Raw genomic sequence first — 57671 nt, forward strand, 5'->3', positions numbered from 1 at the left:
TTTGCCGCCGGCTTCCTTCAGATTCCACCTCGCGATGGACACCCTTGCCCTTGGCTATGTGATTCCCGCTATTAGGGCTCACTCGGGACTCGCACCCGTTAGCTAATGCTCATGCTGAGCGTACCAAAAAAGAGACCCCATGCCCGCCACAAAGGCCGCATGGGGTCTCCCCAATTATTCGTCTCTCTCAAAATTTTCTGTTTTCTTACTTCAGTCCACGGTTTGCAAGTGTGGTGTTGATGAGCGTAGTGTACTTCGCCATCTGCTTCTTGTCAAGGACATACGACATATAGGTGAGGTTCTTCTCTACAGCCTCGTTCACCTTCTCTGCCTTCTTGTCGGCAGAAGCCTTGGAAGCGTCGAGCATGTCTGTGCGGAACATCTTGTGCACATATTTCACGGCATCCATCTGGTCGAGGGTCAGTCCAAGTGTGGTACCCAGACGGCGGATGTTCACATGCATGTCGTAAGCGTCTGTCTCGTGGAACGACTTAGCGTCACTGTTTCCGGCAAATGCCATTGTAATCGTCATAAATGCGACAAGAGTCATAACAATCTTTCTCATAATTCAATTCTCCTATATTTAAATTAAACATTAGGGCTTCTGTTATCCTGTGCCCCGTTATCCTTAGCGGCGCTCGCTTGCGCCTATTCTCTTGTTTTCGGGTGCAAAATTATGCCTTTTGGACATACCCCACAAGCATAAGAAGGGAAAAATTCCTCATTCTGCCACCTTTTTTGACCTACATCAAACAACCTGCGATATATCAAGCCTGATATCATACTGCTACCCCTGTACGGCAAGCAACAGCCTAAAGACAGGAGTAAGGAAGATAACAAAAAACCATGCAAAAGGGACACTTTCTCGTGTTTTTATTGTACCTTTGCAGAAAAATGGGGCAAAAGATAGGAGGAGATAAGAGGAAATAGGAGGAGAGCCCCCTCGACCCCAGAGAAACATTAAGTATAATATATAAAATGGAGCAATCAACCAACAAGTTCATAAGAGCAGAATACAAGCTCTATGACGTGACAGACAGCAAGGCGGAACTCCTTGAGGAGACCAAGCCAAACAGACCGTTTGAGTTTATCAGCGGCATGGGAATAGCCATCGATGAGTTCGAAAGACAGCTTTCGGACATAGAAGAAGGCGAGAGCTTCGACTTCGTGCTCGAACCGGAGCAGGCCTATGGCGAGCATGTGGCAGCAAGGGTATTCGATGTCGACAAGGCTACTTTCTTCAGAAACGGAAAGTTCGACAGCGAATTTATCTACGAGGGAGCCATCGTACCATTGCAGAATGGCGAGGAGAGCTTCTACGGGCAAATAGTCGCCATTGGCGACAAAACCGTCAGAGTAGACCTCAACCACCCATATGCCGGCAGAAGACTCAACTTCAAGGGCAGGATAGTCAGCACCCATGAGGCCACGGCTGAGGAAATGGCGGCGTTCGTAAGCATGCTCAGCGGCGAGGGATGCTGCGGAGGAGGATGCGACAGCTGCTCTGGGGGACACTGCGGAGGACAACACGAAGGACACTGCGGAGGACACGAGAGCGGCCATTGCGGACACCACGACAGCGGCAAGGAGCAACACTGCAAGCACCACGGATGCGGACATCACGGTGAATAACAACAATTGCCACGACTATGCGCAACACTTTCGGAAACATATTCACACTCACCACATTCGGCGAAAGCCATGGCGAGGCTGTGGGAGGCGTCGTTGACGGCATGCCCGCCGGCATTGCCATCGACACTGGCTTCATACAGCAAGAGCTGGACCGCAGACGACCGGGACAGAGCCGCATAACGACAAGCAGGCAAGAGGCCGACAGGGTGGAACTGCTGAGCGGAGTGTTCGAGGGACGCTCTACGGGGTGCCCCATAGGCTTCATCGTAAGGAACACCAACCAGCACAGCCAGGACTACGAGAACATGAGATGCCTCTTCCGACCCTCGCACGCCGACTATACATACCAGCAGAAGTACGGCATCAGGGACCACAGGGGAGGAGGACGCTCGTCTGCAAGAATCACCATTGCCAGATGCGTGGGAGGAGCACTCGCCAAGCTGGCTCTCAGGGAGCTGGGCATCACCATACAGGCCTACACCTCGCAGGTGGGCACCATAGCACTGCAGGGCGACTATACATGCTACGACCTGGCTAATGCGGAGACTAACATCGTGAGATGTCCCGACACAATGGTGGCAAAGGAGATGGAAGACCTCATAGCAAGCGTCAAGGCCAAGGGCGACACCATAGGAGGCATCATCACCTGCGTCATCAAGGGATGCCCTCCGGGACTGGGAGAGCCGGAATTCGGTAAGCTGCACGCACAGCTCGGAGCGGCAATGCTGGGCATCAACGCCGTGAAGGGATTTGAGTATGGTGAGGGCTTCGGATGCGTGGCAACCAAGGGAAGCCAGCAGAACGATGTCTTCCGGAACGAGGAAGGCAGGATAACAACAGCGTCAAACCACAGCGGAGGCATACAGGGAGGCATCAGCAACGGACAGGACATATACTTCCGGGTGGCGTTCAAGCCCGTAGCGACAATACTGCAGGAGCAGGAGACGGTAGACCTGGAAGGCAACCACACAACGCTGAAAGCACGGGGCAGGCACGACCCATGCGTGCTGCCAAGAGCCGTCCCAATAGTCGAGGCCATGGCAGCAATGGTAATTCTCGACAACTGGTTAGCAAGCAAGACTGTCAAGCTCTGACAGTCTTGCTTGCTTTATACAACATCATCACACAACGCCAACAATCTCGCTCACCGATGAGCATCCGTGGGCGTCGAGCCATGCGGAGATGCCATTCTTGACCTTCACCGACACGGCAGGGTCAAGGAAGTTGGCCGTACCAATCTCTATGGCCGTGGCACCGGCCATGAGGAACTCTATGGCATCCTCAGCCGTGCAGATGCCGCCAAGACCAACAACGGGTATGCCGACGCCACGCGACACCTGATGGACCATGCGCACGGCTACTGGCTTCACGGCAGGACCACTCAGGCCGCCCGTACCGATGCTCAGACGCGGACAACGGCGCTCTATGTCGATGGACATGCCCATAAGGGTATTGATCAGCGACAGGGCATCAGCACCCTCGGCCTCGCAGGCCTTGGCGATGTCCACGATATTGGTGACATTGGGCGACAACTTCACGATGAGCGTCTTATGGTATCTCTCCCTGACAGCCCTCACAACACTGGCCGCACCACTGCACGTCACGCCAAAAGCCATACCGCCATCCCTAACGTTGGGACAGGAGATGTTAAGCTCTATGGCAGGAATAGCCTCCAGGGCATCAATCTTCTCCGCACACAGGGCGTAGGTCTCGGGAGAGTCACCGCTGACGTTCACTATCATCCTCGTATCAATATCCTTGATCTGAGGATAGATATGCTCACAGAAGTAATCCACGCCCTTGTTCTGCAATCCTACACAGTTGAGCATTCCACCCGTGGTCTCGGCCATACGCGGATAATCGTTGCCCTCACGGGGCTTTAAGGTAGTACCCTTGACGATGATACCGCCAATCTCGTCCAACGGGACAAGGTCGGCAAACTCAAGACCATAGCCGAAAGTACCCGAAGCGGTCATCACGGGATTCTTCAATTCCAATGACCCAATCTTTACATTTAGAGCTGCCATTTCAATTTCCTAATATTTAACACTGGACCTTCCTTGCACACACACACATTACCCTCGACGGTGTTCTCCACACAACACAGACAGGCACCAAGCCCGCACGCCATAAGGTTCTCAAGAGACACCTCGCACTCTATGCCGTGGCTCTTGGCATAACGGGCCACAGACACCATCATGGGCTTGGGACCGCAAGTGGAGATAAAGTCGAAATGCTCCGACTGCAAGGCCGAATGATTGGTGACAAAGCCCTGCTCGCCCAAGCTGCCGTCCTCTGTAGTGACCAGCACCCTGCCTACCGCCCTGAACATCTCCAGCTCAAGGAGCTCTGAGCCTGTACGGGCACCAAGGAGAAACGTCGGCTCACCGCCCATCTCCCTAATCTTCCTGCCGAAATACAACAGCGGAGCAACACCTACGCCACCACCAACAAGAAGCACCTTGTCGGAAGGCGAGGAAGGCATGGTGAAACCATTGCCCAAAGGAAGCAGGCAGTTAAGGGTATCGCCGGCGCACAGACGCCCCAAACGGCGCGTGCCGTCACCGATAGTAGCAACGAGGAGCCACAACTCTCCGGCTTCCTCGTCGACATTGTTGATGGAGATGGGACGCCGAAGGAATGTCGAGGGACTATCGTCTACGCGAACCTCAACAAACTGCCCAGGCAGCATCTCCGGCAAACCGTCGGGGGAGGAAAGCCTCAGCAGGACATGCTTCTCGCTCAACCTCTCCACGGAATTCACCTTAAGGTCTATGCAATATTTCTTCATTTCCATATATTATTTAATAATGTGGAACCATCAGAATTCCACCATGAATGTTATCAGTTGCAAAGATAACACAAAATAACTATAACTCTACTTTCGACGGTAGATAAAAGAAGTTAAAAGGAAGAATGGATAAAGAGAGGACAAGAGGGGAATGAGGTTATGAGATTGTGAACATAAGCCTCATTCCCTTGTTACGCCATCTCACTTCTTGGGCACGAAAGTCTCCCAAGTCTGGTCGTCGTAGAATATCCTTATCTCTGCTATCTTACGTTCGGGCTTGTCAATTATTTTGATAGCAGTTTGCCGTTGATTATTTAGTGTTGGACTGACACCCCGCGAGTTTGCAGCAGCCTGAGCGCCTCCAGATAGGGCAGAGGACATGCCGTCGAAGTCTATAGACAGCGGAGCGTTGGCTTCGGCTGTTGCCGGCTTGGGGCTGTCAGCCTGCTGAGAGTCTGTAGCGTACATCTGCCCATGGCCGAAGAGAAGCCAGTCGGAAGATATGCTTGGTATCTTAGTCTTGATAGACTCTACAATGTTAAGGGTAGGGTTTGTCCTACCAGTGAAGATGCTGCTCAGGGTTCCTGGTGACACACCGATGAAGGAAGCGAACACTTGTTGGGTCATGTGCTGGCTCTCCATTACTTTCTTAATTCTATCTTTCATGACTGTCAATTAATGCTGATTAGAGTCAAAAAGGAGCAAAAAAGCCCGATAATATTTCGATTTACAAAGGTAAAGCAAATATTTGGAATTCGCAACCTTTAAGGGAAGAATTTTGTAATTTGAATTTTTGATATTACATTTTAGATATTTAAATCTCTAAAACCAAAAAGCCAAAACATAGTGTATTACAATACAAAACTAAATTTAGACATCTAACGGCCGTAACACCAATAATACATGGTTTTAAGACAAACCACTGGCCTGTAACATGTTATTTTCCCTGTATGATAGAGTAAAAATCCGAATATGCATAAAACAGGTCTCATTTAGCTGTTATAGAATGGTATTTGATTTACGACGATGATATAAACCGCTTGTTTTCAGCCGTTTATCCTTTAATGGAGAGAAATGAATAAATTTTCGTTCGGATTTTAAAAATCAGATATTTAAATGTTTAAAATCAAATATTCATATCTGTGCGGATGCTTCGTATTGATAATTATGTTTAATATTTTAAATTCTAAATATACATTTGTTTAGTTTTGTATACCAAACATTCAAATCTTAAAACATTAATAAATGTGAACACTAAATTTCGCACGGCCAAAAAGAGTCATTTTTCTCATTACTGCAATATTTCCGACCAACCTGTCGGAAGCCTCGAAATATTCAATTCTCAGAGCTTTTTCAGCAGGCTCATTCTTCTTGTTTCCAACAAGTTAGGCACAAAAAAAGCGTCCTTGCGGGACGCTCAATCTGGAAAAAAACAGTGGCATTTTGCGACGTTTTTCAGTGCAAAATATAAAAAATCAGCTCTTTCATCAGGTCACCAGACGACGTATTTGTGTTGTCTATGCCCTTACTTTTGGCATCAATTTCCCTAATTTTGGAAATTATCTGCAACGTTTTCATTCCGGAGTAATTTCTCATGCCGGTCATATAGTCCTTGACTCCCCATACCGATTTCAGATCGAGATGCTGCGCAACCGATTTCTCATCGTTCTTGTTCGGCGCATAATAGGCCAGCATCAGGTTCTGGAAGAAATTAAATAGCAACGGGAGAAACGAGAAGAGAGAGCCTGCCTTAGGATTGCTGTCAAAGTATTTGATAATCTGATTTGCCTTTATGACATTCCTGTTCACAATGGCATCGCGCAACTCGAACGAGTTGAAATCCTTGCTCACGCCAATGTTTCTCTCTACCAGCTCCGGCGTTACCCTACGGTCGTTGTCGGGCAGCGTGATGAGTAGCTTGTCAAGCTCGGATGCCAGACGGCTTAGGTCCGCGCCCACATGCTCGGCCACCATCATCGCACTCTTGCTGTCGATGGTAGCCCCGCGCACCTTGAGGTAGCTCTCCACAAATCCCGGTATCTGATAGTCTCTGAGCTTCTTGCTCTCGAAGACCACTCCCAAGGCCTCGGCCTTGGCGATGATTTTCTTTCTTGCGTCAATGGTTCCGTTCTTATAGCACAATACGACGACTGTTGTGGGAGACGGATTGGAGAGATACTTCTCCAGAGTCTCCAGTCCCTTGAGGTTCTGTGCCTCCTTCACCATAACGAGTCTTCGCCGGGCCATCATCGGGTAGCCCCTGGCCATGTCCACAATCTGCGCCACATTGACATCGGCCCCGAACACCACATCCTGATTGAAGTCGCGCTCGTCGGGAGACAGAGCGTGCTCTGCTATGCAGTCGGCAATCTTGTCGATGTAATAAGACTCCGCACCCATTAATATATAAATAGGTGAGAATATGCCCGACTTTATGTCGCGCATAATATCATCAAAGCTCTTGTTTTTTTTCTTTTCTGCCATTTTTTTCGTACATTTGCAGGTGGGGAGGAATTTACAAGCCCCACTATGATTGCAAAATTACGAAAATGATTTCATTAAACCTACCAAGTTACCAGATAAAAATATCCGGCAACGCCGAAAAGCCCACCATCTGGGATATTCTGCGCCGCCGTTTCGTCGCTCTTACCCCAGAGGAATGGGTAAGGCAACATTTCGTACACTATCTCATAGAGCATCTCGGCTACCCTACCGCCCTCATGGCAAACGAGACAAGACTGTCCATCGGAGGCAAACAGCTCCGTGCGGACACCGTGGTCTACGACCACTCTCTCCATCCGCGCGTCATCATTGAGTACAAGGCACCAACCGTGAGGCTCAGCCAGAAAGTGTTCGACCAGATTAGCACATACAACATGCTAATGCACGTAGACTACCTGATGGTAAGCAACGGCCTGCAGCACTATTGCTGCAAAATGGATTATGAGAACCAAAAATATTTATTCATAGAGAATATTCCGTACTACAATAATCTTTGACAAAATTATGCCGTATACCGATAACGTAAAGCTGTGACACCATACTTAGGACATACCCTCAGACCGTTGACCTCAGACCTTTGACCTTAGTCCTTAGACCTCAGACCTTATCCAATTGTCACCTGCTTGTCCTCGTATTTCACGATGTGTAGCTCGCATGCTTTGCCGAAGAGGTAGAGCGCCTCCTTGCGCGAGCAGTCGTATTTTTCCTTTAGTGCGAATACGAAGTCCTGTTTGGGCAATGTTTCAGCTTTGTGTTCCTCGAAAATGGCTTTTATTTTTATTGTAAGGTCATCCTTGTTGAACCTGACATGTTTCTTGTGCAGATAGTTGAATACTGCAAGTATAAGTATTGTCACGGCGACAATAATAACAACGTTAGTCGTTTCCATAATAATATAATTTATAGGTTGTTTTTAAAGTGGGTTATGTAACCAGATTGTTTTCAGTTATCTGCAAATATACGTTTTTTTTCGTTAAGTTGTACACTCAAATGACAATTATTTGCGATTTTCTTGAAATTTTCCTGCCAAAAGGAGGTTATGTGAATATTTTTTGTATCTTTGCAAAAGAAATCACTTACCTAAACAAACGTATAAACACTATGGAAGAAACGAGAAAAGAGCAGCTTCTGCCCGACCCGGAAACAGGGTCTGACGGAGCAGCGGCCTCCACTTTCGACAGGAACCGCCACATCTTCGGTGCCATCTTCGGTCCTGTCTGCGCTCTGTTAGTATGGTTTACGCCAATAGCCGGCTTGTCGCCCGAAGCCCACAAGCTGCTGGCCGTCATGGTACTTGTGGCTATATGGTGGATAACCGAGCCGATACCTATTCCTGTTACGTCTCTCGTCGGTCCGACGCTTTGCGTTGTTTTCGGCATAGTGAAGATGAAGGAGGCCTTTGCCGCCTTCGCCAATCCGATGATATTCCTGTTCATGGGCGGTTTCATCATTGCCAAGGCGATGATGGTGAACGGTCTGGACAAGCGCATCGCCTACGGCATAATGTCCATGAAATGGGTTGGCGACAGCCCCCGCCGCATATTCCTGGCCATTGGCCTTGCCTGCATGCTCTGCTCAGGCTGGATAAGCAACACAGCCACGGCAGCCATGATGTTCCCCATTGCCCTTGGACTCCTTGAGGCCATCCGCGAGATGATGGCAGCCAACGGCAAGACCATCAATCTGCGCACGTACAAGTATGCTACCGGCCTGATGCTCATGACGGCCTACTCCTGCTCCATAGGAGGAGTGCTCACCCCTATCGGCACACCTCCAAACATCATCATGCTGGGCTTCCTGAGCGAGATGTGCGACCTGCACATATCATTCTTCCAGTGGATGGTATGGGGACTTGTCGCCATGGTGTGCTATTTCGTCATCACCTACATCCTGCTCTACAAGATGTTCCCCTCAGACGTTGAGCACATAGAGGGAGCGCAGGAGTTCATAGGCAACAAGGTGAGGTCGCTCGGCAATTGGACCAGGGCACAGAAGAACACCCTGTTCGCATTCATCGTTGCCGTCCTGCTCTGGGTGACCCCAGGTTTCCTGAACATATTCCTCGGCACAGAGAGCGAGGTTCTGAGCACCTACAACAAGCTGTTCCCCGAGGCCATAGCGGCAATGATAGGCGCACTGCTGCTGTTCTTCCTGCCTGTGGACATGAAGCGCCGCAAGATGACCCTGGATTGGAAGGATGCCGTAGCCGGCGTTGAGTGGGGCACGCTTCTGCTTTTCGGCGGCGGTCTTGCCATGGGCGGCATGATGTACAGCACGGGTCTCTCCGGTTGGATTGGCGGCCAGATAATCAGCCTGCTGGGCGGTGAGCCTTCCGAGCTGCTGCTTGTAGCGGTGTTCTGCGTCATGTCCCTGCTTCTCTCAGAGCTGACATCGCATACCGCAGCCACGAACATGATAGGCCCGCTTGCCATTGGCGCAGCCCTCTCGGCAGGCTTCAGCCCCATTCCCGTGGCCGTTGGCGTGGCTCTGTCGGCCTCACTTGGCTTCATGCTCCCCGTATCGACGCCTCCAAACGCCATCGTCTATGCAAGCGGCTACATACCAATAACAAAGATGATAAAGACTGGTGTCATCATCGATGTCATCGGAATAGCCTGCATCACTATTCCAATAGTGCTGTTCCTCGTGAAGATGATAGCGTAGGGGCAGAGAGGGACGACAAGGCATATAAAGCAGTTAAGCTATATATCTGCTTAAGAATATAGAGTACAAAGGTGGGAAACGCAATTTTCCCACCTTTTAGGTGGATGCAGAATAATTGTGGGGTTGACGTTTCGCAGAATTAACGGAACCCACATTATATATATAAAAAAGGAAAGTTATGAGAAAACTGTTTATCACACTTGGATGCGCCCTTCTGACATCGCTCAGCTCGGTGGCGCAAGGTTACTACACTCAGTATTACGCCGACAAGGAGCTCCGCTCCAAGGCCGAGGCATGGGTAAGGAGCGGTGAGTGGCGCAATGGATATGACGGCGCAGATCCCCACTCCACGGTCAACGCAGTGGACTTCTACCTGCAATACCAGAAGAACCCGTCGCAATGGAAGGCCCTGTTCCAGTGGCTCGCAAAGACCGACCTGCTGGCTCTACCAAAAGGCAGGCACAACATTGAGGGCAGCAATCTCGTGGCGAGCATCGAGGACGACACCAACGGCGAGCTGTCGACAAAGCGCAGCGAGAGCCACAACCACAAGATTGACTTCCAGTTTGTTGTCAGGGGAGTAGAGAAATTCGGCATCATTGACCACTACACAAGCAAGCCGAGCAGCACGTACCGCCCGGATATCATACACTACGACTACGACGTGACGAAGGCCAAGTTCTACCTCTCAAACCCCAAGGAGTTCTTCCTCTTCTTCCCGCGCGACTGGCATATAGCAAAGATAAACAACGACCTCGGCGACCCGGAGATGAAAGAGAACATCAGAGTAGTGGTGGTGAAGATTGATTATGTTGAATAACCCCTTTACAGCAAATAACAAGACATGGCAATAGGAAAATGGATAGGAGGCTTTCTTGGCTTCATGACAGGAGGGCCGCTGGGCGCCCTTGCGGGATTTGCACTCGGAGCAATCTTCGACCGCGGTATCGACGAGGTAAACCAGCCTTACAACCGCAGCACCTTCGACGGTGACGGCAGCTACGGCCAAGGCACGTCGCAGGAACAGCAATACCGATACCACCAGCAACAGATATACGAGGGACAACGCAACTCGTTCAGGTTCTCGATGCTTGTACTGGCATCATACATCATCAAGGCCGACGGCAAGGTGATGCACTCCGAAATGGAGCTTGTGCGCAGGATGCTGAGAGACAACTTCGGCGAGCAGGCCGTACACGAGGGCGAGCAGATACTGCTGAAGCTCTTCGAGAAGCAGAAGGAAATGGGGGCGGTGCAGTACCGCAGCGTCATCAGCAGCGCCACGACGCAGATAGCCGGCAACTTCGACTACTCTTCCCGTCTGCAGCTGCTCAACTTCCTGGTTATCATAGCACAAGCCGACGGCGTAGTTCACCCTTCCGAGGTGCAGGCCCTACGCGAGGTCACCATCGGCCTACAGCTCTCCATGTCCGACCTTGACAGCATGCTGAACCTCCGCAATGGCGCCACCGACCTTGAAGCCGCCTACAAGGTGCTGGGGGTCTCTCCCGAAGCCACCGACCAGGAGGTGAAGGCCGCCTACCGCCGCCTCGCCCTACAGCACCACCCCGACAAGGTTGCCACGCTTGGAGAGGATGTGCGCAAGGCCGCAGAGAAGAAATTCAAGGAAATCAATGATGCCAAGGAAAAGATTTTCAAGGCCAGGGGCATATAGGCTGAGGATAAGGGACATGTACCGAATAAGGCTATGCCCAATGGCATAAGAGGGCGCAGCGCAACAAGAATAACGCATATAGGTCAAAAAGAAATAAGGCAGCAGGCTTCCAAAACGGGATGCCAGCTGCCTTATTTCTTTCCACAAACTTGCATTTACCAGCCAACACCTACGTGCAAGTAGTCTGTCGGCGGAGTCTTATGTCTGCGAAGATCGGTGTCTGCGGAGAACTCTTTATGCGTCCTCCTCTTTCTTGGTCTTGCGTATGGAGCGTTTGCGCTTTGGTTTCTCCTCAGCAGCCACACTCTGCACTCCTGCCAGCTCTGGGTCGATGAGGATACGTCCGCAATACTCGCAAACGATAATCTTCTTGTGCATCTTGATGTCAAGCTGACGCTGGGGCGGTATCTTGTTGAAGCATCCTCCGCAGGCGTCACGCTGTACGTATACTATGCCAAGTCCGTTGCGCACGCTCTTCCTTATGCGCTTGAAGCTCGACAGCAGGCGCGGCTCTATCTTGGCCTCGTACTCCTTAGCCTTCTCCTTGAGCTTCTCCTCCTCCTCGCGCGTTTCCTGCATAATCTCGTCAAGCTCGCCCTTCTTCTGCTGCAAAGCCACCTTGCGGTCAGCAACCAGTTCCTGAGCCTGCTTCAGGTCGGCATTTCGCTCCTCAATCTTGATGAGCGCATCCTTGATTTTCTTCTTGCACAGCTCTATCTCAAGCGACTGGAACTCTATTTCCTTGGTAAGGGTGTCATACTCGCGGTTGTTCTTCACCTCGTCGAGCTGAGCCTGATACCTGTTCACGCTGGCCTCGGCAGTAAGGATGTCGCCACGCTTCTGCGATACGGCCTGCTGGAACTCGGAGATTTCATTCTCAATCTTCTCCATGCGGGTGTTCAGGCCGACAATCTCGTCTTCCAGGTCCTGCACCTCAAGAGGCAACTCACCCCTAAGAGCTCTTTTCTCGTCGATTGCCGACAATGTTGTCTGAAGATGATAGAGGGTGCTCAGCTTATCTTCCTCTGACAGGTCTATAAGTTCTTTCTTTGCCATAAATGTTGTTGATATTATAGTTTTATTAGTTTCTATTACCAGTTTACTTGTCAGATATAGACTATCGGATTGGTATTTGTCTTGGTGAGCAGACACCTGACATCGGGGCACTGCTTCTGTATGATATCCCTGAACAGCTCGTTGGTGAACTGCTCGCTCTGGTAGTGCCCGATAACAGCAATCTGTATTTCCTGCTCATGTCCGAAGTACTGATGATAGTGCATCTCTCCCGTCACGAAGGCATCGGCGCCAGCCTTAATGGCCTCGTCGAGCATGAAGTCGCCTGCGCCACCGCATACGGCCACCTTCTCAATGTTCCTTCTGAGCAGCTGGTTGGCACACACGCACTCAACGTCAAAACGCCGCTTGAGCATGACCATAAAGTCATCGGCAGACAAGGGCTCGGGAAGGTTGCCCAAGACGGCCTCGCCACCGCTCACGCCTCCAACTTCCTGCGTGCGGCCAATGAAAGACAGGTCCTCAAGAGACATCTTCTCTGCTATCTTGAAATTCACGCCGCCCATGGCACTATCCATATTGGTGTGCATGGCCACTATGGCGACATCGTTCTTTATTGCCTTGGCAACAGTACGCTGGACATAATCCTCGTCAGTAATTCTCCTGAGCTTGCGGAAAATGAGCGGATGGTGCGCCACGACAAGATTGCACCCGGCGGCAACAGCCTCATCGACAATCTTCTCGTTAACGTCAAGACACAACAAAGCCCCTGAAACCTCCGCTTCTGTCAGTCCTATCTGCAAGCCGGCATTATCATAGTCAGCCTGCAGAGGCAGAGGCGCGAATTGCTCAAGGGCGCTAACCACTTCCTTTATTTTCACGTCAAAAAACTTTTTCTGAACTGCAAATATACTAATAATTGCGGCAACATGCCAAGAAGAGCCCAAACAATTAACCTTTTTTACGTTTTTCACCTGTGCAAACTATCTCTTTACGGCATGCTTCCAGCCACTCCTTACTTCCCCACTCTCTTTGGCCCAGAACATTTGCAAAAGCTCTTACCAGAAGGCAGAGGAGCAGAACGGCAGGGCGGCTTGTGCCGCTCAAACATCTACACGAGTGGCCGTGGCGAGATGACTGTCAAGCTCTGTCTCGTCTACGACATGTACCCTCAACGCACGCGACGAGGGAAAACGCTCAAAGAACGGGTCTGCGGAAAGGAAGCACTCCAGTTCTCTTACCGCAGGCGAGAGCCTGACATTGCTGACGAAATAGCGTATGGCAGCCGGTGTCGCAGGAACGACCTTCACACCCGCCTTGCCGTCAGAAAGCCTAATCCTCACTACGCATCGCTGGCGCTGGCCGGCCGCCTGGGTGTTGACGGCCAGATTGCACCTCTTGTTTGAGATGGTGACATGCCTGCCATACCTGGAGTTGATGTCGTGCATGATCTGCCGGAACACCCTGCCGTGCGGCGAGGTGTCGGTGATGCGCTTATGGAATATATAATAATGTATCATCTCGTGGAGGAGCGTGTCATCCAGCTCCTCCTTTGTCATGTCGTAATGGGAGCTTATTTTCAACTGTAGCCCATACACCCTTGTACCACACGGCAATACGCGCCGTTTCCTGTAAGAGAACTGCCCCATGAAGCTCTTGGCGTTTATTACCTTCAAGGCAATGGGCGGCAGCTCTCCTCCAAAACAGAGGGTGTTAAACTCGTCGAACTTGTTTCTCAGGTACTGAACAGAAATCTCCATCGTCCGTGCCTTTGTCTTACTGTTTTGCCTGCACATCACGCATCAGTCCCTGGACGCAGAGCCTGATACTCGTCGAAATCATACCTGCGCGCCACTGTTATGGCGACGACGAGCGACAGCACCGAAGCCGACAGCGCGGCAATGGTGAGCAGCAAGTCGAAGACCACTGCGGCCGGCACGTCCATGCCTCCAAGCACCATCCCCCACATCATTGCGGGCGAGACACCCACCATGACATTGGCCATGCGCCTCACCTGTGGGATGACATTGGCCTCAAGGGCTCTCCTGACGAAGGTGTTGACAGCCTTCTTGTGGCTGGCACCATTGCCTATCAGGTAATCATATATCTGCCTGTGGTTTTCCAGCCCCGCATAATAGGCATACAGGGCACGGGCATTGCACGAGGCCACCGTACCGAGGATTATTCCGAAGATAGGCAAAACCATACTGACGCTGAAGGGAGAATCGCTGCCGGTCACCAGCACCAGGACGTACAGTCCCACGACAAGAGCAGCGGAACACATGCCCGACATTACGGGTATCAGGCAACGGCGAGCCCTCAACCGCGAGCGCCAGCATGTCCACAGCGATGCCACAACGGCCATCAGCACAGACAAACCCAACGTTACCGCCACGCTGTCGGCCATGGCAGTAAGATACATCACGCCACCAGCCACAGCCAGAAGCAAGGACATGCGGACAAGGGCTACGAAGACCGCCCCCATCACCTTCAGCCTGTAGCGGAACAGAACATAGAATGGTATCGCCAGCAACAACAGACCAGCCAGCACCCCTAATATTGTTATCTTCATATCATTATCGTTTTATCACAGTCAACATAGTCACCACTCTCCGTAACGACGACACAACGCCCGCGCTCAGCCTGACGCCTGAGAAACGACGACATAACTGTGTCGGGACGGTCCACAGGCTCGTCAAGAAGAAAGATACTGCCACCGATGGCAGAGCCAAGGGCAGCCAGAACGAGCCTCACCAGTCTTCCGTCCAGCGAACGTACGTCTGTGCGGAGCACATCCTCCGTAATACCAAGCGTGGCCATCTCAGCCGCTACCGCAGCCTTGGCACACCCCCTGCCCTGAGATGCCGCAATGGCGAGCATCTCGTCAACGACAACAGACAGTCTGCTGACGGCAAGACGCACATCCTGAGGCACATACGACACCGTCTTTCTGAAAAACGGAGCAGAACCCACGGTCACCAGCTCACCGTCGATGGTGACAAAGCCCGACACCACAGGAGCTCTGCCCAATATGGCGTTGACAACAGATGTCTTGCCGGAGCCTCTCTCTCCGCGGATAGCCGTCACCTCGCCAAGCCTTGCAACAAATGAAAGCTCATGGGGAACAGCCTCTAACTGAACGTTCTTGAATTCGAGCATAATTATTCTTTTCGGGACATGGCTCTCGTGGTTCTCATTCCCGGCAACACTGACGGCCATGCCATAACAACGGCAAAGGTAAACATAAAAAACCGAAATAAAGGTATCGTGTGCCATCTTTTTCCCTGCACAATAGAGTTTTTCACAAAAAAAATACGTACCTTTGCCTTAGATTTAGGTCCAAAAGATTAAGCGAATTTAAAAACATAATAACTTAGCTGACATGAAGAAACGATTTCTAACCCTGTGCGGCATCCTGATGCTCGCACTTTCCATCATGGCCCAGGGAAAGGCCAAGTATGTTTTCTATTTCATCGGTGACGGCATGGGCGTAAACCAGGTAAATGGCGCAGAGACCTACCTTGCAGCACTGGAGGGACGCATAGGCATCAACGAGCTTTGCTTTCCCTCATTCCCCTATTCTGCCTTCGTAAACACCCAGAGCGCAAGCAACGGCGTCACCGACTCTGCCGCTGGAGGCACCGCTCTCGCCACGGGACACAAGACCAAGAATGGTGCTCTCGGTATGCTTGCCGACCTGACAACTCCCGTGACAAGCATTGCCGACTGGGCTCATGATGCCGGAGCTGCCGTGGGAATAACTACGAGCGTAAGCGTAGACCATGCCACTCCTGCCGCATTCTATGCTCACGTGCCGAGCCGCAAGCAGGCATACGATATAGGCGTACAGCTCGTCAACAGCAACAACGACTTCTATGCAGGCTCTGACTTCGTAAGCCCAGAGAACCCCGACAAGGAGGGCAAAAGCCTCTACGAGCAGGCTGCCGACAAGGGATTTACAATAGCATACGGATATAAGGACTACCAGAAGAAGGCGCGCAAGGCCGACCGCATGATTATGTTCCAGACACAGGAGGCCAACAAGAGAGACCGCTACAGCCTGCCATACGCCATAGACCGCAGCAAGGGAGACCTCACGCTGACTGACATCACAAGGGCTGCCATCAACTTCCTTACAAAGAAGCAGGGAGAGAAGGACGGCTTCTTCCTTATGGTGGAGGGCGGAAAAATCGACTGGGCATGCCACGCCAACGACATGTGCTACATCAAGGAACTAATAGATATGGACAACGCCGTGAAGGTGGCATACGAGTTCTACCAGCAGCACCCCGACGAGACGCTAATCGTAGTGACAGCCGACCACGAGACTGGCGGACTGGTACTCGGGCGGAAGGGCTATGACCTGCACCTCGACGTTGTGGGCAACCAGCGCATGAGCATCGAGAAACTTGGCAAGGAACTGCACAAGCTGCACGACAAACATGGGGAAAAATACAACTGGGACATCGTGAAGGCTTTCCTGGCCGAGAACTTCGGCTTCTGGACCAAGGTATCGCTCTCCGACGCGCAGACCACACGCCTGCAGGAAGCATTCAACAACATCATGAGCGGAAAGGGGCAAAGCACTGAAACGCTCTACCAGAAGGATGACGAGCTGGCAACTACCGTCCGCAAGATACTGGCCGAGTGCGCACTCGTAGGATGGCAGACGGGCGGCCACAGCAATGGCTACGTGCCATGCTTCGCCATCGGAGTGGGCGCAGAGCAATTCCACGGACGTATAGACAATACGGAAATATGCAAGAATATCGCAACAGCCGCTGGATGGAAACACTAAGCGGCAACGTTGACGGAAAACAGTAACAATGACAAACGACACACAAACCAGCACACCCACACGGAGCATATTCCAGCGCCCCGTGTGGGTTGCTGTATTCGCCATTACGGCAGCCATGGTATGGGGATGGGCTTATCCTCTGATAAAACTCGGATTTAGGGAATTCGGCATCACGCCAGACATGACGGGGAGCAAGATGCTGTTTGCCGGCATACGCTTCTGCCTGTCAGGACTCATCATCCTCGCCGTAGCAAAAGCCATACACCGGCCATTCGCCCTTGGCAAGACTTCCGATAGCTGGTACGTACTCTTATTCTCGCTCCTCAACACCACCCTACACTACGCATTCTTCTATTTCGGCCTGTCACACTCTGAGGGAGCAAGGGCTGCCATACTCAACTCCATGAGCGTGTTCACCGTAGTTGTGCTGGCATGCATGTTCTTCAAGAGCGACCGCATGACCACACGCAAGATTACAGGCTGTGTTATTGGAATACTCGGAGTGCTGGCACTGAACCTCGGAGGCAAGGAAAGCGGGCATTTCACATGGCTTGGCGACGGCATGATAATACTCAACGCCCTATGCTCTGCCTTTGCATCGCTGATGACCAGAGGGCTTGGCAAGCGCGTTGACGTATTCGTAGGCACAGGCTACAGCCTTGCGGCAGGCGGTGCCCTGCTCATAATTCCAGGGCTGGCCATGGGCAGCACCCTACCCCACGTGTCACTCTGGGGAATTGTCATTCTCGCCCTGCTCATAGCCATATCCACGATAGGCTTCACACTCTACAACAAGCTGCTGACATGCAACCCCGTAGGCAAAGTCGCTATCTACAACTCGCTCATACCGGTAATAGGAGCCGTCAGCTCATGTCTGTGCCTTGGAGAGACCTTCTACTGGAAGTATGCCATAGCAGGGGCGTTGGCCACAACGGGAATATATATCATCAATAAAGGAAAATAACAGCTATTATGTAGGCTATCCCGATATTTTTTCTTACTTTTGCACCTATACCACACCAACAAAGCCACATGAACACCAACTACTTGCTTCCCGCCGAGTGGGAACGACAGAGCGGAGTGCTGCTTACATGGCCTCACGCCAATACTGACTGGAAACCCTATCTCAAGGACATAACGACAATGTTCGTAGACATGGCAAGGGCCATCGCAGACAGAGAGAGATTGCTCATCGCCACGCCCGAGACAGACATGGTGGACACGCTGCTCCACGCAGCCCTATCTCCGCAGGCCATGGCCAACGTCAGGATTGTGGAGTGCGACTCCAATGACACTTGGGCACGCGACCATGCCCCAATTACTCTCACCGCTACCGACGGTCAAAACCTGATGCTCGACTTCCAATTCAACGGATGGGGCAGAAAGTTCGGTGCAGAGAAGGATAATGCAATAGGACGAAACCTCCACGCGGCAAACGCCCTGCATGCGCCAATGGAGAACCATCTGAACTTCGTGCTGGAAGGAGGCGCCATAGAGAGCGACGGACAAGGAACCATAATGACAACATCACAATGCCTTCTGGCTCCTAACCGTAATCAGCCACTCGACAGGCAGGAAATAGAACTTGAGCTAAAACGCAGACTAAGGGCACAGAGGGTGATATGGCTCGACCATGGCAACCTCGAAGGCGACGATACCGACGGACATATTGACACCATAGTAAGGATGGCACCCGACAACACATTATTATATATGGGCTGCGATGATACCAACGACAGCCAATACGATGACCTGAAAGCACTCGAGCAGCAGCTGAAGGAGCTGAGAACATCCGACGGCAAGCCATACCAGCTGCTGGCACTACCATCGCCCACGCCAATCTATGACGATGGCGAGCGGTTGCCTGCCACATACGCCAACTTCCTCGTCATCAACGGAGCTGTCCTGATGCCTACATACCGTCAGCCAGAGAACGATGCCAAGGCAAAAGGCATCATAGCACAAGCTTTCCCTGGCAGGCAGATTGTCGCCATCGACGCCTGCACAGCCATCAGGCAGCATGGCTCCATACATTGCCTGACAATGCAGTTCCCTGAAGGCGTTTTATAAAACAAATAATAACTATAATAGAAAACGGAAATGAGAGAAATACGCATAGGACTGCTACAGCAGCACAATACCGCAGAACAGAGGGACAACATGCTAAGGCTTGCCGAAGGCATTGCAGACCTCGCAGGCAGAGGGGCGCAGCTCATCGTGCTGCAGGAACTGCACAACGGACTCTACTTCTGCCAAACGGAGAACGTTGACCTCTTCAATCTTGCCGAGCCGATACCCGGCCCGTCCACAGAGTTCTATGGAGAGCTGGCACGCCAGTTCGGGGTAGTAATAGTAACATCACTCTTCGAGAGAAGAGCACCGGGACTATACCACAACACGGCTGTGGTGATAGAGAAAGACGGCAGCATAGCCGGGAAATACCGCAAGATGCACATACCTGACGACCCCGCATACTACGAGAAATTCTATTTCACACCCGGTGACCTTGGCTTCAAGCCCATCGATACCAGCGTAGGCCGTCTTGGAGTTCTCGTCTGCTGGGACCAGTGGTATCCGGAGGCTGCACGCATCATGGCTCTGCAGGGAGCAGAAATCCTCATATACCCCACGGCAATAGGCTACGAGAGCAGCGACACGGCAGACGAACAGCAACGGCAGCGCGAAGCATGGACTACCGTGCAGCGCGGGCATGCCGTAGCCAATGGACTGCCCGTAGTCTCTGTAAACCGCGTAGGCCATGAGCCTGACCCCAGCGGACAGACCAACGGCATCACGTTCTGGGGCAGCAGCATGGTTGTAGGTCCACAGGGAGAACTCCACTACCGTGCCTCCGACAACGAGGAAGAGAGTATTGTCGTTGACATAGACCTTGACCACAGCGAGCACGTCAGAAGATGGTGGCCATTCCTGCGCGACCGCCGCATCGACAGCTATGACGACATACTGAAAAGGTTTGCATACAGAGAATAATATTATGTGGGATGCTTATATCCCACCAGCAAAAATGATTTAGCCTTCTCAGACGCAATGCATTGCATCGCGCCACGCAATGCATTGCAACCCCCAACGCAATGCATTGCATCCGCTCCTGCAAGCGTTTGCGGTGAAAAGGCGCCTTCATTTAGGAATCCCTTCCCATTGTTTTTCCCACTCAAGAATGGTTTTTCCTGTAACTACTTACAGCCAAAATCCCCATAGTTGCGGCAATAATAAAGAGAGCGAGAAGCTGATGGGCAACACTGAGGAAACCGCCACCACGTACGAACACAGTACGTATGGCATCAACGAAGTAGTGCATAGGATTTATGTATGTGGTGAGATAAGCAACATATGGCATGGAACGCACAGGAGTAAAGAGCCCGCTGAGCAGGAGCATACATACCACAAAGAACCACATTACGAAGACCGCCTGCTGCATGGTATCGCTATAATTGGAGATGACAAGTCCGAAACTGCTCCAGAAGAGGGCCAACAGCATAGCCAAGGCAAAGACAAGCCATAAAGGTCCCTGACAAGTAATGCCATAGATCGCCCACGAGAGCACCAGGCAGACAACAATGACGAAGAGTGCTATCAGCCAATATGGGACAAGCTTGGCAAGAATGAATATCCATTTGGGCACAGGTGTGACATTAATCTGCTCTATTGTGCCAGTCTCTTTCTCACCGACAATATTCAGCGTGGGCAGAAACCCACACATAAGCATCATTACGATGGCAAAGAGAGCTGGTATCATAAACACCTTGTAATTGAGATTCTTATTGTAAAGGAACAGAGTTGAGACCTTCGACTGCATGGCCGTTACCGTGGGGCTGACATGTGCCATAACTATCTGCGAGAGATATGTGCCTCCCATAGAGCCCTTAGTTCCATTGACAGCATTGGCGGCTATGAGAACCCTTGGGGACCGTCTCTGGGTGATGTCACGGCTATAGTTCTGAGGAATGACCAGCACCACATCGGCGTCCATCTTCTCGATATCCTTCAGAGCCGCATTATACGTGGGTTTCTGACCGTTGAAGACGAAATAGTTGCTTGCCTCAATGCTCTGTACAAGCTGACGGGACAATGTGGAGCGGTCGTTATCTACTACATCCACCCGTACATTCTTAACCTCCTGAGTCATCACCCACGGCATCACGCACATCATCATAATCGGGAAAATGATGATGAGACGTGGCAGGAACGCATTACGGCGTATTTGTAGGAACTCCTTTTGTATGAGATATTTCAGCATAATCTGTTCTTGAATTTTGCGAGTGCTACTAAGAGAAGGAATATTGCCATTGCCGAAAGAACAAATATCTCACCGACAACATCTCTAATATCCACTCCCATTATCATGAGTTTGCGCATTGCCTGAATATAATATCTCGGAGGTACCACGGCAGCAATCCATCTCAACACCTCCGGCATAGATTCAACAGGGAATATCATGCCCGAGAGCATCACTATGGGTACCAGCAATACCATCGCCGAGAGCAGTAATGCCATTAGCTGTGTAGTCGCAATGTTTGAAATCAACAGTCCCAAGGATAATGCAAGTATGATGTATATAGTGGAGACAACGTATATCCACGCTATACTGCCTGCCAAGGGCACATCAAGCACATAGCGCGCCATGAGAAGGATGGTGGTCAGTATACCAAATGCCAGAACGAGATACGGCACAACCTTGGCAATGATAATCATCAGTGGTCTGACAGGCGACACCAGCAGTACTTCCATTGTTCCCCGCTCTTTTTCGCGGACTATAGAGATGGAGGTCATCATGGCACAGACAAGCATCAGCAGCATTCCAAGGATAGCGGGCACGAAATTGTAGGCAGAGCGCATAGAAGGGTTATACAGAAGCCTCACCCCCATGTCCCTCTCCAAGAGAGAAGGGAGCAAGTTACTTTCAAGCCCGTCAGTGGTGAGGATTTTTGTTGCGTAGTTCACCCACTGCCGTGCCATATTCGGGTCTGCGCCATCCACAATCAGCTGTATTCTCCTTCCCCCACTGCCTACAAGCATATCATCTCCCCTGTCTTTTGGAGAGGAGCCGAATGTGAGGCATAAATCCGCCTTCTGGTTGCGTATGAGAAGTTCAGCGTCCTTGGGTGTATTTACAGTCTGCGTTACGGTGAAATATTCAGATTGCGAGAGCCTCTCCACAGCCCTTTGCGTCTGCAGATCCATTTGTGATGTCACTACCACTGTGCGCACATTCTTCACGTCGGTAGTAATGGCAAAGCCGAATATCAGCATCAATACCACAGGTATCCCGAAGAGTATGAGCGTCGTGCGTTTGTCACGCTGGATATGCCGTATTTCCTTTATTACAAATGATACAAACTGTTTCATACCTGTTCTCTCTTTGCCTTTCTTGCGAGATAAGTGAATACATGGTCCATATCGGGCTGGTTCAGATTGGCTTTCAGTTCTCCTGGGGTTCCCAATGCACTAATCTTGCCATCCACCATGATGCTTATTCGGTCGCAGTATTCAGCCTCATCCATATAGTGGGTCGTTACAAATACTGTAATGCCCCGATTGGCGGCATCATATATCAGCTCCCAGAACTGTTGGCGTGTAGCAGGATCTACACCTCCGGTCGGTTCGTCGAGGAAGACAATGTCCGGCTCATGGAATATGGCAACAGAGAAGGCGAGTTTCTGCTTCCATCCAAGCGGCAACGAGCCAACCAGGTCGTTACGGTGCTCTGCAAAATGCAACCTTTCCAGAAAAATTTCTGTCTTGTGCGAGATATCATCGTCACGCATACCATATATTCCACCAAACAGACGGAAATTCTCAGCCACCGTGAGGTCTTCATAAAGCGAGAACTTTTGGCTCATGTAGCCAATGTGTTTCTTTATCTCCTCATACTCCGTGCGGATGTCATACCCCGCCACCTTTCCACTGCCACTCGTCGGCTGGTTTAGTCCAGTGAGAATGTGCATGGCGGTTGTCTTACCAGCACCGTTCGCACCAAGAAAACCAAATATCTCGCCACGGCGGACACTGAAACTGATGTCATCAACGGCACGGAATGCACCGAAAGCCTTGACAAGATGCGACACATCTATGACATTCTCCTCTTGCCGCATATTCCCACGGTTATGGCGCTCTATTACAGGAGGAGTGAAAATACTGGCAAAGCGGTCAAGGATGACCTCCGGGGTATCAACACCCAGCAATCGTCCTTCTTTCAGAAATGCGACCCTCTCACACTGCCTCACCTCGTCAAGATATGGCGTGGCGGCAACGATGGTTATGCCACGCTCCTTGAGCATGGCAAGCATTTCCCAGAATTCCTTACGACTTACGGGATCCACCCCTGTGGTAGGTTCGTCAAGGAACAGGACACTGGGCTGATGCACCAATGCGCACGACAATGCCAGTTTTTGCTTCATGCCGCCTGACAACGCCCCTGCCTTGCGGTCACGGAACCGCTCTATCTGACTGTATATCGCCTTAATGCTTTCGTAGCCCTCATCTATAGTTGTATTGAAAAGCGTTGCAAAGAACTGCAGGTTCTCTTCAACAGTCAGATCCTGGTATAGCGAGAAGCGTCCGGGCATGTAACCAACCCTCTGGCGTATCTTCCTCATCTGTCTCACCACGTCTAAGCCATCCACGGCCGCCTCACCGGCATCGGGCAACAGAAGGGTGCAAAGTATGCGGAACAACGTTGTCTTGCCAGCTCCGTCTGGACCTATAAGGCCGAACAACTCACCCTTGTCTACAGAGAATGACACATCGGAAAGCGCCATGACATTGCCGTAGGACTTGCTGATATTATTTACTGCAATCATATACAACGAACTTCACTTCCCCATACATACCTATTTTCACATACCCATCGTTCTCTATTGCCACCTTCAGGGCATAGACAAGGTCAGCACGCTCATCATCGGTCAGTATTGTCTTGGGTGTAAACTCCGAGCGGTTTGATATCCACGTTACCTTTCCATGATACTCTTTCTTCTTCCCATCCCCATAATCAGCATAGACAATGGCATTCTGCCCAAGTTTTATATTCCGCAACTGTGTTGATGTGACATATGCACGAATAAACATGCCCTCAGTGTCAGCCATCTTGAACAGCGGTTTGCCTGTTGACACATACTCGCCACGCTCAACGTACTTCTCAAGCACTGTACCCTTTGCCGGTACCTTTATGTGGCACTTGCGCAACTGGTCACGCAACTGGTCTTCCTGCACGTATGCAGCATCCATCTGCCGCTGAAGCGAATTAGTCGTCACCGTCAGCGACGATATCTGCGCGTCAAGCTGGTGTTGCAGCACTTCTACCTGACTGTTGGCATCATCAAGCATCTTGCTTGGAGCCGCTCCGTCTGCCACCAGCTCACTATATCTCTGCTGGTCTTGTTTGGCTTTTGCCAACTGCTGCCGTGTAGCAGCAATCTGCTTCCCAATCTCAGGTTTCTGACTCTGATAGACACTCTTTGCAGCCACAGCCTGCTTCAGTTTCAGCCAAAGTTGTGTGGTGTCAATGAGTCCCACTTCCATTTCGGGTGCGACAATATCCCCTTCCTCCACATTGAGACGCACGAGGATTCCAGGCTGTTCAGCATATATTGTAGTCTCCGTAGCCTCAAACACACCCGTAGCGTCGTATTCTTTTTCCTTGTTACCGCAGGCGTTCAGCAACAGAACGATTCCTGCCAGAGCCAATATCTTTTTCATGTTCCGTTATTGATTAGTAGTAAACTTCAAGTCATAGATTTCTTTCAGCATTTCAATTTCGTGCATGGTCTGCTGGACGCGTGCCCTATTCTCGTTGTTTATTTCCTTCAAAAGGTCATTCACGTCGATAATACCATGAGAGAGCTTCGACTCAGCAGCCTTGCGTACCGAGGAACGTAGTGCTATTATCTCATCGTCTTCCTCCATCAGCTTCCGGTAACGGCTGATATTCTCGCTCTGCTGTATCTGCTCCAGCCGGTTGTCAAAAACAAAACGCTCGCGGCTCACTTCTGCGTTTTCTCTTTGCATCTGTATCTTCGCCTTGTCATTCTTGCGTGTATACAGTGCCCCGATGTTCCACGATATCCTTGCGCCTATCATGCCGTTCCATGAGAACTTGCGGCTCATCATGTCATCAAACAGGTTATACCCCGGATAGCCATAATAGCCTTGGGCAAAAACACCCAGCCGTGGCATCAAGGCTGCATCAAGTGCCTTTTCCTGAGTGTCCGCCAGTCGCAACTGTGCGTCAATGGCCAGCAACTCGGGACGATTGTTGACAAAAGGCTCCGTCTGCTCTGGGATTGCCGGCTTTACTGCTTCTCTCATATCAATGCCACAGAATGTTGACAGCATCCTGACAAGAGCTGTCCGTTGCGATTTCAGGCTTGTCAGCTGCTGTAGGACGGTAAGACGTTCTGCCCGGACGTTCTGATAGTCGCTCTCTGCTGCCGTTCCACTCTTTAGCATAGAGGCAAGCTTCTTCTCGTTGCCTTCAAGAACATGCTGTAAATCCTCATTCAACTTTATCTGCTCATCTACAAGAAGGAGCGAGAAATACATCTCGTTCACACGCTTGCGTACATTATATATATTGACCCTATTCTGGGCCGATTGCAACTCACCCTGACGGCGTGCTACTTCCTGCCGTCTCTTTATGTCTCCTCCGTCATACACGGTCTGTTGCACGTCTATGCCCACCCGGTATTGTTCCTTCTTCATTCCTTCCATGCTGATGTCCATCTGCCTATATAGCTCCACCATCTCGTCAGGGAATGCCGTAACGTCACTTTGCAGCGTAGCCTGAGCTGTGGCAGACACTTGCGGAAGCCATCTCTTTCGGATGTTCGACACCGTCAGCTCCATAGTCTTTTCTATCAGCCCATAATGCCTTATTAGCGGATAGTTAGCCTCCGCTGCCAGCTGGCATTCTTCCAGTGTCTGGCCCACGGCAAGCATGGGCAGCATGAAGAGTAGAGAAAACAAGTATTTCATAATTGTGTTATTGTAACCTTTTTGCAAAGATAGTGTTTTTCCATCATACAACCATTATCCATAGGATGAATAATATGCTCTTTTTGTTCGAATTTCAATATAGGTAGGGGCAATAAAGCAAATTGTTTCAGATAATAATTGGGTCATCATACATTTGGAGTGATTACCACTTATTGTTGCAAGGCCATGGTATATTACTTTCATTGCTGATAAGGTTAATAACCTTGCGGCCGTAAGGTTATTAACCTTGCAGCCTTAAGGTTATTAACCTTATCAGTAGTGTTACCATATTCATTGACTATGACAGATATATTTGAATCACCTCAAGAATAGTATTCTATAAGACCTCACCCCACATTTCGGATGAGCAAAATAGTTCAGGCGTATAACAGGCGATACATCAGGAGAATACCACATGGTGATGAAGAAAACGGGCTAAAGCTTGCCTAACTCTCGCAGAATATGCTCGAAAAGTCCTTGACAAGCATCCTCCAGCAACTCTATGACAAGCTCGAAACCACGGTCACCGCCATAGTATGGGTCAGGAACAACGGAATGGCCTGGATGATGCGTGGCAAACTCCGTCATCATATGTATCTTGTCCCTCTCCTCCTGACCTGCGGCCATAGCAGCCACCTCGTGATAGTTCTCGCGGTCCATGACAATTATATAGTCAAACCTGCGCAAGTCATCACTACATATCTGACGTGCCCTTGTCGAGAAATCATAGCCATGGTCGGCACCGTGGCTGCGCATGCGTCTGTCTGGCAGTTCACCGACATGCCATGGTCCTATGCCTGCGGAATCTATCTCAAACAACTGTGAGGCATTGTTCTTCTCTACGATATGCGTCATTATGCCCTCGGCAGCCGGCGACCGGCAAATATTTCCTAGGCATACGAAGAGTACTGACGTGTGTTTGCGGCAATTATCGTGCTTTGACATATAAGTGTTGATTGTTTTATGTTTCTTGCTGGGATAATAAAAATCCCCGCAAATATGTATTTGCAGGGACTTTCTGTAAGGGTGCCCGGTGGGACTCGAACCCACGACATTCAGAACCACAATCTGACGCTCTAACCAACTGAACTACGGGCACCATGTTGTTTTTTGTTTAGCGGTTGCAAAGGTACGGGAAATATTTGGTTCCACCAAACAATTCCCGCACTTTTTTATAAAATTGATGTTATCTTGCTGGCTGTGCAGGTGCTGCGGGAGCTGCAGGAGCAGCCTCTGTAGCTGTCTTGGCATCGGCAGCCTTAGCATCAGCAGCCTTTGGGGCAGCCTGCTGGCTTGCGCCAAATCCCTGAGTGTTGGTGGGGTTGGTAGCCTGGTTCTGGATGGCAGCCTGCTCCATAACGCTCTGCTCTGATGCTGCGGTAGGGGCAACATATGCGCAAACGACACTGAACACAACCATCAGCGCAGCGAGACACCAAGTAGTCTTCTCTACGAAGTCGGTAGTCTTGCGTACACCCATAATGGCATTTGATGATGAGAAATTAGAAGCGAGACCGCCTCCCTTTGATTCCTGAATGAGCACGATACCTATCATGAGGAGTGCCACCAGTACAATCAGTACTACGAATAACGTGTAAACCATTTTTTTTTACTTATTTGTTTTATTGTTTATTATCAGTTTTTCGAGAAATCGAATTTGATCTGCAAAGTAAGCATTTTTTTTTGGATAATTCAAATTTAAACGGTTAATTATTTCAAGAGCCTTTGAATATCTGCCTTGTTTGATGTAAATTTTGGCCAAAGTCTCTGTAAAATATCCGTCTTCGGCATCTTTCTCGCCTTCATTTGCATTTTCCTGAACATCCGGAACAAAATCCGGCTCAACATTCAATTGTATTTTTCCGCCCTCATTAAATATGAAATTATCTATCAAATCCTGGCCTTTCAGCTGTGGTGCTGGTGTGGTGTTTGCGTCCTCATCAGTCTCAGCTTCGAGCAGATAAGCTACGTAGTCGACAGCGGCATCAGCAGGTGTGGGTTTCCGTTTCTTAGACTTTTCCTGCTGTTCATCTGTAGGAATAGAGTCAAGGAAATTGTCGATGAGCGAAATGGTTCTGTCTTCTCCCTGCCCTTCCTTTCCTGTCTGCCCATTACCCTTGCTTGTTGCCAGCCTATAGTGCGCAGCCTCTACTATATTGAAGAGCACCCTTCTGTCAGTTATGTACACGGCAGCCTTCCGGAGCTCCTCATCGAACGACTGGTCGTGCAGCAGATAAAGGTTTTGCAGCAGTAGGATTCGTGCCGTCTGGTAGTATGGATGGAGCGCAAGAAGACTTCGGAGATCATACAATGTCTCCTTGTCCATTTGTTCCGGATGTCTTATAAGCTCGGTTATGTCCATAGTCTTCTACCAGTTGGCTACTGTTGCGTTGAAAATCTGGTCTGTAAGGTCTTTCACCATTTGCGTGACGAGTTCCTCCTGCACGGCGTTCAGGCTTTGCGTGGTCTCGTATGTTGTCGTTGCCGTAAACTGTTTCTCGAAGTCCTCCGCATGGTTGGTGTTGTTTGTAAACCTCACGTTCACCGTCATGGCAAGCTCCGTCTGTGCCGAATAGCCCTCAGACGATACCGACTTGTTGCGCTGTGTATATTGTGTTATCTCGCCCTCTATCACCATGTCTCCTCCCTTCTTCACCTGTTGCAGCTTTGTATGGTTGGCATAGAGGTCCTTCAGCTGGTTGTTGAACATCGGCGCCATTGGTCCCCAGATATATGTGCTTCGGTTTGGGAAGTCTGCGATGCGTATAGTCTTCACCTTGGCATAGTCTATGCTTGCCATGTTGAACTTATACGACACGGAACAGGCAGCGAGCAGCGTCAGCACCATGACTGTCGCCGCCGAGGCAAATATCTTACCTGCTGTGCGCGGGTTTCTCTTATTTGTTGTCCTTGCTGTCGAGTCCATATTGTTTAATTTTTCTGTATAACGTACGGTCGCTTATGCCCAGTTCGGCAGCTGCGAGTCTTCTGTTTCCTCCGTTCCTGTCGAGAGCCTTCTCTATAGTCTGGCGACTCAGGTCACTAAGGTTCAGGTTGTCGGCCACGGCACCCTTGGTTTCTGAAGCCTCATTGGTAATCTCCTCTGCCTCTACGAAGTCAGGCTGTATATGCCTGTGCTTGTATGGGGTATCGACATATGCTATGTGTGTCGATGGATTGTCGCTTGAGATGTGCCTTGCCTCGTCTATCTGCTTTCGCAGGGTATTAAGGTCCCGTCTGAGGTCAGAGACATTTCCCCGCAGTTCATAGAGAATCTTGTAGAGTATCTCCCTCTCGCTCTCGAACGAGTGCTGTCCCGGCTGGTCCACCATAGCAAGCTGCATGCTCTCCGGGTCCTGGGGTATGTAGTTGCTGAGCACCTGTGCGTCGATTTCCCTTTTCTCGCTCAGCACCGACATCTGCTCTGTTATGTTCTTCAGCTGCCTGACGTTTCCCGGCCATTTATATCTTAGCAGCATCTGCTTGGCCTCCTCGGTAAGCGTAATCTTGGGCAGTCGGTATTTCTCTGCCATCTGCATGGCAAAGAGTCTGAACAGCAGTACAATGTCGTTTCCCCTATCACGCAGCGGTGGCATCTGTATGGGTATGGTGTTGAGCCTGTAGTACAGATCCTCACGGAATCGTCCTTCTGAAATAGCCTTCCGCATGTTCACGTTGGTAGCGGCCACTATGCGCACGTCGGTTTTCATTATCTTCTGTCCGCCCACACGTATGTACTCTCCTGTCTCCAGCACCCTGAGCAGACGTGCCTGCGTTGCTATGGGCAGTTCTCCCACCTCATCGAGGAAGATAGTGCCCTTGTTTGCTATGCCAAAATATCCCTCGCTCTCGCCCACGGCTCCTGTGAACGAGCCTTTCTCATGTCCGAAGAGTTCGCTGTCGATGGTTCCCTCGGGTATGGAGCCACAGTTTATGGCAAAATATCTCTCCCTGCGTCTGGGACTGTTGTCGTGGATTACGCGTGGTATGATTTCCTTTCCCACTCCGCTCTCACCGACTATCAGCACGCTGAGGTCAGTAGGTGCCACCTGCAGAGCCACGTCAAGGGCATGGTTCAGGGCATCGCAGTTACCCACGATGTTGTATCTCTGTTTAATATTCTGTAGTTCGTCAGTGTTCATTTGGTGACAAAATTACTAACTATATTCGAGAAAAATTCATTTTGGCATAAAAAAGTTGCTGTTATGCTACTTCTGTTGCCTGTTGGCTCTCGATGACTTGTCGAACTTTATGAGCAGAAGTCCTATTCCTGTCCATACCAGTTCCCTTATTCTCACAATGAGAGCGACGAAGATACCTCCGCTTGCTGACACTCCGAGCCTGGTGGTCGACATAAGGAATCCTCCCTCGCGTCCCACCAGCTGCAGTGGCATGAAGAACAGCATGTTGGCGAAGAGCGTTGTGAAGGCTATGATAAGTATGCATTGCACGTAGCTGATGCCAGGATTGATGACGAGCAGTATGAAGTACACCTCAAATGCCGAGAGTATGCGGCACACCAGCTCAAGCAGCACTGCGACAACAAACCTTCCAGGACTCTGGCTGTGCAAGGCAGCAATCTGCCTGTCGATGGTGTCGAGCTGCTCGCGGTGCTTGTCGAGGAAGGGCTGTGCCCACTTCTTGATGAACGGCAGATGGCGTAGCAGGTTCATAGCCCTGTTGGCAAGTCCCTTGCGGTAGCCGATAATGAAGAACCACAGTCCGAGCAGGCAGAAAGCCATTGTTGCCGTCAGCAACATGCCCATGAAGACATTGACGGGCTGCGTCGCCACATATAATATAATAGAGACGAACCAGAACCAGAAGTGACTGAAGATATGCGTCATGGCATAGAGGATGACCGATGACGACGCACGCTCGGTACCAATCTTCGGTGCCAGCTCCATAACCCTGTAAGGCTCACCGCCCATCAGGCCTCCCGGTGTGGCATAGTTGAGTGCAAATCCCGAGATGGTGATTTTGTACAGCCACCAGAACTTCACTCCCGGCTTGCCTCCGGCATTTATGATGAGATACCAGGCCGAGGTGTTGAAGACATACAGGAATGCCCACAACGCAAGAACGGCCAGAAACCAGTATCCTGCATGGCGCAAGCCCTGCCACACCTGCTCGAAGTCAAGCTGCGTGACCATAATCACCAACACGGCGATTCCAAATGCGAAGAACGCATTCTGATACTTCTTGTTCATCCGTTTTACTGCTGTCGCTCCTTGATTGCGTTTTCGTGCTTCTTCGGTATCGAGAACCTTACCTTCTCGCTTTCGTCCCTCTTCTCATGATAGAGTTTCGGCAGCGGATTGGCATACGGTTCGTCATAGTCCTTGCCATTGCGGAAAATGTCTATGGCCGTGAATATTGCCTGTCTGAACGCCGTCTCGTTGGCCTTGCCCAGTCCCGCAATCTCGTAATGGGGGTTCATGTCGGCCGAGGCAACAACTACCGGCAGCCCAGCCATGCAGTTGACAAGGCGTTCTGGCGAAAGGGCAAGCAGCGGAGCCACGCCCTGGTCGTGATACATGGCCAACACGCCGTCGAAAGCCTCGTAGTCGCCCTGTCCGAAGAAGGTACCGGCGTCATACGGTCCGAACACATTTATTCCCTTGTCGGCCAACTGCCCTATGACGGGCATTATGACCTCCTTCTCCTCCTTGCCTCCGTTGGCGCCATCCGGATTGAGCGACAGGACGGCAATGCGTGGCGAGGAGACACGGAAACACCTTCTTAATGCGGTGTGGAATGCCGTCAGCTTGTCGCTGAGCCTCTCGGCAGTCACTGCCCCGGCTACTTCTTTGAGTGGGACGCCGTCCGTCAGCAGCACCATGCGCATGCGGTCATTAACCATCATTCTGAGTCCCTTGCGCCCATCACCCAGGCATGTCTCGACATACTCGAAGTTACCAGGGAACTGAAATTCCGCCGGCTTTATATTGTCGCTGCTCTGGGGGGCAAGCACCAGAACGTCAAAGTGTCCGTCCTTGAAGTCGGCTATAGCCCGGTCCATGGCAGCCAGTGCCGCCTTTCCCGCCTCCGGGGTGTCGAGTCCCATGTCCACCTTCACCTCCTCATCAAAAGTGGCTATCATGTTTATCCTGTCATCCTGGGCTTCGGCGGCATCGGCTATGATGGTGAAGTTGGCCTGCATGTTGAGCGCCTTACGGTGATAGGCGGCCACCTTTGGCGAGCCATAGATGATGGGCGTGCACAGCTCCAGTATCTCTGGTTCTGCAAAGGTTCTAAATATCAGCTCATATCCAATTCCGTTGGTGTCACCATGCGTGATGGCCACACGAATTTTCCTGTTCTCCATTATATAATATATATTATTGTAATTATTCAAGTTTTGCTATTGCCCCACCTTGTCCAGGTTCCGCATTTACTTGCGGGCCGTACTCAGCAGTCCGCAGGCGGCATAGATGTCTTGTCCACGGCTCGCCCTGATGGTGGTGAAGATTCCGTGAGCCGTCAGATAGTCACGCAGAGACTCCATCCTCGCCTCGTCAGCTCCTTCAAGCGGGACGTCGGGAATTTTGTGAAACCTTATCAGGTTGATGCGGCAGTCGAGCCCCTTGAGGAGCTTGACCAGCTCGCGGGCATGCATGGTGGTATCATTGACTCCTCCGAAGACAATATACTCAAACGAGAGCCTGCGCTGGTGCGAGAAGTCATATCCACGCAGCATCTCCACGATGTCCGCAATATGGAATCCCCTCTCTGCAGGCATCAGCGACGCACGCTGCTCCGCTATGGGCGAGTGCAGGCTGATGGCCAGATGGCATTCGCTCTCCTCTATGAACCGCTTGAGTTTGCCTTTTATGCCTACGCTACTCACGGTGATGCGCTTCGGGCTCCAAGCATAGCCGTAGCTTGCCGTCAGCAGGCTCGTTGCGCGCAGCACGTTGTCGTAGTTATCCATAGGCTCTCCCTGTCCCATGAAGACGATGTTCGTTAAGCTCTCAGCCTCGGGCAGCATGTATATCTGGTTCAGTATGTCGCATGCCGTGAGGTTTCCCTCGAAGCCCTGCTTGCCAGTCTGACAGAACAGGCAGTTCATCTTGCACCCCACCTGCGACGACACACACAGCGTAGCCCTGTCGTTGTCGGGAATGTACACCGTCTCCACAAACTTGCCGTTCTGGGTGGGGAACAGGTACTTGATGGTGCCGTCCTTTGAGTACTGGGCGTCTATGTGCGGCGCACAGCCTATGGTGTACCGCTCAGAGAGCCTGTCCCTGTTGACCTTGGATATATTCGTCATCTCGTCAATGGAGCGCACATGTTTCACATATATCCATTGAGCCATCTGGGAACCGGCAAACGCCGGCAGCCCCAGTTCTTTAGCCACGTCCTTCAGTTCGGGCAACGTCATTCCCAACAAGGTCGTCTTGTCCATATATTTGTCTATTTCCTTCATGCTTCATCACTCTACCCCCAGCAGACCCCGGGGCAGCCACTTACGGCCACATTTCGGCCTATCCTCTGCAAAGTTAACGCAAATAAGCAGAAGTACAAAATTATTTTCGATTTATTTGATTTCGCTACCCAAAACCATATCAATTCAGCAACCGCCATACACCTGTATAAAGGCCCACTCCTGCCCCAATTCTATTTTTGAAAAAATATCACTAAACATCAAACCTCGTACAAAAGCGTCCGCAAGCAACAAAAAGACAGCCGTGATGTGAAAACCGATAAAAAGCCAGGGAACCTCCGTTTTGCACAACTATTACACAGCAGGCTCCGCTGGCGCAGAACAGCAACCCCTCTGGGGGCAAGAGAGAAAATCTTGCGGATTTCTTTTGAGTTATCTGCCAATTATATTAACTTTGCACGGAAGAACCTTTGAAAACACCTTAACAGAATATGAGAGAGAAAATAGACTGCTTCCTGCCCTGCGCAGACATTGCAGACCTCGCCGAGACCATAGGCGACCTTTCGGCAAGCAAAACCGTACAGCACATACACCTGCTGACGGGCGACGCCACCAACATCAACAATATACCCCAGGGAGTGGAACTCCTGGAGACAAGACACCCCCTGAGCACTGATGCCATACTGCAAATTGCGGAACGGACAGATGCGGAATACGTGCTCATAAGCACCAAGCCCACACCCGTGAGGCTGGGACAGCACTCGCTGGAGAGATTTCTGCGAGTGGCCGCCGACGCCAACGCCGCCATGGTATACAGCGACCACTACTCTGTGGTGGAGGGAACTGTGGTCAGACATCCCGTCATCGATTACCAGAAAGGCAGCGTCCGCGATGACTTCGACTTCGGACAGCTCGTACTCGTCAACGCCTCCCTGCTCCACGAGTACGCCGCCACCCCACCCGCCCACAAATATGCACATGCCGGACTCTACGACCTTAGGCTGTTCCTGAGCCGCAAGGGAGAGATTTTCCACATCAACGAATACCTGTACACGGAGGAGGAGCTGGACAACCGCAAGAGCGGAGAGAAGCAGTTCGACTACGTGAACCCGAGAAACCGGGCCGTACAGGAGGAGATGGAGCAGGCCGTCACTCACCATCTGGCCGAAACGGGAGCCATAGTGGACACATACTTCTGCAAGGTGCCCGACTTCGACGAGCAGGACTTCGATTACGAGGCATCGGTGGTAATCCCCGTATTCAACCGCTCGCGCACCATTGCCGATGCCGTAGGCTCGGCGCTGTCGCAGAAGACAAACTTCAGATACAACGTCATCGTTGTCGACAATCATTCTACCGACGGCACCACGGAGATACTCCGGCAGCTGTCAGCCGACGAACGGCTGATACACGTCATACCCACACGCACCGACCTGTGCATAGGCGGATGCTGGAACACAGCCATAGAGCATGCCAAGTGCGGACGTTTCGCCGTACAGCTGGACAGCGATGACCTGTATTCCTCAGAACATACCCTGCAGCGCATAGTGGACGCTTTCTACAGACAGAACGCGGCCATGGTGATAGGTAGCTACCGCATGTGCGACTTCAGCCTCAACACCCTTCCGCCGGGACTCATCGACCACCGCGAGTGGACCGACGACAACGGCTGCAACAATGCGCTGCGCATAAACGGCCTTGGAGCACCACGCGCATTCTTCACACCACTGGCACGCCAGATCAGCTTCCCCAACACCAGCTACGGAGAGGACTACGCCATGGGGTTAGCCTTCAGCCGTAGATACCGCATAGGACGCATCTACGACGAGCTATACCTGTGCCGCCGGTGGGAAGGCAACAGCGACGCCGCGCTGAGCATAGAAAAAGTCAACGCCAACAACACCTACAAGGACAAGCTGCGCACGCTGGAGATTACGGCCAGACAGCAGCTGTCGCAGGGTAAGGCCGACATATCCGCCGACAACAAGCTGCAGCGGTTCTTCAACAGGCAGCTGGAGGTATGGGAGGAGACCAACCAGAACTACCAGCAGCTGTGCCACGTGAGGAAAAAGTCGCTCGGCGACATTGAGCTGCAGCACAACCCGGCACGAATAGTGTCGACAGGAGCCAGCATAGACAAGGCCACCATAGACCGGCGTCCGTGCTTCCTATGCTCGAAGAACAGGGATGACAGACAGATGGCAAAAGTGCTCGACTGCGGACTGGAACTGCTCGTCAACCCCTTCCCCATCCTTCCCATGCACTTCACCCTGCCCACATGCAAGCACCAGCCACAGGATGTCAGGCTACTCTATGGCAGCATCTACTGCCTGCTCGGGCACTTCCCCGAGATAATGGTGTTCTACAACGGTCCGCGGTGCGGGGCGTCGGCGCCCGACCATGCCCACCTGCAGGCAGGCACATCGGGACTGCTGCCTCTGCAGGCATGCTGGCAGCGGCTGTGCAGAAGCCTTGAGCCTGTGTGTACGGAGGATGACGGAGCACAACTGTCATATATTACCGAATACACCGTACCGGCTTTCGCCATACAAAGCCGCACCCAGCAGGCTGGCGAGAAACTATTCAACACCCTGCTCAATGCCATGCCGACAGCCGACGGCGACACGGAGCCGATGATGAACATCGTGGCATGGAGGACCGACGACACGTACACAAGCATCGTCTTCCCACGCCGCAAGCACAGGCCAGACTGCTATTTCGCCGAGGGCAAGCAGAAGGTGCTGGCATCACCGGGCGCACTCGACATGGCCGGACTGCTAATACTGCCACGAAGCGAGGATTTCGACAACATGACACAGCAGACGGCTGAGGACATTCTGAGAGAGGTGGCCGCAACGAGGCAGCAGGCAAAGGAGATTGCCGGAAGAATAAAAGACGGACTGCAGACTGGCAGGGAGATGCCAATGATGGAAAGAGAGCCACAGGTATGCGTGGGACTGGCAAGTACGGAAACCATAAAATTCACTCTCAACGGGCCACACCTTGCAAAAGGCGAGGAACTGACTGGCACGCAAGAGGTGACCTTCGCAGAAGGAGGACTGCTGTGGAACGGCAACTCCTACCGCGAGCTGCTGTTCTCGCCTGTTGACAAGACGGCATCCTTCTCCATAGAGGACATCACAATAGGCATCGACTTCCACTGGGAGCGCAAGCAGACGCTAACCTACCGTGGCGCACTAAGGCTCGTGGTTGAGGAAGACAAGATATGCGCCATCAACGAGCTGCCCGTGGAGAGCTATCTGGAAAGCGTCATATCGAGCGAGATGAGAGCCACGTCATCACCCGAGCTGCTCAAGGCACACGCCGTAATCTCACGCAGCTGGCTGCTGGCACAGATGGAGAAAAGGCACAGGCAGCAGGAGAGCGGCAACAGCTTCTTCTCGTTCGTCAAGGGCGACGATATGCTCATCAGATGGTATGACCGCGAGGACCACACCATCTTCGACGTATGCGCCGACGACCACTGCCAGCGCTATCAGGGCATAACCATGGAGACAAGCCCGCACGTGGCAAAGGCCGTAAGGCAGACCAGGGGGCAGGTGCTCACATCAGAAGGAGACATCTGCGACGCGCGCTTCTCCAAATGCTGCGGAGGAGCTACCGAGGAGTTCCAGTTCTGCTGGGAAGACACGCCGAAGAGCTACCTCAAGGCCATAGCCGACAACAGCAACGAGAACACTCTGCCCGACCTCACCATAGAGGAGAACGCCGAGAAATGGATAAGGACTTCGCCCGACGCCTTCTGCAACACCGCCGACAGGCAAGTGCTCACGCAAGTGCTCAACGACTACGACCAGGAAACGACCGACTTCTACCGCTGGACCGTAGAGTACACCAACAAGGAAATCAGGGACCTCATTGCCGAGAAACTGAAAACAGACCTTGGCGACATCGTCGACCTGATACCATTGGAGAGAGGACGGAGCGGACGGATTTCCAAGCTGAGGATTGTCGGAACGCAACGCACGTTCACCATAGGCAAAGAACTCGAGATAAGGCGCGTACTGAGCAAGACCCACCTCTACAGCTCCGCCTTCGTCGTCGACAAGCTCGACTTCACCAACGGCGTGCCGTCGGCCATCAGGCTCACGGGGGCTGGATGGGGGCACGGAGTAGGACTGTGCCAGATCGGTGCCGCCGTCATGGGCGAGAAAGGCTTCTCCTACGACGAGATATTGCTACACTACTATTCCGGCGCCCGGATAACGACGCTATACAAATAGCTCCACATCTGGCCTGCCCGCTTAGCCGCCAACAGAGAACATGATATATAAGTCAAGACAAAACCCAATGGCATGGGTGCCGACACTATACTTCTGCAAGGGACTGCCCTACGTCATACTGATGACCGTTTCGCTGGTGCTCTACAAGCAGATGGGACTCACCAACGCCGAGACCACATTCTATACCGCATGGCTACACCTGCCATGGGTGCTGAAGCCCATGTGGCAACCGTTTGTCGCACAGAAGGGCATGCTCCGGTGGTGGATTCTCGGCAGCGAGATACTCACGGGAGCCGCACTCGCAGGCGTGGCCCTCACGCTGCCAGCCCCATTCTGCCTGCAGGCATCGCTGGCACTATTCTGGCTCGCAGCGTTCTCGTGCGCCGTACACAACTACGCTGCCGACGAGCTGTTCCTCCGGACACAAGGGCCACGCCATACCCCCGTCTACTGGACACGCACCGTCTTCTACCGTCTGGCCACATTCACAGCACAGGGCATTCTGGTGATGATGGCCGGCAACCTGCAGGTGGTATACCGTGGCAGCATGGGCTACTCCTGGAGCCTCGTGCTTTATGGCGTGGCTGGACTGTCGGTGCTGCTGTGGATATACCACGGGCTGTCGGTGCCGGCAGAGAAGCGGCGCAGCATATACCGCATAACCAGCAGGCGGAGCATCGCACAGACGATTGGCGAGGCCGCCGACACCACGAGGCTGTTCTTCCGCAAGCCCGCCGTAGCTACTGCAACACTCTTCATGCTGCTCTACAGGCTTCCCGAGGGACTGCTGTCGAAGGTGTCAGTACTATTCCTCATCGATGCCTCCCACAGGGGAGGGCTCGGACTGTCGCCACAGGAGTATGGCCTCGTAGCAGGCACCGTCGCCGTGGCAGGACTGTCGCTCGGAGGAGTGCTCGGCGCAATGGCTATGGTCAGGGGCGGACTGCGCCGGTGGCTTTGGCCCATGGCCGCAGCAATGTCGCTGCCCAACATAGTGTATCTCTATCTCAGCCATGCACTGCCCGGTAACCTGATGTCCATAGCCCTATGCCTCTTCGTCGAGCAGTTGGGCTACGGATTTGGCTTCGTCGCCTATATGATGTTCATCAAGCGCTACGTGTCCGGTTACCTCAAGGCACCCCACCTCACTCTCGCCAAGTCGCTCATGGCTCTGTCCATGATGTTACCGGGCATGCTCTCAGGATGGGCGCAGACCATGACTGGCTACCGCGACTACTTCCTGCTCGTAGTACTTAGCGGCATAGCCACCATCATCGTGACTTGGATGGCAAGCAGGGAAATCAAGAAAACGAAAACAGGCTGGGCATAAGTTGCGCCAGCCTGCTTTCGTCCGTCAATCTATCATCATCGGGCCGCCAAATCCACCGCCTCCGCGACGGCTGCCACCCATTCTTTGTCTTTGTCCTCCAGGTCCCATTCCCGGACCATCCATGAATTTCATTTCCTGTCTTGCCTCCTTGCTTCCGAAAATGTTCAATTTGTAGTTGACATGCAGCATGACATACGAGTTGATGGAGTTGTATTCGGTATCGCTTCTCTGCATGGCATTGATGGAGCGCGAGAAGTTGCTCTGCTGTCCGAGAATATCGTAGAACTGCAGCATCACCACGAGTGGCTTGCCCTTGAGGAAGCCCTGCGAGAGCTGTGTGTTCCACACCAGCTCGTTGGTGTTCATGGAGTTGTCGTTATATCCCCTGCGGCTCTTCTCGTGAATGTCCGTTGACAGCGACGTGCCCCACGGCAGAGTGATGTTGACGTTTGCGCCATACGAGAACTGCCATGTATCGAGGTTGCTCTGCTCCTGCAGCTTGTTGCGTGAGTGGTTGTAGTTGAGCGAGCCGTCAAGCTCCACCTCTAACCAGTCGTTGCGATAGCTTCCCGAGAGCCTCTCGTTGATGCCGAGAGTCTTTGTTATGTTCTTCTGCGAGTCCGACTTTCTGTCTAACGACACATAGCCTACATTGTTAGCGAAGGATGCGTCAGACCAGGTATTGACGTTCCAGTGTCCGGCCGAGTCGAGCGGGGTGTTGAACATCAGTCCTCCATTGAGGTTCCAGTTGCCGTTGATGTTCTCCGGTCTGGTGGTCTGTCCACCTGTTGTCTCGTCGTAGGTAACCTTTCTTGCCACGGAGTTGCGTGTGGTGCTGAACCTGACGTTCGCCATTACTGTCTGCATTGTTTTCTCGAAATAGCCTCTGAACGTAGCGTTAAGGTTGTTAGTGAACGACGGTTTCAGTCCCGGGTTACCCTTGGTGATGTTGAGTGGGTTACTGTCGTCGGTGATGTCGACAAGGTCGGTCATGCTCGGCTGCGACGTAGTACCGCGATAGCGTATGCGCAGATTGGTAACCTTGTTGAACCTGTAGCGGAAGTCGAGTGTAGGGGCGACGTTGAGGACGTGCCTTACGGTATCTATGTATTTGCCCTGATAGTCCTGAGTGAAGTCGGATGACTGTGGCTGCAGCATCACGCCCGTGCTGAAGTTGAATTTCTCCCTAATCATCCTGAACATCAGCTCGATGTCGTGCGTATAGTTCTTGTACTGCGAGTACCGGCTAAGCTCCTCGTCGTAATAATCCCCGATGGGACTGCCGAGCCTGTCAAGATATCCGTTCCAGTTGCGGTAGGTGTTGCTAACCCCTTCGAAGAAGTTCTCGCCCATGTTGCTGAAGTCGTATGTTGAGCGCTGGCTCTTTGAATAGCTGTAGGTGAACTTGTAGCTCAGCTGCAGGAAGGTGGCCTTCCAGAGCGGCTCGCTGTAGGTGGCCTGTGCGCTGTAGTTGTAGTTCTTGGACGGCGTGAGGTTATAGCGGTTGGTCTGGTATGTGGAGTCGTTGCCCAAGGCATCGGTTATCTGGTATAGATGCACGTTGTTGGTAGTGAGGCTCTTGTTGTTGGAGTCGGTGTATTTTGCGTTGAGCTGCACGGTAACGTTGCGTCCCTTGTTGCCAAGTTTCCTGTTGTACTGGAACATTGCGCCATAGGAGTTGCTGGAGCTGTTGCTCAGCGAGGTGTTGTTGCGGCTGTTCACCATCAGGCTATCCTTGTCCATGATGTCGAAAGCCTCTTGTGAGAGAGGGTCTGTGACATACAGGTACGGGTCGTCGGCAAACGATGCCGACGCGCTTGCCGAGCGGCTGTCTGATGACGAGTGTGAGAATGTTGGCCGGAACATGATGTTTGTCATGGTGTCGGGCGTCCACTCCACCCTTGCCTGCGCGTTCCAGCTGTCGCTCCTGCTGTAGTTTTGCGACAGGCTGTTGCTGAACGACTTTGCCGTAGAGACGAAGTTCTCGCTGGAGTTCTTGGTCAGCTGGTCGCCGTCATTATGATTCCACCTTACGCTACCATTGAGCTTGATGACATCCTTCTTCTCGTAGTTGAAGTTTGCTCCCAGCATCTTGCTCGAGTTGAGTCCGTTGTTGCCCCTGCCGAAGCCTCCTCCACGTCCGCCAAATCCTCTGTCGCTGACATTATTGGCCGAGGCGAAGCCCATGACGCGTGCCTCAGAGTTGAAGTGCGCACCCATAAGACGCGCGGAATATCTGTCCTCGGTGCCGACGCCTACGTCGGAATTGGAGAAGAAACCCTTGTTCATGCCCTTCTTCAGTCCAAAGTCGAGCACCGTCTCCTCGTTTCCGTCGTTGATGCCGGTCACCCTTGCCAGGTCGCTCTTCTCGTCGTAGGCCTTTACTTTCTCTACGATGGATGTCGGAAGGTTCTTCATGGCGGTCTGGGTGTCACCCGTCATAAACTCCTTGCCGTCGACAAGGATTTTCTTCACCTCCTTGCCGTTGATGGTAATCTTTCCGTCGTCGTCGACCTGCGCTCCCGGCAACCGCTTCACCAGTTCCTCTATGGTGGAGCCTTCGGGTGTGCGGTATGCCGCGCTATTATATATAAAGGTGTCTTCCTTCACCGTAACCTTCAGTGCCTGTGCCGTTACCTGTGTTTCCTTGAGCATGATGGCATCGGCAGTCATCTGGACAGTCCCCATGGCGAGGTCGTTGTCCTTCTCCATCATGAGTTTCTTGACGGACGTGATATAGCCTATGCTGGAGATTTTCAGCAGGTAGGCCCCACTCTTGGGAGCGGCTATGGAGAACTCGCCCTTCTCGTTGGTAACTCCGCCGGTAACGAACGTACTGTCGGCGGTAAGCAGCTGCACTGTGGTCTGTACCATTGGCTCCTTGGTTTCCTTGTCTACAAGGCGACCCGTGATAGTTCTGTTCTGCGCCATCGCCGTCATTGCCATGACAGCCATCAGCGCCAAAAATATGATTTTCTTCATGTGTGTTGGTGATTACGGCTTCAATACTGTGCGTGGTAATAGATACGCACCTGTAATAGTAGACGGAGAAAACGCCATTAGGTTTAACCATAACAGAAAAAAAAGCATTTTTCATGTTTCACCTATATATATATTATAATGTATAGGCACTCTTTTATTATATTTTCTCACATTTATGCACCCGTTCTCATAAATTTGTTGTATCTTTGCAATAACACCACAAATATCATGGCATAAAGCCTTGACATGTATAATCACGAACCATACGTTATACAGAAGATATGAAACAGGGAATTGTTATTTCTGGAAATCTTGAGAGAGAACTGGCACTGGCCTTGGCCGAATGTGAGCATGACAAGCTCTTTGTACTTGCAGATACCGTCACGTCGGAGCTGTGCTGGCCTGTGATAAAGGACTATCTTGTGATGAGGGGCGCAAAGCTTATCGTTATAGGGAACTCAGACACCTGCAAGACTGTCGGCACCCTGACTGACGTATGGAAAGAACTTGGCGACAACGGAGCGTCACGACACTCGTGCCTCATCAACCTCGGCGGAGGCATGGTTACCGACCTTGGCGGATTTGCCGCGTCTACATTCAAGCGGGGCATCAACTTCATCAACATTCCGACAACCCTGCTCGCCATGGTCGACGCATCGGTGGGAGGAAAGACGGGCATCAACTTCAACGGTCTGAAAAACGAGGTTGGAGTATTCAGTGAGGCACGCTACGTTATTCTCGACACCAGTTTCCTGAAGACACTCGATGACGACAACATGCGCTCCGGATATGCCGAGATGCTGAAGCACGGACTAATCTCCGACGAGGCCCACTGGGCGGAGCTGGTCGGCTTCCCGCTCGACAGTCCCGACCTGCCGCGACTGCAGCAGATGGTAGCACGGTCGGTGCAGATAAAGGAGAACATTGTTGCCGAAGACCCTCACGAGAAGGGCATACGCAAGGCACTGAACCTTGGCCACACCTTCGGCCACGCTTTCGAGTCATGGGCTTTGCGACGCACACCCGTGCTGCACGGCCACGCCGTAGCCTGCGGACTGGTATGCGAGCTGTATCTCAGCAGCATCAAGACGGGATTTCCCGCTGACAGGCTGAGGCAGACGGTGAATTTCATCCACGACTACTACCCACGGCTCGCCATTACGTGCGAGGACTACGGAGAGCTGATAGAGCTTATGACCCACGACAAGAAGAATGCCGACGGCATAATAAATTTCACGCTACTGGGTGGAATAGGCGACATAAGAATTAACCAGACTGCAACAAAAGAGGAGATTATGGAGGCACTGGACTTCTACAGGGAAGGATGAGCATGCCGAAGTATGCAAGGAGATAGAGGAGATAGAGAGGATCCCTTCGACCTCAGTCCTTCGACCTTCAACCCTCGACCGCAAGACTTAAATAAACAACAGAACAACAAAAACAAAAACTAAAAGACCAATGAAACTTAGGTATTACGCAATGGGAGCACTGCTGACAATGATGCTCCCCACAATGGCTCAGAAAAGCCAATGCTGCAAGAGCCAATGCTGCAAGAGTACTCTCTACAGTGGTAACCCTATTCTGGCAGGATTCCATGCCGACCCAGAGGTGCTGTACTCAGAGAAGACGGGCAAATACTACATCTACTCTACCACCGACGGCACACCCGGATGGGGAGGATGGTATTTCACATGCTTCTCAAGCGATGACCTCACACTGTGGAAATACGAAGGCATAAATCTCAACCTGCCTCGCGACACCAAGTGGGCAAGCGGCAACGCATGGGCACCATGCATCATAGAGAAGAAAACAGAGGACGGATATAAATACTATTTCTACTACAGCGGAGAGACTGGTCACGGCAAAGCCATAGGAGTGGCCATCAGCGACTCGCCGACCGGCCCGTTCGCCGACTTCGGAAAGCCTATCGTCGACCACAGGCCTAAGGGACAGAAGCACGGACAACAGATTGACGTTGACGTATTCCAGGATCCCGACAACGGCAAATGCTACCTCTACTGGGGCAACGGCTACATGGCTGGCGCAGAGCTTAATGACGACATGACAAGCATAAAGCCAGAAACAGAGACCCTGATGACTCCACAGGGAGGAACGCTTCAGGACTATGCCTATCGTGAGGCACCATACGTGTTCAAGCGCAACGGACTGTATTATTTTCTCTGGAGCGTTGACGATACGGGCGCTGCCAACTATCACGTAGCCTACGGCACAAGCACATCGCCTTTAGGCCCCATAACGGTTGCAGAAAACCCCGTAATACTGATACAGGACGCAGAGAACGAAATCTACGGCACTGCCCACAACAGCGTTCTGCAGATACCGGGCAAGGACGAATGGTATATCGTTTACCACCGCATCAACAAGAATTACATAGAGCGCGACAAACAACCCGGCATTCACCGCGAGGTGTGCATCGACAAGATGGAGTTCAACGCCGACGGAACCATCAAGCCTACAAAGCCCACGAAGAAAGGCGTGAGGGCATTGAGGAAGTAAAGGGTTATTAGGTTAAGAGTTGGGTATCCTGTTTGATGTGCAAAAAAACAGGCAACCTATTTCTGAAGTTCATGTAAGTAATTGTCGCGCTGTAAGCGCAAAAGCACATAGCCCAGGGTAAAGCGTAGCGACACCCTGGGTTATTTCATGTAGGTGATGGTCGCGCTGTAAGCGCAAAAGCGTAGATAACAGCAGGACAAATAACGCTTTTGCCCTTTCATGGCTACTTCCATATTTTCGCTGCCTCCCCCCTGGCGGGCTTTCCCGTAGCTGTCACAGGCAGGCTGGCGACATGGCGGCACGCCTTAGGCTGGCTGTAGCGGGGAAGCACCCTACGGCAAACACTAAGCACGGCATCGGTATCATCATCCTCAGTAAGCATGACAACCTCCTCGCCAAACTTCTCCGATGGGCGCCTCGTTATCATAAATGGTGCGGAAAGATAAGGCCTCAGTGCGTCCTCCACCTCCTCAATCTGTATCTTCACTCCTCCTGAGCATATCACATTGTCTATCCTTCCCGTTATGCGGAACCTCTGTCCGCTGTCTGTGTCCTCAACGACGGCAAGGTCGTGGGTATGCAGCTCCTGTCCGCATACGGCCGGGGCAGAGACAACAAGACAGCCATCGCTGTCGAGCGACACGCGCACACCGTCAAGCGGACAGTACCACAGACTGGCATGCTCACCGTCGAGCCTGCGCAAGGCTATGTGCGACAAGGTCTCTGTCATGCCATACGAGCTCCATACGGCATTGGGGAACTCCCGCAACGCTGACTCAAGCCTCTCGTCGATGGCTCCTCCGCCTATCAGCAGGTTACCAATGTCCATGAGCCGCTGCCGCTCCACATCGTCCTCAAGGGAATTGAACACCTGCATGGGCACCATGGCGGCGAAGTCGATGCGGGAGCTGACCGTGGCAAGAGGATGTCCCGAAGGCTCCACGCACATCATGTCGAGGCCGCAGGTCACACATCTTACAACCATCATCTTTCCGGCTATATAGTCCATGGGCAGGCAAACGAGCGCCTTGTCGCCCCTGCTCAGGCCAAGTGTCTTGCATGTCATTCGGGCCGAAGCTTCCATGCGCCGTTTCTTCGCCATCATCAGCTTTGGCGCTCCCGTAGAGCCGCTTGTGTGCACAGCCACACAGTCAGAGTCATTATTCCACTCTGCAAGAAATTCCTCTACCGTCATACTATCGTCTCCGTAACTGTCCTCACGTCGGGACAGAACCACATCTCCTGCCCCCTCATCTGCAGCGGCATGTCGATATTGTCCGTGAAGAGCTGTCCTGTGCCCAATCCCTGCGCCATGCCTACAGCAGGGCCGTATGTGCGTGCGGCAAGGTGAGCAATGGCATTCAGTCCCACGTTGCTCTCCAGCGCGCTTGTCATCCACGAGCCGATATTCCGCTGACGTGCCAGCTCTATCCACTCGGCCGTACCGGCCATGCCACCGTGAAGCGATGGCTTCAGCACGATATATTGCGGTCTGATGGTATCAAGCAGCATCTCCTTCATCGACTTCAAGTTGACACCTATGAGTTCCTCGTCAAGAGCCACCGGCACGGGCGAGGCTGCGCAGATGCGGGCCATGTCGCGCCATTGCCGCTGCCGTATGGGCTGCTCGATGGAATGAAGGTCGAAGCGGGCAAGAATATCCAGCATGGCAAGAGCCTCGTCGGGGTCGAACGCACCATTTGCATCCACCCGAAGCTCCACCTTGCTGACCGGGAAAGCCGAGCGAACGATGTGCAGCAGCTCGGTCTCCGCGTCAAAGTCTATAGCTCCTATCTTCAGCTTCACACACGTGAAGCCCGCATCGAGCTTTTCCTGCATCCGTTCCAGCATCTCATCGTATGTTCCCATCCAGACGAGGCCATTGGTAGGAATGCCCTCCTCGCCACGGGCAAAGGGAGTGTCGAAGAGTGCGCAGGAGCCATTGGCATCGAGCTGTGCGAAAGCCGTCTCTATCCCGAAGAGCATGGAGGGATAAGGGCGCAGCATGTCGAAGGGTATGCGCCCCGTCTGCTCTATCATGTCGCAGACCCTACGGAGAACATCATCATAGTCGGCAATCTCATCACATGAGAGGTCGGGCAACGTGGCACACTCCCCTACTCCCCGTATGCCGTCGCGCACGATGGTCACGAAGCGGCTCAACCGCGTAAGATATTCGCCCCGCGAGGTCTTGGCAGGGCGTTTGAAGTGTAGCGTACGCTTCTGTATGTCTATCTTCAGCATATCGTCCTCGATCTGCATTATGGAAACACGGGATATTTGTCGAAGTCGGGCTTGCGCTTCTCCAGGAATGCCTTGCCGCCCTCCTGGGCCTCATCCATGGTGTAATAGAGCATTGTGGCATCGCCTGCCAGCTCCTGTATACCGGCCTGCCCGTCAAGCTCGGCATTCAGCCCGGCCTTGATCATCCTAAGAGCCAGCGGGCTGCGCTCCATCATAGTCTCTGCCCACTCCACGCACGTGTCCTCAAGCTGCTCCTGTGGCACCACCTTGTTCACCATACCCATCTGCTCGGCCTCGCGTGCGGAGTACTGCCTGCACAGGAACCATATCTCACGCGCCTTCTTCTGTCCAACCATGCGGGCGAGATAAGACGCTCCGAAGCCGGCGTCGAAGCTTCCGACCTTTGGCCCTGTCTGTCCGAAGATGGCATTCTCGCTGGCTATCGTCAGGTCGCACATCACATGCAGCACATGACCGCCGCCAATGGCGTAGCCGTTCACCATGGCTATGACGGGCTTAGGCAGTCTTCTGATCTGCATCTGCACATCCAGCACATTGAGCCTTGGCACTCCGTCGGCACCGACATATCCTCCACGTCCCTTGACGTGCATGTCGCCACCCGAGCAGAAAGCCTTGTCGCCGGCACCTGTGAGTATGACAACCCTTATCGATGATGACTCACGGCAATAGGCAAACGCCTGCGACATCTCCCACGTCGTCAGCGGCGTGAAGGCATTGCGGTAGCGTTCCCTATTGATGGTTATCTTAGCTATGTGATTATACTCCTCGAAGAGTATCTCCTTGAAGGCGAAGCCCTCAATATTCTTCCATTCTCTTTCCATATATTTTTTTTTAATTTAAGTCGAAGGGCAAAGGTCGAAGGTCGAAGGTCTATCTCCTCTATCTCTTCTATCACCTCTATCTCCTCTATCTCCTCTATCTCCTATGCCCACATGCCATAACGCTGTCGTATACCCTCTGGTCCTCCTCGTCATCGGTAAACACCTCAAGGAGCATGGGTGTGGGACATTGCTCATGTGTGAGCCATCTGATGCCATCGGCAAGCTGGGCAGCCTCATGCACTGCTCTGTATGCCACACCGTTCTGCTGGCATGCGCCCTCGGCCGACGTATTATGACGCGCCATGACCATGCCATCGAGCGCTGGACTGTCCTCAAGCTTTCCGAATCGTCTGAATATTCCACCGCAACCGTTGTTGAGCAGCAATATCCGGAAGTTGCCGCACAGGTCGCCATGCCACAGGGCATTGACATCATAGAAAAAACTCAGGTCGCCAATGACGCAGTATACTGGTACGGCACTCATCAGCGAGAAGCCTGCCGCTGTAGACAGCGACCCCTCGATGCCGTTGACACCGCGGTTCACATACACATATCTGTCGGCATAGAGCAGGCCTGCCCTGACAGACATGCTGTTGGCAAGATGAACGCAGCAGTCGCTGCCCTCAATGGCCTTAAAGAACTCCCTAACTGCTGCCACTTGCGAATACTCTGGGTCACAGCCTGATACAACAGACTGTGCACAAATGCCATGCCATCGTTCCGTCCATGCTGTGTCGGCATTTTGCTTGCCGTCCAGGGCAGCGGCCATTACATCCAATGCCTGCGATGGTGTCGCCTCTACGATGTCTGTAGCTGTCATGAGCACATCGGTCAGTTTGCCATCGGCTGTCACTACATAGCTGTTTGCAGGGCGGCATCCCTGTAGGAATGTTCTCATAGACTTGCTCACCATGTTGCCACCAACGTAGACAACGGTATCGGGAGCGTAGTCTCCGGTTTCTGTCAGCAGCATCGCCATCCTGTCGAGCGACGGCATCACACCACGGCAGTCTGAAGCCAGATGGTCGGTCAGCACGACCGCATAGCTACGAAGCCTTTCCAATGCCGTTGCCGAACGCTGGCTTTCCGTGAACGGTAGCTGTCCGACTACCACCATCAGTCTTGGCGATGCGGCCACGCATGCGGCAAGCGATGACATAGTGGCCTCGGTAGCCACGGCACGATGGACCCTCACCACCCTTTCCTCTGGCAGGGTCTCTGCGGAGAAGCCAAACAGAGGCTCGCTCACCGGCACATTGACATGCACGGGGCCGCTTGCCGGCGACACCATGAGCGACAAAGCCTCGTTGACAAGGCGGTTGCAGAACCATTGGGCTGTAGCGTCCGCAGGCTCGGGCAGGGTTACCGAGTGCCGGACGATGCCTGCCAAGGCTCCTGTCTGCACCATCGTCTGCCCTTGCAGCTGGCCAATCATGGCCTGCGGCCTGTCTGCAGAGATTACCAGCAGGGGTATCTCCCTATAGTAAGCCTCGCACACGGCTGGAGCAAGGTTGAGCAACGCCGAGCCGCTCGTCACACATACGGCGACCGGCTCACCGGACGCCAAGGACAACCCAATGGCGTAGAAGCCTGCCGAGCGCTCGTCAGTAACGGAAATGCAACGCAGCTGCCTGCACACACTGAAGTTGTGTGCCAAAGGAGCATTCCTGCTGCCTGGGCACACCACTATGGTACGCACTCCATGCGCCACCATCAGCGAAGTCAGAATATTGATATTTGCTTTATCAGAATACATAATCTATAGTCAGGACACATTATCCATGTGTTGTTTGCAGAGCCGAACCCATAAAAATCTATCGTCTGACGACCAAGGCTCTCATGGCCTCCATCTTGGCGACGGTCTCCTCCCACTCTTTCTCCTCAATGCTGTCGGGCAGCAGTCCGCCTCCCGCATGCATCAGGCAGCAGTCCTCACGTATCTCCATGCACCTCAGAGACACGTATAGGGCATACACATCCTTTATGCCCCAGGGGCCGGCATAGCCGCTGTAATAGCGGCGGTCGTCACTCTCATTGGCCAGAATGAATGTCCTCGCCTCGTCCTTGGGCAGTCCGCACACAGCTGGCGTGGGATGAAGGGCCTCAACGATGTCGCCAATGCCATAATCGCCATTGTCCGCCATGCTGAACGAGAAATCGGAACGCAGATGCAGCAGGTTGCCAGCCCTGACGGTATATGGCTCGCCAACCTCGACGCGTCCGGCAAAGCGGGTCAACGTCTGGGCTACGTAATCGGCCACCAGCTTCTGCTCTGAAATATTCTTTTCCGACCACGGCTCAGTCTGCTCACCATCCACATGCCTCATGGTGCCAGCAAGGGCCATGGTGCGCCAGAGACTGCCCTCACGGCGCAGCAGCGTCTCGGGAGTGGCCATGAGCCACGTTCCGCACACATCGCTGCTCACCAGAGTTATCATCATTCGCGGATACCTGCGGCAAGCCTCGGCAAAGAGTCCCTCGGGCGAGGGCCGCCCAGGCGTTGCGACCTCGGCAGAGCGTGAGAGCACTATCTTGCCGAAACGTCCCTGAGAAACGGCTCCATGGAAGACTGCAAAGTCGTGTGCGTAAGCATTGCGGTCAGCATGCTCCACCCCATGCACGGCATCAGGCCGGGCATGGAGAGAAACAGCCTCAGCCTCGCCCTCTATTACGACTATGGGCGTTGAAGGTGAGGCCACAAACGGTGCCACAACAAATCCCCTGACGCCGTCCAAGTCGCTTGCCGTCAGCAACCTCAGCGGTTCTCCTGTCTTCTGCTCCACCCTGTAGGCCATGGTGGCGTAAGGCAGTCTGAACATGGCGTAATGGCTCATTGCTGTTTCTCCTTTGGTTTTGTCATTATGTAATTGGTGACGCTAACCGAGGAAATAAGCTCTCCCTCGGAGTTACATATAGATACCTGCCACTGGTGGAGCGTGCGCCCCTTGTGGAGCAGACGCGCCGTAGCCTCCACGCAGTCGCCTTCGAGCACGGCCTTGACGTGGCTTCCGCTGACATTGATGCCCACGCTTATCTTGCCGGGGCAAAGGGCCAGAGAGCCTACGCCGGCAACATTCTCGGCAAGGGCAAGCGATGCGCCACCGCTCAGGAACCCGAACGGCTGACGGTTGCGTCCGTCGACTCTCATTCTTGCCTTGCAGGTATCAGGGTCGGGTGTTGATATGAATTCCATGCCCAAAGTCTTGGACAATCCGTCCTGCTTGCTGAGCATTTTCTTAATTTGTTCTATGTCCATATTCTGTTATGTGTGTTTCCTCCGTTGGCCTTCATCCTGCAGAAGTCTGGCGATTGCCGGGGTGACCAGCGGAGTATCTTCTTCTAATACATGAGCTCGTTGGCTTCTTTATGCCCTCAAAGTTACGCAAAAAATTCTGGAATGCAAAAATACTTGGGCAAATATGTCATCTTTTTCATAATGGCTCATACATATAGGTGTGATATAGTACGCACCGAGGTGTATTGGCTCCAGCACAGAGGTGAATTGGCTTCCACACCAGAGTGTGTGTTCAGTCGGACATAAGCTCAGCAGAAAAGCTGCGCAACTCGCACAAGGCCCGCTGATATTCACGCTCGGCATTGAGTGCCCTGTTGGCGGCATCGTAGCAGAAGCCCATCTGCACGAGATAGTCGACAACAGCGAGATGGCCTTCGTCATAAGCCTTGCGCAATAGCCTGATGTCGGCATAGCGCGTGGAGGCTTCACGGCAGGCCACGGCAGCAGCTCGCAACGACACAGCCTTGTCGTAGGCCATGCGCACCTGACTGTAGAAGGTCTGGCGGGCATCGGCAAGGCGAAGCTCGGCAGCCTCACGTGCGGCGTGTGCCTGGCGAACTTTGTTGCGGTTAGTCCATAATGGCACCGACACTCCTATGGACACACCGCGGAATGTCTGCTCACGGGTGTTCTCACTCATGTATCCAAGCGTCAGCGACGGCACGTTCTGTGCCTTGTCGAGCGAAAGCTGGCGGTTGCTCACCTCTACCTCCTGCCTGACATACGCCAAGGTGGGGTTGCCAGCCTCTGCTGCTGCATACCACTGCTCAAACGGCGATGGCAGCGGCGACACATCGAACGACTGCTGCTGCAGGCTTATCTCATTGCCGCCATTGAGACGGGATAGAGCGGCCGCCACAGCCTGACGCTCTGTAGACACACGCGCCATCTCGGCCTCTGCGGCAGCAAGCGACATGAGGACATTGTTGTACTCTATCTGGTTGCCGTCGCCACTGTCTAACCGCTTCTTCTGCGCATCGGCAACGGCACGGGCAGCATCAAGGCGCGTCTGCATCTCGGCGGCAAGGGCATTGTAGTAGACCATGTCCACACACAGCATGCGGGCCTCGGTGATGATGGCCAGCCGCCCGGCTTTTAGTTGCAGGTCGACAAGAACGTCACGCTGCGAGGCCAAGGCTCTTTTCTTGCCCGAGAGTGTGGCGAAGTCAAACTGCTGCGATGCACTGAAATCCTTGCGGTTGCCCATCACGGCGGGGCTTCCCCACAGATAGGCAAACTCCACCTCGGGGTCGGCAAGCGTCATGCCCGTGCGGTTGTCGAGCTTCTGCGCCTCGGCCTCGGCCCTGAGAGCCTTCAGCGTGGTGTTGTTGCTCTCTATATCTGCGAGCACCTGCCCTATGGTTGTCTGTGCATCCATAGGCAGCAGCATGGCTGCCATAATGGTGACTAAAGCATATTTCTTCATTTCTTATTGTCTTGACGGTTTATGAGAAGATACATTATTGGTATGATGAAAGCGTTGAGCAGGGTCGAGGTGAACAGTCCGCCAAGAATAACCTTGGCCATAGGACTCTGAATCTCATTGCCAGGCAACTCGCCCCCCAATGCCATAGGCACCAGGGCCAAGGCTGACGACAGAGCCGTCATAAGTATGGGGTTGAGCCTGTCTATGGAGCCGTGCATAACGCTCTCTGTCAGCGTATAGCCCTCAGCACGCAAGTCGTTGTAGCGGGAGACGAGGAGCATGCCGTTGCGGGTGGCTATGCCGAAAAGCGAGATAAAGCCTATGGTGGCAGGAATACTCACCACGCCGCCCGACAGCCACAGCACAAGCACTCCGCCTATTAATGCCAAGGGCAGGTTGAGCAGGATGACTGATGCCTGACGGACGCTGCGGAACTCATTGAAGAGCAACAGGAAGATGGCGGCTATGGAGAACACTGAGGTGACGAGCAGGGTGCGCGAGGCTGTGCGCTCGCTCTCGAACTGGCCTCCATATTCCACATGATAATCCTCTGGCATTGCAACTTCTGCGTCTATGCGCTCACGTATGTCGTTGACCACTCCCAGCAGGTCGCGGCCTGAGACATTGGCCGACACTACCAGCTTACGGGCAACGTTCTCGCGGTTGATGGTGTTGGGTCCCATGGCAGAGGTGATATTTGCAAGGGTGCCCAACGGCACCTTTGCCCCATTGGCATCTACGGTGATGGCGGCTATGTCGGCAGCCGTCATCCTGTCGGCATCGGCAACTTTCAGCGTGAGGTCGAAGGACTTCTCGTCCTCATACACCTGCGACACTACCTGTCCACCCAAAAGCACACCCACCATCCGGGCAAACTGAGGCAGCGTCACGCCATAGCGCGCTAGCATCTCGCGCCGGGGCTCTATGCGCAACTGCGGACGCTCCACCTGCCGCTCTACGTTGAGGTCGGCAATGCCGTCGATGTCCTTTACGGCCTCCTCTATCTTCTTGCCAAGAGAATAGAGGGTGCCAAGGTCTGGGCCAAAAACCTTGATGGCGATGTTGGCACGGGTGCCGGAGAGCATGGCATCAATACGATGTGTCACGGGGGCACCAACCTCAACGGCTATGCCTGGAATGGCAGCGAGCCTTGCGCGGATGTCGTCCATGATCTCCTGCTTGCTCCTGTCACCAAGGACGAAGGGCACCTCAAGCTCGGAGTCGTTGACACCGAGGGCGTGTTCGTCAAGCTCCGCACGGCCAGTCTTGCGGCCAACGGTCTGCACCTCGGGTATGGCAAGCAAAGCCTCCTCCACCCTATGGCCTATGCGGTCGGACTCCTCAAGGGAGATGCCAGGAAGGGTACTAACGCCTATGGTGAACGACCCCTCATTGAATGGCGGAAGGAAGCTGCGCCCAAGGGTGGCAAAGCCTACTATGGCAACAACGGTGAGGACGGCCGTGACGGCAAGAACCTGGCGATGTCTGGTGAGCGCACGGCCGAGCAAACGGCCATATGCCGTCTTGAGCTTGCGGGCGACATAAGGCTCCGTGAGAAGTTTTCCGCTGCCCGGACGGCGGCCCGCAAGCAGATAGCTGCACAGCACGGGGGTGAGCGTGAGGGCTACAAGAGTGGAGGCGCCAAGAGCCGTGACGAAGGCGATGCCCAGAGGAACCAGCAGGCGACCCTCCATGCCACTGAGGAAGAAGAGGGGCACAAAGCTGGCAACGATTATAAGCGTGGAGTTGAGAATGGGCAGACGGACTTCCTTGGAAGCGTTGAAGATGACGGTCAGGGTCGACTGCCGGAAGCCTGGCGGCAAGGAGCTGTTCTCACGCAGCCTACGGTACACGTTCTCGACATCCACTATGGCATCGTCGACAAGCGAGCCAATGGCTATGGCCATGCCGCCAAGGCTCATGGTGTTGATGGTGAGCCCAAGGAGATGGAGGGTCAGTACAGATACCAGCAGGGAGAGCGGTATGGTGATGAGAGATATGACGGTAGCCCGGACATTCATGAGGAACAGGAAGAGCACGATGACCACAAAGAGTCCACCCTCGTAAAGCGACTTCATGACATTGTCGATGGAGCTGTTGATGAACCTCTCCTGACGGTATATGTCTGACGACACCTTGACATCACGGGGAAGGGTCTTGCCAAGTTCCATCAGCACAGTGTCTATCTTGGCCGTAAGGTCGACGGTGCTCGTATTGGGCTGCTTGGTAACGGTGACCATCACGCACGGCTTGCCGTCATGGGACGCCGTTCCCATCTTCGGTCTGCTGTTGCCTATCTTCACCTCGGCCACATTGCCCAACAGTACGGGTCCGGAGGCTGTGGTCTTGACAAGCGAGCCGGCAAGTGTGCCTACATTGTCCGATGCGAGCACACCGCGTATGATATACTCGTTGCCGTACTCATAGAGTATTCCTCCTGCCACATTGCCGTTCATGCCATCGACGGCCTCGCACACCTCGTCGAGCGACACTCCGTAATGTCTCATGCGGCCCGGATTAAGAAGTATCTGGTATTCGCGTACCTCACCGCCAAGCACCGACACCTGCGCTACGCCACCTGTTGCGAGCAGCCGTGGACGCACGGTCCAGTCGGCAATGGTTCGCAGGTCCTGTAGGGAGGTGCTGTCGGCTGTCAGCGACACAAACATTAGCTCGCCAAGGATGGACGACTGAGGACCAAGCGTAGGACTGCCGACGCCATCGGGGAGCATTTCCTCTACTACCGCTGTCTTCTCTGACACTATCTGTCGGGCACGGTAGATGTCGGTGCCCCAGTCGAACTCCACCCAAACAACGGAGAAGCCTGTAGTTGACGACGAACGCACACGGCGTACGCCGGTGGCTCCATTGACAGCGGTCTCGATTGGGAACGTTACAAGACGCTCTACTTCCTCTGGAGCCATGCCGTTGGCCTCGGTCATGACGACAACGGTGGGAGCGTTGAGGTCGGGAAACACGTCGACATCGGTATTCTTTGCCGTATAAAGGCCGGCGATGAGCAACAACACCGCACCAAGGAGCACGACAAGCCTATTGCGGAGCGAAAGCTTTATTATTCTGTTGAGCATGGTAATAGGCTGTTGTTGTTAATGACTGTGTCCATGGGGTATCTCGGTCGACATTGAGGCAAGCTTGACATTGTAGGCGCCTTTGGCCACAACCTTCTCGCCAGGTTTCAGCCCACTGATGACGACACGGCGCAAGCCGTCGCTGTCGCCAAGGGTTACTTGCCGCTTGACATAGTCCTCGTCATGCTCCTGCACATATACGAAATACAGCCCCTGCTCCTCGGTAATGGCAGACAGCGGAACGGTGATGGTATTGTTCCTCGCGGCTCCAATGAGGAACACCTCGACATAGCTTCCTGGCAGTATGTCACCGACATTGTCAAACTCGAAGACTGCCGGAACAAAGGCTCCGTTGTCGGAAAGGCTGCGCCCATACGACACGAGCCTGCCATTGAGAGAGGCAAGGCTGTGTAGGACATTCCTGTCTGAAGGCGATATGAAGTTGGCGGAGCTGATAGTGCGCAGGCTGCCATACTCGCTCTCGGGCACGAACGCTTTAAGCTGCAGCCTTCTGTCGCGGGTTACAACGGCTATGGGCTGTCCCACCGTGACATACTCACCCTGTGCAACGAGCAACTGCTTGACATATCCGCTCATGCCCGATGAGACGGAGATGCCGCGCGTGGTCATGCTCGCTGCCTGCGCATGGTATGCGTTGCGGGCTGTCTCGTAGTTGAGCTTTGCCTGCTCATATTCCTTGGCCGAGATTATCTTGTCGGCAACAAGGCGTGACGCACGCTGATACTCACGCTCTGCCGTCTCGAATGCTGCACGCGCGTTTACGGCCGGATCGCCATCCTGCAGATGCTTCGCCGATACGCTGGCTATAGCCTCGCCAGCCTTGACTGCCATGCCCTCGGCAATGGAGCCGCGGTAATAGGTAAGGATGCCTGAGGCCGTAGCCACAACAGTCTGCTCATCGCCCTGCGGAGCTACTATCTGCCCGCTGGTGCGTATGACGGAATGGAATGTTGACGGCGTTACGGTCTCTATTGCCAGCCCGGCCGCCTTGGCCTGTTCCTTGGTAAAAGAAATCTCGCCTGCGTGGTCGTGACCATGCCCGGTTTCCTCCTTATGTTCTGACTCATCAGCATGGTCATTGTCATGGCTATGCTCACCGCAACAACACAACAGGAGTACGGCGAACATGAAAATTAGTAATATGTTTGATTTCATTGAGAATATACTGTTTAACGGTTTATGACTTGTGGTTGCCACATACATCATACCAACAAGTGCGGCAACGCCCCTACGGGCATGGCAGCATTGTCGGATAGCGGTTTACCACAAAAGAAAAAAGACTTACGGGTTATGCCATGACAAATGGCGGTGCACGAAGGCCCGACGAGTCAGCTATCCACTCATCATACAGACGGATAACGGAAACGCAAGCGTAATTAACGCCTGAGCCTACAGGATGCTCAGGCAAACTGCCTACAATAGCAGTCAACAACAAAAGCGGATAAAGATACTGGGTGTTGAAGGCATACCCCGCATGGCTGGGGCGTGAGGCTATCAGGTCGGTCTCCTCAACGCAAAGCGTTCTGTCACCATGGTGGCTGGTATGCGCATCATTCTCAGCATTGTCTATGTCGCAACGCTCAACAACATTGCACCACACGCCGTCATGATGATGGTGTGGGACAAAAGGCATCAATGACACTATTATTGTGGCAATGAGCATTACTGTTACGAGAGCGTTCTTTTTCATTCAGATGCAAAGTTAGCAAGGATTGCAAATGCAGCCAAATAAAAGGAGTTAAAAATTATTGCTGTCCGATAAAAATCGGGATTTGATTAATTAGGATCTACTGAATTAATTTCCAGTCACAGACAGAGAGTTGCGGACGTAGCCCCTCATAGTAACGATAATGATGATTTTCAGTGTTTTAGGCGATATTGAACGGATATACTCCGTTTTTTATGCCAATTTCAAGCCGATTTTCAGCTCACAAGTGCGTGGATTGAACCGCGCTTAGTGGGTGGGTATGCTCCGTTTTCGCCAGTATCAGCGTGCAGAAGCCAAATTAGGTGGTGCTGTGACTACTATCAGCAAAAAGGTTGATACCATCAATCAGCACATAGACAAAGTTTTGGAAAATGCTCCCACAAAATTAAAGGTGTCTGTGCAAGTCAATGATGCTGACTGGCAGAAAATCCAAGAACTGTTTGCCAAAGAACGCCAATGGATGACCGCACAGATGCAGATGCATATCCGTGAGGTCAATTCCATGTTTGCTGATGA

At 52.6% G+C, this 57671-nt stretch carries 50 protein-coding genes and 1 tRNA gene (1 of these 51 running past the window's edge); 15 read left to right on the forward strand and 36 right to left on the reverse strand.

The window, feature by feature from the left end; translation table 11 throughout:
• Nucleotides 1–205 precede the first annotated feature (205 nt).
• Nucleotides 206–565: a hypothetical protein gene (locus CIL02_RS11985; RefSeq protein WP_094402013.1), complete on the reverse strand. Its 360-nt coding sequence runs from the start codon at nucleotides 563–565 to the stop codon at nucleotides 206–208.
• Between the two features lie 413 nt (nucleotides 566–978).
• Here CIL02_RS11985 and CIL02_RS11990 point away from each other — a divergent pair, with 413 nt between their 5' ends.
• Both CIL02_RS11990 and aroC read left to right on the forward strand, forming a co-directional pair.
• Nucleotides 979–1632 carry a peptidylprolyl isomerase gene (locus CIL02_RS11990; protein WP_094402015.1) on the forward strand — a complete coding sequence of 218 codons (654 nt, stop codon included), beginning with the start codon at nucleotides 979–981 and terminating at the stop codon, nucleotides 1630–1632.
• A gap of 17 nt (nucleotides 1633–1649) precedes the next feature.
• Complete coding sequence (gene aroC, locus CIL02_RS11995; RefSeq protein WP_094402017.1) at nucleotides 1650–2726, forward strand: chorismate synthase; 1077 nt, start codon at nucleotides 1650–1652, stop codon at nucleotides 2724–2726.
• 27 nt (nucleotides 2727–2753) lie between these two features.
• Here aroC and CIL02_RS12000 read toward each other — a convergent pair whose 3' ends face one another.
• From CIL02_RS12000 to holA, 4 genes are all read right to left on the reverse strand, one after another.
• Nucleotides 2754–3659, reverse strand: a complete 906-nt coding sequence (locus tag CIL02_RS12000) for a dihydroorotate dehydrogenase (protein WP_094402019.1) — start codon at nucleotides 3657–3659, stop codon at nucleotides 2754–2756.
• The gene (locus tag CIL02_RS12005; RefSeq protein ID WP_094402303.1) at nucleotides 3647–4423 is read right to left on the reverse strand and encodes a dihydroorotate dehydrogenase electron transfer subunit; all 777 of its coding nucleotides are present in this window, start codon (nucleotides 4421–4423) and stop codon (nucleotides 3647–3649) included. Before CIL02_RS12005 ends, CIL02_RS12000 begins: the two co-directional genes overlap by 13 nt.
• Nucleotides 4424–4624: 201 nt before the next feature.
• Nucleotides 4625–5089: a helix-turn-helix domain-containing protein gene (locus CIL02_RS12010; protein WP_094402021.1), complete on the reverse strand. Its 465-nt coding sequence runs from the start codon at nucleotides 5087–5089 to the stop codon at nucleotides 4625–4627.
• A gap of 789 nt (nucleotides 5090–5878) precedes the next feature.
• Nucleotides 5879–6907: a DNA polymerase III subunit delta gene (gene holA / locus CIL02_RS12015; protein ID WP_094402022.1), complete on the reverse strand. Its 1029-nt coding sequence runs from the start codon at nucleotides 6905–6907 to the stop codon at nucleotides 5879–5881.
• A 65-nt stretch (nucleotides 6908–6972) separates the two neighbouring features.
• Here holA and CIL02_RS12020 point away from each other — a divergent pair, with 65 nt between their 5' ends.
• The gene (locus CIL02_RS12020; RefSeq protein ID WP_094402024.1) at nucleotides 6973–7422 is read left to right on the forward strand and encodes a type I restriction enzyme HsdR N-terminal domain-containing protein; all 450 of its coding nucleotides are present in this window, start codon (nucleotides 6973–6975) and stop codon (nucleotides 7420–7422) included.
• 107 nt (nucleotides 7423–7529) lie between these two features.
• Here CIL02_RS12020 and CIL02_RS12025 read toward each other — a convergent pair whose 3' ends face one another.
• Entirely contained in the window at nucleotides 7530–7814 is a 285-nt protein-coding gene (locus CIL02_RS12025) for a hypothetical protein (RefSeq protein WP_094402025.1), read from the reverse strand.
• A 212-nt stretch (nucleotides 7815–8026) separates the two neighbouring features.
• Here CIL02_RS12025 and CIL02_RS12030 point away from each other — a divergent pair, with 212 nt between their 5' ends.
• From CIL02_RS12030 to CIL02_RS12040, 3 genes are all read left to right on the forward strand, one after another.
• The gene (locus CIL02_RS12030; protein WP_094402027.1) at nucleotides 8027–9589 is read left to right on the forward strand and encodes a DASS family sodium-coupled anion symporter; all 1563 of its coding nucleotides are present in this window, start codon (nucleotides 8027–8029) and stop codon (nucleotides 9587–9589) included.
• Nucleotides 9590–9767: 178 nt separating this feature from the next.
• Entirely contained in the window at nucleotides 9768–10409 is a 642-nt protein-coding gene (locus CIL02_RS12035) for a YhcH/YjgK/YiaL family protein (protein WP_094402028.1), read from the forward strand.
• A gap of 24 nt (nucleotides 10410–10433) precedes the next feature.
• Entirely contained in the window at nucleotides 10434–11264 is an 831-nt protein-coding gene (locus CIL02_RS12040) for a DnaJ domain-containing protein (protein WP_094402030.1), read from the forward strand.
• A 234-nt stretch (nucleotides 11265–11498) separates the two neighbouring features.
• On the opposite strand, the gene CIL02_RS12045 is transcribed toward CIL02_RS12040, so the two are convergent.
• From CIL02_RS12045 to CIL02_RS12065, 5 genes are all read right to left on the reverse strand, one after another.
• Nucleotides 11499–12320, reverse strand: coding sequence for a zinc ribbon domain-containing protein (locus CIL02_RS12045; RefSeq protein ID WP_094402032.1), 822 nt, complete (start codon nucleotides 12318–12320; stop codon nucleotides 11499–11501).
• Nucleotides 12321–12370: 50 nt separating this feature from the next.
• Complete coding sequence (locus CIL02_RS12050) at nucleotides 12371–13159, reverse strand: Nif3-like dinuclear metal center hexameric protein (protein ID WP_094402305.1); 789 nt, start codon at nucleotides 13157–13159, stop codon at nucleotides 12371–12373.
• 222 nt (nucleotides 13160–13381) lie between these two features.
• Nucleotides 13382–14038, reverse strand: coding sequence for a SprT-like domain-containing protein (locus tag CIL02_RS12055; RefSeq protein ID WP_170935091.1), 657 nt, complete (start codon nucleotides 14036–14038; stop codon nucleotides 13382–13384).
• A gap of 35 nt (nucleotides 14039–14073) precedes the next feature.
• Nucleotides 14074–14850, reverse strand: a complete 777-nt coding sequence (locus CIL02_RS12060; protein ID WP_094402035.1) for an ABC transporter permease — start codon at nucleotides 14848–14850, stop codon at nucleotides 14074–14076.
• The gene (locus CIL02_RS12065) at nucleotides 14847–15437 is read right to left on the reverse strand and encodes an ATP-binding cassette domain-containing protein (protein WP_170935092.1); all 591 of its coding nucleotides are present in this window, start codon (nucleotides 15435–15437) and stop codon (nucleotides 14847–14849) included. The genes CIL02_RS12060 and CIL02_RS12065 overlap by 4 nt, the downstream gene beginning before the upstream one ends.
• 223 nt (nucleotides 15438–15660) lie before the next feature.
• Here CIL02_RS12065 and CIL02_RS12070 point away from each other — a divergent pair, with 223 nt between their 5' ends.
• The 4 genes from CIL02_RS12070 (at nucleotide 15661) to CIL02_RS12085 (ending at nucleotide 20067) form a co-directional block, all read left to right on the forward strand.
• The gene (locus tag CIL02_RS12070; protein ID WP_094402038.1) at nucleotides 15661–17076 is read left to right on the forward strand and encodes an alkaline phosphatase; all 1416 of its coding nucleotides are present in this window, start codon (nucleotides 15661–15663) and stop codon (nucleotides 17074–17076) included.
• A 28-nt stretch (nucleotides 17077–17104) separates the two neighbouring features.
• Nucleotides 17105–18040, forward strand: coding sequence for a DMT family transporter (locus tag CIL02_RS12075; RefSeq protein ID WP_094402040.1), 936 nt, complete (start codon nucleotides 17105–17107; stop codon nucleotides 18038–18040).
• Between the two features lie 68 nt (nucleotides 18041–18108).
• Complete coding sequence (locus tag CIL02_RS12080; protein ID WP_094402042.1) at nucleotides 18109–19146, forward strand: agmatine deiminase family protein; 1038 nt, start codon at nucleotides 18109–18111, stop codon at nucleotides 19144–19146.
• A gap of 30 nt (nucleotides 19147–19176) precedes the next feature.
• Nucleotides 19177–20067 (forward strand): carbon-nitrogen hydrolase, encoded by an 891-nt coding sequence (locus CIL02_RS12085; RefSeq protein ID WP_094402043.1) that lies wholly within the window; start codon nucleotides 19177–19179, stop codon nucleotides 20065–20067.
• Between the two features lie 181 nt (nucleotides 20068–20248).
• Here CIL02_RS12085 and CIL02_RS12095 read toward each other — a convergent pair whose 3' ends face one another.
• The 14 genes from CIL02_RS12095 to rlmN form a co-directional block, all read right to left on the reverse strand.
• Nucleotides 20249–21337 (reverse strand): ABC transporter permease, encoded by a 1089-nt coding sequence (locus CIL02_RS12095; protein ID WP_094402047.1) that lies wholly within the window; start codon nucleotides 21335–21337, stop codon nucleotides 20249–20251.
• Nucleotides 21328–22443 (reverse strand): ABC transporter permease, encoded by a 1116-nt coding sequence (locus tag CIL02_RS12100; protein WP_094402048.1) that lies wholly within the window; start codon nucleotides 22441–22443, stop codon nucleotides 21328–21330. The genes CIL02_RS12095 and CIL02_RS12100 overlap by 10 nt, the downstream gene beginning before the upstream one ends.
• Nucleotides 22440–23897: an ATP-binding cassette domain-containing protein gene (locus tag CIL02_RS12105; protein ID WP_371589430.1), complete on the reverse strand. Its 1458-nt coding sequence runs from the start codon at nucleotides 23895–23897 to the stop codon at nucleotides 22440–22442. Before CIL02_RS12105 ends, CIL02_RS12100 begins: the two co-directional genes overlap by 4 nt.
• The gene (locus tag CIL02_RS12110) at nucleotides 23881–24792 is read right to left on the reverse strand and encodes an HlyD family secretion protein (RefSeq protein WP_094402052.1); all 912 of its coding nucleotides are present in this window, start codon (nucleotides 24790–24792) and stop codon (nucleotides 23881–23883) included. The genes CIL02_RS12105 and CIL02_RS12110 overlap by 17 nt, the downstream gene beginning before the upstream one ends.
• A gap of 6 nt (nucleotides 24793–24798) precedes the next feature.
• Nucleotides 24799–26067 (reverse strand): TolC family protein, encoded by a 1269-nt coding sequence (locus tag CIL02_RS12115; RefSeq protein WP_094402053.1) that lies wholly within the window; start codon nucleotides 26065–26067, stop codon nucleotides 24799–24801.
• Between the two features lie 435 nt (nucleotides 26068–26502).
• Nucleotides 26503–27012 (reverse strand): low molecular weight protein-tyrosine-phosphatase, encoded by a 510-nt coding sequence (locus tag CIL02_RS12120; RefSeq protein ID WP_094402055.1) that lies wholly within the window; start codon nucleotides 27010–27012, stop codon nucleotides 26503–26505.
• Nucleotides 27013–27092: 80 nt separating this feature from the next.
• Nucleotides 27093–27166: transfer RNA gene (locus tag CIL02_RS12125), tRNA-His, on the reverse strand.
• 87 nt (nucleotides 27167–27253) lie between these two features.
• Nucleotides 27254–27670, reverse strand: coding sequence for a preprotein translocase subunit SecG (gene secG / locus CIL02_RS12130; protein WP_094402057.1), 417 nt, complete (start codon nucleotides 27668–27670; stop codon nucleotides 27254–27256).
• Nucleotides 27671–27676: 6 nt separating this feature from the next.
• Nucleotides 27677–28429 carry a hypothetical protein gene (locus tag CIL02_RS12135; RefSeq protein WP_094402058.1) on the reverse strand — a complete coding sequence of 251 codons (753 nt, stop codon included), beginning with the start codon at nucleotides 28427–28429 and terminating at the stop codon, nucleotides 27677–27679.
• Nucleotides 28430–28435: 6 nt separating this feature from the next.
• Nucleotides 28436–28915 (reverse strand): LptE family protein, encoded by a 480-nt coding sequence (locus CIL02_RS12140; RefSeq protein ID WP_240513689.1) that lies wholly within the window; start codon nucleotides 28913–28915, stop codon nucleotides 28436–28438.
• 49 nt (nucleotides 28916–28964) lie between these two features.
• Nucleotides 28965–30209 carry a sigma-54-dependent Fis family transcriptional regulator gene (locus CIL02_RS12145; RefSeq protein ID WP_094402062.1) on the reverse strand — a complete coding sequence of 415 codons (1245 nt, stop codon included), beginning with the start codon at nucleotides 30207–30209 and terminating at the stop codon, nucleotides 28965–28967.
• 66 nt (nucleotides 30210–30275) lie between these two features.
• A complete protein-coding gene (locus CIL02_RS12150; RefSeq protein WP_094402064.1) occupies nucleotides 30276–31277 on the reverse strand; it encodes a lysylphosphatidylglycerol synthase transmembrane domain-containing protein in 1002 nt (333 codons plus the stop codon).
• 5 nt (nucleotides 31278–31282) lie between these two features.
• Nucleotides 31283–32395, reverse strand: a complete 1113-nt coding sequence (locus CIL02_RS12155) for a PdxA family protein (protein ID WP_094402066.1) — start codon at nucleotides 32393–32395, stop codon at nucleotides 31283–31285.
• A 66-nt stretch (nucleotides 32396–32461) separates the two neighbouring features.
• Nucleotides 32462–33478, reverse strand: coding sequence for a 23S rRNA (adenine(2503)-C(2))-methyltransferase RlmN (rlmN, locus tag CIL02_RS12160; RefSeq protein ID WP_094402306.1), 1017 nt, complete (start codon nucleotides 33476–33478; stop codon nucleotides 32462–32464).
• 470 nt (nucleotides 33479–33948) lie between these two features.
• Between rlmN and CIL02_RS12165 the strand changes: the two genes are divergently transcribed.
• Both CIL02_RS12165 and CIL02_RS12170 read left to right on the forward strand, forming a co-directional pair.
• Nucleotides 33949–37701, forward strand: coding sequence for a DUF4922 domain-containing protein (locus CIL02_RS12165; protein ID WP_094402068.1), 3753 nt, complete (start codon nucleotides 33949–33951; stop codon nucleotides 37699–37701).
• Between the two features lie 40 nt (nucleotides 37702–37741).
• A complete protein-coding gene (locus tag CIL02_RS12170) occupies nucleotides 37742–39031 on the forward strand; it encodes an MFS transporter (RefSeq protein ID WP_240513674.1) in 1290 nt (429 codons plus the stop codon).
• Nucleotides 39032–39055: 24 nt separating this feature from the next.
• On the opposite strand, the gene CIL02_RS12175 is transcribed toward CIL02_RS12170, so the two are convergent.
• Entirely contained in the window at nucleotides 39056–42013 is a 2958-nt protein-coding gene (locus CIL02_RS12175) for a TonB-dependent receptor (protein WP_094402072.1), read from the reverse strand.
• Nucleotides 42014–42294: 281 nt separating this feature from the next.
• On the opposite strand from CIL02_RS12175, the gene aroB reads away from it, so the two are divergent.
• Both aroB and CIL02_RS12185 read left to right on the forward strand, forming a co-directional pair.
• Nucleotides 42295–43341, forward strand: coding sequence for a 3-dehydroquinate synthase (gene aroB / locus CIL02_RS12180; protein WP_094402074.1), 1047 nt, complete (start codon nucleotides 42295–42297; stop codon nucleotides 43339–43341).
• A 184-nt stretch (nucleotides 43342–43525) separates the two neighbouring features.
• Nucleotides 43526–44530, forward strand: coding sequence for a family 43 glycosylhydrolase (locus CIL02_RS12185; protein ID WP_371589463.1), 1005 nt, complete (start codon nucleotides 43526–43528; stop codon nucleotides 44528–44530).
• Nucleotides 44531–44753: 223 nt separating this feature from the next.
• Here the strand turns inward: CIL02_RS12185 and CIL02_RS12190 are convergent, their stop codons facing one another.
• The 10 genes from CIL02_RS12190 to CIL02_RS12235 all read right to left on the reverse strand — a co-directional run bounded on the left by CIL02_RS12190 (nucleotide 44754) and on the right by CIL02_RS12235 (nucleotide 57137).
• On the reverse strand, nucleotides 44754–45725 hold the full coding sequence (locus tag CIL02_RS12190; protein WP_094402076.1) for an AMP-binding protein: 972 nt from the start codon (nucleotides 45723–45725) through the stop codon (nucleotides 44754–44756).
• Nucleotides 45722–46774: an o-succinylbenzoate synthase gene (locus CIL02_RS12195; RefSeq protein ID WP_094402310.1), complete on the reverse strand. Its 1053-nt coding sequence runs from the start codon at nucleotides 46772–46774 to the stop codon at nucleotides 45722–45724. The genes CIL02_RS12190 and CIL02_RS12195 overlap by 4 nt, the downstream gene beginning before the upstream one ends.
• Before the next feature lie 17 nt (nucleotides 46775–46791).
• Nucleotides 46792–47616 (reverse strand): 1,4-dihydroxy-2-naphthoyl-CoA synthase, encoded by an 825-nt coding sequence (gene menB / locus CIL02_RS12200; RefSeq protein WP_094402078.1) that lies wholly within the window; start codon nucleotides 47614–47616, stop codon nucleotides 46792–46794.
• A 94-nt stretch (nucleotides 47617–47710) separates the two neighbouring features.
• The gene (gene menD / locus CIL02_RS12205; RefSeq protein ID WP_094402079.1) at nucleotides 47711–49372 is read right to left on the reverse strand and encodes a 2-succinyl-5-enolpyruvyl-6-hydroxy-3-cyclohexene-1-carboxylic-acid synthase; all 1662 of its coding nucleotides are present in this window, start codon (nucleotides 49370–49372) and stop codon (nucleotides 47711–47713) included.
• Nucleotides 49373–49430: 58 nt separating this feature from the next.
• Complete coding sequence (locus tag CIL02_RS12210) at nucleotides 49431–50450, reverse strand: chorismate-binding protein (RefSeq protein WP_094402081.1); 1020 nt, start codon at nucleotides 50448–50450, stop codon at nucleotides 49431–49433.
• Nucleotides 50447–50872 carry a PaaI family thioesterase gene (locus tag CIL02_RS12215; RefSeq protein WP_094402084.1) on the reverse strand — a complete coding sequence of 142 codons (426 nt, stop codon included), beginning with the start codon at nucleotides 50870–50872 and terminating at the stop codon, nucleotides 50447–50449. Before CIL02_RS12215 ends, CIL02_RS12210 begins: the two co-directional genes overlap by 4 nt.
• A 271-nt stretch (nucleotides 50873–51143) precedes the next feature.
• Nucleotides 51144–52337 carry a TolC family protein gene (locus CIL02_RS12220; RefSeq protein WP_094402086.1) on the reverse strand — a complete coding sequence of 398 codons (1194 nt, stop codon included), beginning with the start codon at nucleotides 52335–52337 and terminating at the stop codon, nucleotides 51144–51146.
• Complete coding sequence (locus CIL02_RS12225) at nucleotides 52334–55426, reverse strand: efflux RND transporter permease subunit (protein WP_094402088.1); 3093 nt, start codon at nucleotides 55424–55426, stop codon at nucleotides 52334–52336. The genes CIL02_RS12220 and CIL02_RS12225 overlap by 4 nt, the downstream gene beginning before the upstream one ends.
• 18 nt (nucleotides 55427–55444) lie before the next feature.
• Complete coding sequence (locus CIL02_RS12230; protein ID WP_094402090.1) at nucleotides 55445–56602, reverse strand: efflux RND transporter periplasmic adaptor subunit; 1158 nt, start codon at nucleotides 56600–56602, stop codon at nucleotides 55445–55447.
• Nucleotides 56603–56735: 133 nt separating this feature from the next.
• The gene (locus tag CIL02_RS12235; RefSeq protein WP_094402092.1) at nucleotides 56736–57137 is read right to left on the reverse strand and encodes a DUF6769 family protein; all 402 of its coding nucleotides are present in this window, start codon (nucleotides 57135–57137) and stop codon (nucleotides 56736–56738) included.
• Between the two features lie 277 nt (nucleotides 57138–57414).
• Here CIL02_RS12235 and CIL02_RS12240 point away from each other — a divergent pair, with 277 nt between their 5' ends.
• On the forward strand, nucleotides 57415–57671 hold the 5' portion of the coding sequence (locus CIL02_RS12240; protein ID WP_240513676.1) for a hypothetical protein. The gene runs 148 nt beyond the window's last position; only the first 257 of its 405 coding nucleotides appear in the window; the start codon lies at nucleotides 57415–57417; the stop codon falls past the right edge of the window.

Origin of the sequence: Prevotella sp. P3-122 (assembly GCF_002251365.1) — a bacterium.
Taxonomy (GTDB): domain Bacteria; phylum Bacteroidota; class Bacteroidia; order Bacteroidales; family Bacteroidaceae; genus Prevotella.

What these genes read in the sequence shown, in the direction of transcription:
- rlmN (WP_094402306.1), bottom strand. Translation starts at nt 33,478, where the DNA reads ATGGACAAGACGACCTTGTTGGGAATGACGTTGCCCGAACTGAAGGAC.
- menD (WP_094402079.1), bottom strand. Translation starts at nt 49,372, where the DNA reads ATGTATTCTGATAAAGCAAATATCAATATTCTGACTTCGCTGATGGTG.
- CIL02_RS12110 (WP_094402052.1), bottom strand. Translation starts at nt 24,792, where the DNA reads ATGAAAAAGATATTGGCTCTGGCAGGAATCGTTCTGTTGCTGAACGCC.
- CIL02_RS12060 (WP_094402035.1), bottom strand. Translation starts at nt 14,850, where the DNA reads ATGAAGATAACAATATTAGGGGTGCTGGCTGGTCTGTTGTTGCTGGCG.
- secG (WP_094402057.1), bottom strand. Translation starts at nt 27,670, where the DNA reads ATGGTTTACACGTTATTCGTAGTACTGATTGTACTGGTGGCACTCCTC.
- CIL02_RS12235 (WP_094402092.1), bottom strand. Translation starts at nt 57,137, where the DNA reads ATGAAAAAGAACGCTCTCGTAACAGTAATGCTCATTGCCACAATAATA.
- CIL02_RS12000 (WP_094402019.1), bottom strand. Translation starts at nt 3,659, where the DNA reads ATGGCAGCTCTAAATGTAAAGATTGGGTCATTGGAATTGAAGAATCCC.
- CIL02_RS12010 (WP_094402021.1), bottom strand. Translation starts at nt 5,089, where the DNA reads ATGAAAGATAGAATTAAGAAAGTAATGGAGAGCCAGCACATGACCCAA.
- CIL02_RS12220 (WP_094402086.1), bottom strand. Translation starts at nt 52,337, where the DNA reads ATGAAGAAATATGCTTTAGTCACCATTATGGCAGCCATGCTGCTGCCT.
- CIL02_RS12025 (WP_094402025.1), bottom strand. Translation starts at nt 7,814, where the DNA reads ATGGAAACGACTAACGTTGTTATTATTGTCGCCGTGACAATACTTATA.
- CIL02_RS11990 (WP_094402015.1), top strand. Translation starts at nt 979, where the DNA reads ATGGAGCAATCAACCAACAAGTTCATAAGAGCAGAATACAAGCTCTAT.
- CIL02_RS12035 (WP_094402028.1), top strand. Translation starts at nt 9,768, where the DNA reads ATGAGAAAACTGTTTATCACACTTGGATGCGCCCTTCTGACATCGCTC.
- menB (WP_094402078.1), bottom strand. Translation starts at nt 47,616, where the DNA reads ATGGAAAGAGAATGGAAGAATATTGAGGGCTTCGCCTTCAAGGAGATA.
- CIL02_RS12075 (WP_094402040.1), top strand. Translation starts at nt 17,105, where the DNA reads ATGACAAACGACACACAAACCAGCACACCCACACGGAGCATATTCCAG.
- CIL02_RS12175 (WP_094402072.1), bottom strand. Translation starts at nt 42,013, where the DNA reads ATGAAGAAAATCATATTTTTGGCGCTGATGGCTGTCATGGCAATGACG.
- CIL02_RS12140 (WP_240513689.1), bottom strand. Translation starts at nt 28,915, where the DNA reads ATGGTGCTGACGCTGCTCGCTGCCTGTTCCGTGTCGTATAAGTTCAAC.
- CIL02_RS12055 (WP_170935091.1), bottom strand. Translation starts at nt 14,038, where the DNA reads ATGGAGATTTCTGTTCAGTACCTGAGAAACAAGTTCGACGAGTTTAAC.
- CIL02_RS12045 (WP_094402032.1), bottom strand. Translation starts at nt 12,320, where the DNA reads ATGGCAAAGAAAGAACTTATAGACCTGTCAGAGGAAGATAAGCTGAGC.
- CIL02_RS12005 (WP_094402303.1), bottom strand. Translation starts at nt 4,423, where the DNA reads ATGAAGAAATATTGCATAGACCTTAAGGTGAATTCCGTGGAGAGGTTG.
- CIL02_RS12120 (WP_094402055.1), bottom strand. Translation starts at nt 27,012, where the DNA reads ATGTCAAAGCACGATAATTGCCGCAAACACACGTCAGTACTCTTCGTA.
- CIL02_RS12020 (WP_094402024.1), top strand. Translation starts at nt 6,973, where the DNA reads ATGATTTCATTAAACCTACCAAGTTACCAGATAAAAATATCCGGCAAC.
- CIL02_RS12135 (WP_094402058.1), bottom strand. Translation starts at nt 28,429, where the DNA reads ATGGACATAACCGAGCTTATAAGACATCCGGAACAAATGGACAAGGAG.
- CIL02_RS12195 (WP_094402310.1), bottom strand. Translation starts at nt 46,774, where the DNA reads ATGCTGAAGATAGACATACAGAAGCGTACGCTACACTTCAAACGCCCT.
- CIL02_RS12165 (WP_094402068.1), top strand. Translation starts at nt 33,949, where the DNA reads ATGAGAGAGAAAATAGACTGCTTCCTGCCCTGCGCAGACATTGCAGAC.
- CIL02_RS12115 (WP_094402053.1), bottom strand. Translation starts at nt 26,067, where the DNA reads ATGAAATACTTGTTTTCTCTACTCTTCATGCTGCCCATGCTTGCCGTG.
- holA (WP_094402022.1), bottom strand. Translation starts at nt 6,907, where the DNA reads ATGGCAGAAAAGAAAAAAAACAAGAGCTTTGATGATATTATGCGCGAC.
- CIL02_RS12100 (WP_094402048.1), bottom strand. Translation starts at nt 22,443, where the DNA reads ATGAAACAGTTTGTATCATTTGTAATAAAGGAAATACGGCATATCCAG.
- CIL02_RS12145 (WP_094402062.1), bottom strand. Translation starts at nt 30,209, where the DNA reads ATGAACACTGACGAACTACAGAATATTAAACAGAGATACAACATCGTG.
- aroC (WP_094402017.1), top strand. Translation starts at nt 1,650, where the DNA reads ATGCGCAACACTTTCGGAAACATATTCACACTCACCACATTCGGCGAA.
- CIL02_RS11985 (WP_094402013.1), bottom strand. Translation starts at nt 565, where the DNA reads ATGAGAAAGATTGTTATGACTCTTGTCGCATTTATGACGATTACAATG.
- CIL02_RS12040 (WP_094402030.1), top strand. Translation starts at nt 10,434, where the DNA reads ATGGCAATAGGAAAATGGATAGGAGGCTTTCTTGGCTTCATGACAGGA.
- CIL02_RS12190 (WP_094402076.1), bottom strand. Translation starts at nt 45,725, where the DNA reads ATGACGGTAGAGGAATTTCTTGCAGAGTGGAATAATGACTCTGACTGT.
- CIL02_RS12070 (WP_094402038.1), top strand. Translation starts at nt 15,661, where the DNA reads ATGAAGAAACGATTTCTAACCCTGTGCGGCATCCTGATGCTCGCACTT.
- CIL02_RS12030 (WP_094402027.1), top strand. Translation starts at nt 8,027, where the DNA reads ATGGAAGAAACGAGAAAAGAGCAGCTTCTGCCCGACCCGGAAACAGGG.
- CIL02_RS12170 (WP_240513674.1), top strand. Translation starts at nt 37,742, where the DNA reads ATGATATATAAGTCAAGACAAAACCCAATGGCATGGGTGCCGACACTA.
- CIL02_RS12155 (WP_094402066.1), bottom strand. Translation starts at nt 32,395, where the DNA reads ATGGAGAACAGGAAAATTCGTGTGGCCATCACGCATGGTGACACCAAC.
- CIL02_RS12080 (WP_094402042.1), top strand. Translation starts at nt 18,109, where the DNA reads ATGAACACCAACTACTTGCTTCCCGCCGAGTGGGAACGACAGAGCGGA.
- CIL02_RS12210 (WP_094402081.1), bottom strand. Translation starts at nt 50,450, where the DNA reads ATGAGCCATTACGCCATGTTCAGACTGCCTTACGCCACCATGGCCTAC.
- CIL02_RS12185 (WP_371589463.1), top strand. Translation starts at nt 43,526, where the DNA reads ATGGCTCAGAAAAGCCAATGCTGCAAGAGCCAATGCTGCAAGAGTACT.
- CIL02_RS12215 (WP_094402084.1), bottom strand. Translation starts at nt 50,872, where the DNA reads ATGGACATAGAACAAATTAAGAAAATGCTCAGCAAGCAGGACGGATTG.
- CIL02_RS12065 (WP_170935092.1), bottom strand. Translation starts at nt 15,437, where the DNA reads ATGCTCGAATTCAAGAACGTTCAGTTAGAGGCTGTTCCCCATGAGCTT.
- CIL02_RS12105 (WP_371589430.1), bottom strand. Translation starts at nt 23,897, where the DNA reads ATGATTGCAGTAAATAATATCAGCAAGTCCTACGGCAATGTCATGGCG.
- aroB (WP_094402074.1), top strand. Translation starts at nt 42,295, where the DNA reads ATGAAACAGGGAATTGTTATTTCTGGAAATCTTGAGAGAGAACTGGCA.
- CIL02_RS12085 (WP_094402043.1), top strand. Translation starts at nt 19,177, where the DNA reads ATGAGAGAAATACGCATAGGACTGCTACAGCAGCACAATACCGCAGAA.
- CIL02_RS12230 (WP_094402090.1), bottom strand. Translation starts at nt 56,602, where the DNA reads ATGAAATCAAACATATTACTAATTTTCATGTTCGCCGTACTCCTGTTG.
- CIL02_RS12150 (WP_094402064.1), bottom strand. Translation starts at nt 31,277, where the DNA reads ATGAACAAGAAGTATCAGAATGCGTTCTTCGCATTTGGAATCGCCGTG.
- CIL02_RS12225 (WP_094402088.1), bottom strand. Translation starts at nt 55,426, where the DNA reads ATGCTCAACAGAATAATAAAGCTTTCGCTCCGCAATAGGCTTGTCGTG.